Genomic DNA, 57671 nt, shown 5'->3' on the forward strand with positions numbered 1-57671 from the left:
TGAAAAAGGCGTCCTCTGCTGCTACGACCAGGCCAACGCCAACGGCCTGCTCGGCATCACGCGCACGGCCGAGGCGAACTTCGACATGTCCTTCTTCAACCTGCATAAGACCTTCGGCGCTCCGCACGGCTGCGGCGGCCCCGCGACGGGAATGGTCGCGGCGCGCAAGGAGCTGCGCCCCTACATGCCCGTGCCGCTCGTCGAGTACTCGCCCGAGAAGGGCTACTACCTCGACTTCGACCTTCCGAAGTCCTGCGGAAAGATAAAATCCTTCTGGGGCGTCGCGCCCGTCGTCGTCAAAGCCTACTCGTGGATAATGACGCTCGGCGCGGACGGCCTGCGCGAGGTATCCCGCGTTGCGATACTCAACAACAACTACTGCATGAAGAAAATACTCGCGATACGCGGCGCGTCGATAAGCTTCCCGCACCACCCGTCGCGCATCGAACAGGCGCGCTACAGCTGGCAGAAGCTCAAGGAAGAGACCGGCTTCGGCACCGCCGACGTGCAGCGCTGCTGCGCCGACTTCGGCACGCACTACTGGTCGAGCCACGAGCCGTTCGTAATCCCCGAGCCCTTCACGATAGAGCCCTCGGAGTCCTACTCGAAGCAGGACATCGACGACTACACGGCGGTGCTCGCGGAAATCTCGCGCATGTGCTACGAGGAGCCGGAGGCCGTGAAAGCCGCGCCGGTCAACAGCACGGTACACCACATCGACCACGACTACTTCGACGACCCGGCGAAGTACGCGATCACGTGGCGCGCCTACAACAAGAAATACACGGGCTACTTTGAGCCTAAAAAGGACTAGGTAAATGAAGGCCGGCTTCATCGTCAACCCCGTCGCGGGAATGGGAGGGGCGGTCGCGCTCAAGGGTACGGACGGCGAGGAAACTCTGCGCCGCGCCGTAGAGCTGGGCGCGAAGCCTCGCGCCGCCGGACGCGCCGAAACCGCGCTGCGCGAGTTCGCGGACGCCGCGCGCGGAACGCTCTTCCTCGCGCCGTCGGGCGAGATGGGGGCCGGCCTTTTAACAAAATACGGAATCGAGTGCGAAACGCTCTTCGAGACGGGAGCGCGCACCACGGCCGCGGATACGCGCAGCGCAGCGCAGATGATGCTCGAGCTGGGCGCGGAGCTGATAATCTTCGCCGGAGGCGACGGCACGGCGCGCGACGTATGCGCCGCCGTCGGGGACAAAATCCCGGTCGTCGGCATCCCCGCAGGAGTCAAGATACACTCAGCGGTCTACGCCAAGCGCCCGCAGGAGGCCGGCAAACTCGTAAAAAACTTCCTCGAAGGACGAGTCAAGCGCTTCACCGAAGCCGAGGTCATGGACATTGACGAAGAGGCCTTCCGCGAAGGGCGCGTCAGCGCGCGGCTCTACGGCTACATGCGCGTGCCCGACGACGCGGAATTCATGCAGGAGCGCAAATCGGGCGGCGGCGCCGGAAGCGCGGAGGAGTCGGCGAACCTCGCGGCCTTCCTCGCAAACTCAATGAAGCCCGGCACGCTATATCTGATCGGCTCCGGCTCGACGACGATGCGGCTGAAAGAGCGCCTCGGCATAAACGGCACGCTGCTCGGCGTGGACGCGGTAAAAGACGGCGCGCAGCTGGGCAAAGACTTAACATCGGAGCAGATAAAAAATCTGCTCTCCGCGGAATCGCCGGAAAACCGCGCGCTCATAATCACGGTCATCGGCGGCCAGGGACACATCTTCGGCCGCGGCAACCAGCAGCTCAGCCCTGAAGTTATAAAAATGCTCCCGCGCGAAAACATCACAGTAGCCGCAACGCCGGCAAAAATGGCCGGCCTCTTCGGCAAAAGCCTGATCGCCGACACCGGCGACGCCGCGCTTGACGAAGAGCTCAAAGGCTACGTCCCCGTAGTAACGGGCCACTCGCGGCGCATGATGGCGAAGATAGGATAAATGGTAGTTTATAACAAAAAACTATCCATATTAAATCAATAAAGGAGATGATGTATGTGGCGCGTTATGAAGAGCTGAAAGGCAAAAGAGTTCTTATAACCGGTGCCGCAAGCGGCATAGGACTTGCTACGGCGCAGGTTTTCGCTAATCATGGCTCAAAGGTATTTGTCGTCGACTATAACAAAGACGCGGTCGAGAAGGTAATGGCAGAGAATCCGGACTTTGCTGGGTACAGCCTCTGTGACGTGAGCAAAGAGGGGGACGTGGAGGCGGCGTTCGCGAAGATGGACGCCAAGCTCGGCGGCATAGACGTTCTTATATCGAACGCCGGCATCAGCATCCGCTCCGACTTCACGGACATTACTTACGAGCAGTGGCAGAAGGTCATCGACATCAACCTCAACGGCATGTTCCTCTGCGCTAAAGAGGCAGCGAAGCGTATGCTTGAGCAGAAAAGCGGCGTCATCCTCATGACTGCGTCGACGAACGGCACGGAAGGCCATCGCTGGTACACCGACTACAACGCATCAAAGGCCGGTGTCATCCTCCTCACGAAGAGCATGGCTCTCGAACTCGCGCCAGTTGTCCGCGTCAACTGTGTCTGCCCGGGCTATGTGCTCACGCCTATGCAGCGTGCGGAGTACACGGACGAGATGTTGGCGAAGGTAAACGAAGGAATTCCGATGAAGCGTCATGCCGAGCCGGAAGAGATCGGAAAGCTTTACGCGTTTCTTGCCTCCGACGACGCCGCGTATATAACCGGAGCTGATATAAGGATTGACGGCGGAGAAACAGCTGGGCTTTATTGATCTTTTTCTGTTGTTATTAATAGCATTATCATTAGACTTATAAAGGAGTTTTTGTAATTATGAAAGCTAATCCAAAGTACGTATCTTTCTATTATCAGGGAATTGATGAACTGCCGGAGATTAAGATTGTCCCAGAGAAAACGGCTTTGCTGATTGTCGACATGCAAAAACATTTTCTGGCCAAAGATGGTTATGACGCTGAACTTTTTAGACAAATGGGGGAATGGGATCGTTGGAAACATTATTTCGATTATATTGAAAATGTTACGATCCCTAATAATAAAAGATTGATAGAGTGCTGCCGTAAACATGGCATAGAAGTAACTTACGGCAGAATTGCGTCATTGAAAGAGAACGGTGCTGACAGAGCGCGTGTACAGAGTACGGTTGGATGGAATAATATTTTAGTCCCAATTCACTCTGATGGCGCTGCAATGATGGATGAGATAGCGCCGGAAAAAGACGATATCGTCGTTAACAAGACTACAGACAGCGTAAGCCTCGGGACAAATTATTCTGAGCTTATGAGGAATATGGGAATAGATACGATTATAGTTACCGGAGTAGTCACAGACCAGTGTGTTGCCGGTACGGTCAGAGTTCTTGCCGATCATAACTTTAAAGTAATTTGTGTTGAAGATTGCTGTGCGGCTCCTGACATGGAACTTCATCATATGGAGCTGAAAATTATGAACATAATATACTGCAATGTATTATCCACAGATGAAACAATAGCTCTTATTGAAGGGCGCGCCGAATAGTAAAAATTTAATTTTAATTTCTCTTGAGGGGGTATGGCTCTATGTCAAATGCTCTAAAAAAAGAGTTAACGCTTTCGCAGATTATTGCTATGGCAGCCGGCGGAATGATTGCGGCTTGGATGGTTGAAATACGCTACTGGTTTGAACTCACTGGACCCGGATCTCTGATTTGTCTGCTCGCCTGCGGTGTGATTCTACTGCCTCTGTGTCTGATATATACAGAGATGACGGCCATGCTCCCTTATGCAGGCGGTGAAAATATATGGACAAGTAACGCCTTTAATTGGGATTTTGGTTGGCTTGTTGGCTGGTGTATGTTTTTGCTGTATCTTTCAGCGATGCCAAACGTCACAATCGGCATATCGACGATGGTGTCGTACCTATCTATATCCGTTGGATTTTATGGGATTAAAAATCCTTGCATGCATAATATTATGTATATGGTTTGTAATGGTTAATTTGGAAATCAAACACCTTGCAAAATTACAGGATATTATGTTTTGGGGCACTCTTGTCATTTCTATAATAACATCAATGATTTTTATCTTTAGCGATGAATGGAGATGGTCCAATATATCTCCATGGTTCCCTAAAGGCGCTGCGGGGTTCTCTGCAGGACTTGGGCTTTTGATGTTCAAGTTTATAGGTTTTGACTTGATTGCAGTGCTGGTAGAGGAATCGAACTTCTCGAAGAAAAAAATAATAATAGGTTTTATAGGCAGTATCCTATGTACGTTCCTTGTTTATGGACTTGCAATACTTGGAATAGCAGGCATTGTATCTCAAGAATGGATTGCCCAAGCAGACATCGTTGACCCGCGTGTTGCTGATATCTTAGGAATGCATTGGCTTGCTTTGGTCATAGTTATCATGGGTGCCATTACTTGTATCACGACGCTTTCTGGTTTCTGGCTTGCAGCTTCCAGGACGATGTTCGGAGCTGCTGTGCAGCGTCAGGTTCCTCAGAAGCTTGCGTTGATTAACAGGTATGGACAGCCGTGGGTTGCGAACACGTTGGTGTTTATATGCTCGTTGTATTTTTGCATTATGGCGCCGGAGGCATGGATTAACTATATATTCACGATTACTGTCGGTGCCGCAGGAATAATATATCTATCAGTAGCGCTGTCATTCCTTAAACTTCGCAAAACACATCCCGAGTGGCCTCGTCCATACAGTTGCCCGTGGGGAACATTTATGGGTATTGAGTCAATCCTGTTTTGTGTTTTTTGCTTGTACCAGTGTGTTAAAGCGATGGACGCAGCTACATGGGGTGCGTTGGGTATATATTTTGCCATAGGCGCTCTTTTGTATGTGTATGCTAAGTATAAGCAGAAAACGGATCCTGCTGAATGGCGCCCGTTTATACCATCGCCTGATAATTCTCAGACGGAATAATTAAATCAAAAAGTAATTGGTATTTGTATTATCATCCACGCGGCGCGGAAAATCCGCGCCGTTTTTTGTGCGTTTGGGCGGCGGAACGCGCGGCGCGGCGTGCGTTACAAAGTTTCAGGAAACGCGGGGATTTCGCGGAAAATATATTTTTGCAATCGCTTGCACAAAACGAGAGAATGGGCTATACTTCATGCAGTCGGAGTAAAAGGAGGGGCGCGCGGTATGTTTCGACGGATTTCCGGTTTTTCGCATGTTTTCGGAGCGTGGGCCGCGTCGCCGTCTCTTCGTTCGTTTGTCGCGTAAGGCTGTCCGTTCGGGCGGTCTTATTTTTTTGCCGGAATTTTTCAAGGAGGGGTTTTAATGGCGGAACTCAGAGAAAAAGCGCAGCTTATGGATTCGCAGGATTTGAACCGCGTCGTTCGCCGTATCGCCCACGAGATGGTGGAGCATAACAAGGGCACCGAGAACATGGTGCTCGTCGGCATCCACCGCCGCGGCGTCTACATCGCGCGCAGGCTCCAGAAGCTTATCGAAGAGGCCGAGGGGCAGAAGGTCCCGTGCGGCGAGCTCGACATCACGCTCTACCGCGACGACCTTACGGCGCTCGCGGAGCAGCCGATAATCCACAGCACGAGGATGCCGGTCGACATAGCGGGGAAGCACGTCTTCCTCGTCGACGACGTGCTCTTCACGGGGCGCACGGTGCGCGCGGCTCTCGAGGCGCTCGTCGACCTCGGACGCCCGCAGATCGTGCAGCTCGCGGTCATCGTCGACCGCGGCCACAGGGAGCTGCCGATTCACGCCGACATCTGCGGAAGGAACGTACCGACCTCGAAGAACGAGGTTATAGAAGTTAGAGTTGCCGAACTTGACGGAAAGGACGAGGTGGTAATCTGTGAGCGCGACGCTTAACGAAATCGGACAGATGACATGGCGCCATCGGAGCGTCATAGACCTTGACAACTGGACGCGCGAGGAGTTCCTTTTCTTCCTCGATCAGTCGCGTCATATGGAGAACGTTATGGACAGGCCGGTGAAGAAGGTCCCGGCTCTTCGCGGCAAGATGTGCGTGAACCTCTTCTTTGAGAACTCGACGCGCACGCGCGTTTCGTTCGAGCTCGCGGAGAAGATGCTCTCGGCCGACGTCGTCAACTGGTCGGTCTCCGGCTCTTCAACGGCGAAGGGCGAGACGATGCGCGACACGGCGTGGACGCTCGAATCTATGGGCGCTGACATCGTCGTCATGCGTCACGGCGCTGTCGGCGCGGCGCAGTACCTCGCCTCGAAGCTGAAGCACGGCATCGTCCTCAACGCGGGCGACGGCACTCACGCGCACCCGACGCAGGCCCTTCTCGACGTCTACACCGCGTGGAAGCACTTCGGCGACCTCGAGGGCCGCAAGATTGCGCTCGTCGGCGACGTCCTGCACAGCCGCGTCGCGCGCAGCGACGTCATAGCCTTCAAGACGATGGGCTGCGAAGTAGTCCTCTCCGGACCGCCGACGCTGATGCCGCGCGAGGTCGAGTGCCTCGGCGTCACCTACGAGCGCGACGCGCGCAAGGCCGTCGAGGGCGCGGACATGGTCTACCTGCTCCGCATCCAGCGCGAGCGCCAGCAGGACGGCCTCTTCCCGTCGGTCGACGAGTACCACCGCTGGTGGGGCGCTGACGAGGAGCTCATGAAGCTCGCGAAGCCCGGCGCTCTCGCGATGCACCCGGGCCCGATCAACCGCGGCGTCGAAATCGCCTCTGAGGTTGCGGACGGACATCAGAGCGTGATACTGGAGCAGGTGCGTTCGGGCGTCGCCACGAGGATGGCGCTTCTCTATCTCTGCGGCGGAGGTGCGAGATAATGGAAAAGTTTCTCTTCAAAGGCTTTAAGATATTCAACGGCAAGGAATTCATAAAAGACGACTGCCTCCTCGTCGAGGACGGCAAAATCGCGAAAATCGGCACGGGCCTTGAGTGCGCGGACGCCGAGGTGGTCGAGGGCAACGGACGGCTGCTGACGCCGGGCTTCATCGACCTGCACGCGCACTTCCGCGACCCGGGGCTCGAGTGGAACGAGGACCTCAAGAGCGGCGCTATGGCCGGAGCCGCGGGCGGCTTCACGACGCTCGTCGCGATGCCGAACACGAAGCCCGCAGTCTCCGAGCCCGCGCTCGTCGAGTACGTGCTGAGCCACGGCGCGGCGGCGAAGGCCGCGCGCATACTGCCCGCGGGCTGCGTCAGCAAGAAGCGCGAAGGCAAGGAAATCTGCGAGATGGAAAAGATGGCGGAAGCCGGAGCGGTATTCTTCACCGACGACGGTTCGCCCGTCGCGACGAGCCACCTTCTTCGCCTCGCTCTGCTCTACACCGGCAAGCGTCTGCCGCGCGTCATGGAGCACCCGGAGGAGATAAGCCTCTTCCAGGGCGGACAGGTCCACGAGGGCCGCGTCAGCGCCATGTCGGGGCTTAAGGGCATCCCCGGAGCCTCCGAGGAAATCGACGTCGCGCGCGGCATCGCGCTCGTCCGCGACACAGGCTCGCGCATCCACTTCACGCACATCTCGTGCGCCGGCGCGGTCGAGCTCATCCGCAACGCGAAGCGCGCGGGGCTCGACGTCACCTGCGACACGACCTTCCATCACCTCACGCTCAACGAGAACGCCGTCATCGGCAGCGGCTACAATTCGCGCTTCAAGGTCAACCCGCCGCTCCGCTCGGTCGAGGACCAGCGCGCGCTCTGGGAGGGCCTCGTAGACGGCACGATCGACGCGATAGTCACCGACCACGCGCCGTGGCACATGGACGAGAAGGACGAGCCGTTCCAGGAAGCTCCGTTCGGCATCGCCTCGCTTGAGTGCGCCGCCGCGGTGCTGCTCGACTACCGCGCGAAGAACCACCCCGAGGTTCCGCTCGAGCTCATCTTCACGAAGATGACGAGCGCGCCCGCCGCGCTGCTTCCCGAGAAGTGGCAGGGGCTCGGCGTGATAGCCGAGGGCGCCTCCGCCGACCTCACCGTCGTCGACGAGGAGCGCACGCGCATAGTCGACTGCCAGACGTGGAAGAGCAAGGCGCGCTGCTGCCCGTGGGAGGGCATGGCCTTCACCGGCTGGCCCGTCATGACCTTCGTCGAAGGCCGCAAAATCTGGCAGGACGACGAAGAGCTCTAGGAGACCGCAAATTTTTCCGCGCCGCCAAAATCGCGCGCGCGGCGGTTATAATATAGGAAGAACGGATAGCACAACCTCGCGTTGTGCTATCTCATTACGGGGGTATTGATTATGGAAGAAAAACAGTGCGGCCTCATCCTCGCGCTCGACGTGGCGACGCCGGACGCGGCGCGCGAGTTCCTCGACAGGCTGGACAAGGCGACGCCTTACGTGAAGATCGGGCCGCGTCTCTACGCGATGGGCGGCCTTCCGTTCGTTAAAGAAATCATCGCCCGCGGATACAACGTGTTCCTCGACCTCAAGCTTCACGACATTCCGAACACCGTTGCCTCGGCGGTCGAGCCTCTCTCCGAGGCGGGGCTCTGGGCGCTGACGATACACACCTCGGGCGGCTATGAAATGATGGCGCGCAGCGTTGCGATGCGCGACAAGACCGGAAGCGCGATGAAGCTCTTCGGCATCACGGTGCTGACGAGCCTCGGAGGCGAGCTCTGGAGCGACGTGCATCCTGCCTGCGACATGAACGCGGCGCTCGTCGGACGCGCCGAGACCGCGGAGCGCGCCGGGCTCGACGGCATAGTCTGCTCGCCGCTCGACCTCGAGCTTCTGCAGGGGCGCGCGAAGAAGCTGCTGCGCATCGTCCCCGGCATACGCACGAAGAAGGTCAGCACGGAGGACCAGACGCGCGTCGCCACGGCGGCGGACGCCGCGAAGGCGGGAGCGTCCTACATCGTCGTCGGACGCCCGATACTCGAGGCCGCGGACCCGATCGCCGCGGCAAAGGATATATTAAAGACATTAGAGGAGGCTTCACGCTGATGGCCTGCAGCTGCGCAAACGAAGAAGTTTCAAAGAAAATACTCGAAATGATGAAGGAAAGCGGAGCCCATCTCCAGGGACATTTCAAGCTCACCTCGGGGCTCCACAGCGACAACTACATGCAGTGCGCGCTGATGCTGCGCTTCCCGCAGTTCGCCGCATACGCTGGCGCTGAGCTCGCGAAGCTGCTCGCGCCCTATAAGCCGGAGTTCATACTTTCGCCGGCGCTCGGCGGCCTCATCATCGGCCACGAGGTCGCGCGCTCTCTCGGCGTGCCCTTCCTCTTCACAGAGCGCGTAGACGGCGACATGCGCCTCAAGCGCTTCCCGCACCCCGGCGCGAGACGCTTCGCGCTCGTCGAGGACGTATGCACGACCGGAAAGTCGTCGCGCGAATCGGCGCAGATGCTCGTGGACGGCGGCGCTGAATGGGTAGGCTCCGGCTGCATCGTAGACCGCCGCGCGCCCGAGTGCCTGCCCGACTGGGATCTGAAGTCGCTCGTGAAGGTCTGCTTCGCGACCTACAAGCCAGAGGAATGCCCGCTCTGCGCTGAGGGGCTTCCGCTTGTGAAGCCCGGCAGCCGTCCGGACGGAAAATAAAAAATGACCGAGGCGGCGCGCGTTTTCGCGGCGCGCTTCCTGCTCGCCCTCGTTGCGCTGCTTGCGCTGCTTCCCGCCCTCGGAGCGGAAAGCGCGTGGGCGGCGCAGCGGCGCGTTAAAATAGCCGTGACCTCGCAGTGGCTGCGCGAGGTCGCTTCTTTCATATGCGGCGACCAGGCCACAGTACGCTCGCTCTCCGTCATGGACGAGGCGGGGCGCGAGCGGCTCGTCGCGCGTCCCGCGCGCGGCGAGATAATCATAGCCTTCGACGCCGCCGACGCCGCGCGCCACAGAATCAGCGAAAAGAACAAAAACCTCCGCCTGCTCTTCGACAAGGTGCAGGTGACGGAGGACGAGCTGCGCGGTGCGTTCTTCGACCCCGCGATGCTGCCCTTCGTCGCGCAGGAGATAATGAAGGCCGTCTCGAAAATTGACCCCGAAAGCTACGCATATTACCAGCGGCGGCTCGCGGAGTTCCAGTCGCGCATCGACAGCGCGATAGGCGTAGGCCGCCACATGCTCGCGGGCAGCGGCGCGAAGCTGCTCGACCTCACGGGAGCCGAGGGCGTCTGGATACGCTCGTCGATACCGGGCGTCGTGCGCCCGCCCGACGAAGTCTGGAACGGCTGGCTCGCGGGCGACGAAACGGCGATGCGCGCCGCGCTCGACGAAGCGTCGCGGCGCGGCTGGCTGCTGCTGCTCGACCCGTGGACGCCGGAGGCGATACGCGCCGCCGCCGTCGCATACCCGAACAGGCTCACGCTCGCCGCGCCCTCCGGCGACGGCGACATCTTCGTATTCTTCCACGACATGTTGACGATGATAGCCGCACGCCTCGGCGAGAATCAGCCGGACAAAAAATAAAAAATGTATAATTCATAAAAATAAGGTAGAATATAGAGCGCGGCGCGCACACGCCGTGCAGTTATTTTTATGGAAAAAAGAGGTCTCCGATGAAGATAAAGAAAATTTTCGCCGCACTCTGCATAGTATCAGCGCTCTGCTCGCTCGAGGCCGCCGCTCTCGCCGCGCCCGCGCAGCAGAAGCCCGCGACAAAGAAGGTCGCGACCACCCTTTCCGCAAACGACATCAAGTACAACGTCAACACCGGCGACGCGCGCGCGACAGGCAACGTCGTCATCAAGCGCGAGGGCTCGACGCTATGGGGCGACGAGGCCGAGGGCAACACGAACGACGAGATGATGACGCTTCGCGGCAACGTCCGCGGCGAATTCCCCGCGCAGGACGCGACGCTGAAATCCGAGAGCGCGACGTGGACCGGCGACAAGAGCAAGCGCACCGACGGCCTTGTAGAAGCCTTCGGCAGCGTGCGGCTGACGCGCGGCGCGGAGGACTACCTCAACGCCGACTACGTGCGCTGGGAGCCGGGCACGGAGAACTACTCCGCGCGCGGCAGCGTCGACGGCCTGATGGAGAAGAAGATACTCAAGGCCGACGAGGCGCGCCGCAGCGGAAATAAATTCTGGGCCACCGGCGTGCGCCGCTACGAAGATTTGGTGGAGAAGTTCGCCATCTCTGCGCGTACAGTCGAAGGAACCCTTGCCAAAGACCCGCAGACCGGGCAGGATGCGCTGAGCGACATGATAGCCGACCGCAACGTCGTCCTCGACTACGTGGACCGCGAAGGGCTCAAGACGCGCGTGACGGGCGATAAGGCTGTGTATTCCAAGGCGCGCGGCACGATAGTCGTCTCCGGCAACACGAAGGCGGTCCGCAGCGACGGCAAGACCGTCACGGCCGACACGATGGTCGTCCATGAGGACACGCGCGTAATTGAGGCCAAGGGCAACTCGCAGATAATCTTCGTCGTCGAGGAAGAGGAGCAGCCCGCGGAGGAAAAATCCGACAACAAGCAGAAAAACGCGACAAAGAACGACGCCAAGGCCGAGGCCGCAAAGGACGAACCGGCGCGCGCCTCAGGCTCCGAGACTACGCTCAGCGACGAAGAGCTGCGCTGGGTGGAGGGCAGATAGATGGCGCTCGAAGCCGCAGCCAACACCCTGCGCGCCGAGAAGCTCGTCAAGAGCTTCAGCGGACGGCGCGTCGTCAACGAAGTCAGCGTCAAGATAGAGAAGGGCGAGATAATAGGGCTGCTCGGGCCGAACGGAGCGGGCAAGAGCACGACCTTCTACATGATAGTCGGGCGCATCATCCCCGACTCCGGCAACGTATGGCTCGGCGGCCAGGAGCTCTCCGCTCTGCCGATGTACCAGCGCGCGCGCGCCGGAATAGGCTATCTGCCACAGGAGGCCTCCGTCTTCCGCAGCCTCACGGTGCGCCAGAATCTCGACCTCGTGCTTGAAGAGTCCGGCGTCCCCGCGGACGTGCGCGGCGACAAAATTTCCTCGCTGCTCGACGACTACGGCCTCAAGCACCTTCAGGACACGAAGGGCGTCTCTCTCTCGGGCGGCGAGCGCCGCCGCGTCGAGATAGCGCGCTGCCTCGCGCTCGAGCCGCATTTCATACTGCTCGACGAGCCGTTCAGCGGCATCGACCCGATAGCCGTCGCGGACCTACAGTCGATAATCCGCGACCTCAAGGAACGCGGCTACGGCATCCTGCTCACCGACCACAACGTGCGCGAGACGCTCTCGATAACGGACCGCGCGTATCTCATATACGAGGGCAAGGTCTTCCTCGAGGGCGAGCCGGAGGAGATAGCCGACAACGTCAAGGCGAGGGAGCTCTACCTCGGGAAAGATTTCAGCTGGTAACCGCCGCGCGGAGATACGCGCTTCCGTCAGGCGGGAAACATCGGCTAAACGGCGGCTCGTCCTGAGCCGTTTTTATTTTTATAGTAACTGAACTTGACAAGCAAAACGGCATTCTCGTCAGCGGAGTGACGATTACGGGACGTTTTTCTTAAATAGTTGAACGAGTATATATGTTACGGTGTGATTTGATACTATGCGCGACGATTCCATAAAAAACAATAAATCCGGCGAGAAGCCGAAAAACTACGCGCCGCCCCAAAGCGCGGAAGAAGCTAAGAACCGCGCGGAAAAGGCGAAGCGCCCCGACGCGCTCTCCGGCATGGTATTCCACGCTATGCGCATGATGGCGGGGACGCTCGTCAGCCGCGTCCTCGGCCTTGTGCGCGAAATGCTGACGGCGGCGCTCTTCGGCGCGACGCGCCAGCTCGACGCATTCTTCGTCGCCTACACGCTCGCGAACCTCTCGCGCCAGCTTCTCGCCGAGGGCGCGCTTTCGGCCTCCTTCGTCCCCGTATTCTCGCGCACGCTCGCATCCGACGGGCGTGACAGCGCGAAGCGGCTCGCCGACGAAGCGCTGACGATACTGATTTTCGGATGCAGCGCAGTCGTCGCGGCGGGGATTATACTTTCGCCCTTCCTCGTCAACATCATGGCCCCCGGCTTCGCGCCCGAGGAACGCGCCGTCGCCGTGACGCTGACGCGCATGATGTTCCCCTTCCTGATGCTCGTCTCCGTCGGCGCGCTCGCTATGGGCGTGCTGAACAGCCTCGGCAGCTTCTTCATTCCGGCGATAGCGCCGGCGCTCAGCAACCTCGCCTATATCATCTTCCTGCTCGCGACGAAGAGCCATCTGTCGGTGTGGAACCTCGCCTTTGCGGTGCTGACGGGCGGGGCCTTCCACATGCTGCTCCAGGTCTATTGGTGCTCGCGTCTGAAATTCACGCTGCGCCCGCGCAGGCCGAGCCTCGGCGACCCGCAGCTTCGCAGCATGATGGCGCTCTTCCTGCCCTACGCGGCGGGGCTTTCTCTGAACCAGCTCAACCCCGTCATAAGCCGTATGCTCGGCTCATTCCTCGACGGCGGCTCCATATCGGTGCTCACCTACGCCGACCGCGTGCTCCAGCTGCCGCTCGGCCTCTTCGTTATAGCTATTTCGCAGGCCGTCCTGCCCGTCCTTTCGCGGCAGGACCCGAACGACACGGCCTCCTTCTGCGACTTCGTGCGCGGCGCGATGCGCTTCAACCTCTTCGTAGTCCTTCCCGTCGCGGCGGGGCTCTGCATAGTGTCGCACGAGGTCGTCCACCTGCTCTTCTTCCGCGGCGCCTTCTCGGAATGGGCGTGGCACGCGACCGGCACGGCGCTATCGCTCTACGCGCTCGGCCTTCCGGGCATGGCGAGCAGCACCGTCATAATGCGCGCGATATACGCGCGCCGCATGCCGCGCACGGCCGTGCTCGTGACCGGCGTGACCGTCGCCGTGAACCTCGCCGCGAGCGTCGCGCTGATGCGCCATTTCGCATACGCTGGCCTCGCCGCGGCTTCGGCGACGGCTTTCACGACGGCGAGCCTCTTCGCCGCCTATAAGCTCTCGCGCAACATCGGCGAACGGCTGAAAATTTTCGAGCTTTCGTGGCTCTGGCGCGTCCTCCTGCCTCTCGCCGCGATGTCCGCGGCTCTGCTCGCCTTCAAACGCTTCGCGCCCTATCCCGACACGGGCGGCCTCGGCCTGAGGATTGTGTGGCTCTTCGCCGCGACGGCGGGCGGCGGCGCGATATACGCGGCCTCCACGCTCGCGCTGCGCTGCCCCGAATGGCAGTGGATCCGCGGCGCGTTCAAAAAGCGGGGCTGACGGCCTCTTTCTGGTGTAAAATATCCTTGCGCGGCCTTTTTGCCGAAGGCCGCGAAATTTGTAATTGGGGGAGACGGCTGTGAAAAATAAAAAATTCCTCTTCGCCGCCTTTGCGGCGCTCTGCGTGCTCTTCGCCTCCGCCGCCTTCGCGCGCGAGCGCGAGCCGGGCGACGTGAAAGCCTCCGAGCTGCTCGACACGCGCCAGACGAGCGTCTGGGTCGAGGGCGAAAGGCTCGGCGATATGGTGATAGGCGCGCGCGGCGCGCTCCAGATAATCTACGTCGACAAGAAGCTCGCGAACGCGCTGACGCTTGACTTCTCGATAAGCGACTGGGCGAAGCAGATGGCGCAGTACTACGGAAGCGACGGCACGCGCGGCAAGGCGCTCTTCATCGCGCACGTCGAGACCTACAAGCCGTGGACGTTCGACCCCGCGCAGCTCTTCGTCGGCGGATACCATGTGACGGAGGACGACGTGCTCTCGCCGAGCATGACGAACCCCTTCGGCGAGCTCGGCTCGGACCAGACGGGATATTTCGCCTTCGTCGTGCCCGCCAAGGAGCTCAAGAAGGGCAAGGAAATACCGATAGGATACGGAGATGACTCTGCGTTATGGACAGTACCGAAATAAAAGAACCGGAACACACATATAGATGCGTCGAGTGCGGCCTCGTCTTCGACAGCGAGACGTACGCCGAGAAATGCCCGCGCTGCCGCTGCCGCGTGCTGATACACGTCAAGGGCGAAAAGCGCGGCGCCGCCTGCGCTTCGTGCTCGGGCGGAAACTGCTCCTGCTGCGGAGGCTGCTCGCACTGATGGGCGCAAAGCACGGAGGTTTTGTAACATTAGGCATAGAATCGAGCTGTGACGACACGGCGCTCGCCGTCACGGTTGACGGAGGGCGCATAGTCGCGGACGCGATTTCCAGCCAGATAGACTCGCACAGCGTCTACGGCGGCGTCGTGCCGGAGCTCGCCTCGCGCATGCACCAGGAGGCGATACTGCCGCTCCTCGCCAAGGTTCTCGACGAAGCGGGGATTTCATCGCCGCGCGATGAAATAGACCTCATCGCCGTAACGGCCGGGCCGGGGCTCATGGGCTCGCTGCTCGTCGGCGTCATGACCGCGAAGGCGCTCGCGCAGGGCTGGGGCCTGCCGCTCATCGGCGTCAACCACCTCGAGGGCCACATCTTCGCGAACGTCGCGCGCAAAGAGGGCGACGAACGCCCCGTGCCCGAGCCGCCCTTCATCTCGATGATAGTCTCGGGCGGACACACTGAGGTCGTCCTCGTGCGCAGCTTCGGCGACTACGAGCTGCTCGGCTCGACGCGCGACGACGCCGCGGGCGAGGCATACGACAAGGTCTCGAAGGTCCTCGGCCTCGGCTACCCGGGCGGCCCCGTCGTAGACCGCCTCGCCGCGGAGGGAAATCCGCAGGCCTTCACGCTCCCGATACCGCTCGCGGGCAGCAAGGAGATCGAATTCAGCTTCAGCGGCCTCAAAACAGCCGCGATAACGCTTATAGAAAAGGAAAAGGCCGAGGGCTGCGAATTTCCGCTCGCCGACGTCTGCGCATCCTTCCAGCGCGCCGTCGTCGAAAGTCTGCTCTCGAAGCTCAAGCTCGCGATAAAGAACACCGGCGTGCGCCGCGTCACGCTCTCGGGCGGCGTCGCCGCAAACTCCGCGCTGCGCGCCGCGCTCACGGACTATTCGCAGAAGCGCGGCGTGGAGCTCTTCCTTCCGCCGCGCGCGATGTGTACCGACAACGCCGCGATGATAGCCGCAGCCGGGTACGCCTCCTACATGCGCGGAAACCGCTCGACGCTCGCACTCTCGCCGAACCCGTCGTGGAGCGTCTGGTAAATAAAGGAAAGGACGGATAAAGATGCCCTCCAAAGAATGGCTCGAAAAATACGAAGCCGTGAAAGAAAAGCTTCGCTGCAAGAAAGATTTGGACGCCTACTTCACCGAGAAGGAAATCGGCGGAACGCCGGTCGACACGCTTGAAATAGGCTCCGTCAGCTTCCCGAGCGGGGAGGTCATAGCCTGCGACCCGCTGGTGGACCTCGACGGCGCGCGCCCATACATTCAGACGATTCCGTCGGGGAGATACCCAGTTACGATATGCGTCGTGCCGAGCGAAAAATACGGCGACCGCTACGCCTGCGTCAAGGTCGCGGTAAGCGATGCAAAGCCCGTGCGTTACGAGCTAGGCCTATGCGGCGACGAAGAGCTTGACGAAATTGAAGAGGATGAATTCTTCGGCTTCTGCGTCGATGCTGGAATGGGCTGCGTCGCGGACGTGCAGACTCGCGACGTGTTCTTTGAATATTGGAAAAAGCGCGAAGCGGAAGAAGAGGACATAGATTACTACAACGACCTCTTCTGTGACCTTCTTGAAGAAAACGCCAAAACGAACCCGAAATACCAGAGCAAGTACGGCGACTGGCTCAACTGGACCGTCCCCGGAACTGATCTCAATTTCCCAATCTTCCAATCAGGCTGGGGCGACGGCGTCTATCCCGTCTACTTCGGATACGACGCGGACGGAAAAGTCTGCGGTGTCTACATCCACTTCATCGACGTGGAAGAGGAATACAAAGACGACGGCGGGGAAGATGAAGCTGAAGAATAGCCCCGCCCGTCATTCATACGGAAGCGCATAAAAACAGCCCGAAGCCGAAATCCGGCCTCGGGCGTATTTTTTACGGCTTGTCGGTAAATCTTACTTGCTCAGCCCTTCGACGAACTCCTTCATGCGCTTCATGCCTTCCTTGATGTTCTCCATCGAGCAGGCGTAGGAGAGGCGGATGTAGCCGGGCGCGAAGAAGGCCGTGCCGGGGACTGCGGCGACGTATTTTTCGTTCAGCAGCATCTCGCAGAACTTCATGTCGTCGGGCACGGGGCAGCCGGTGACGTCGGCGAAGACGTAGAAAGCTCCCTCGGGCTCGCGGACCTTGAGGCCCGGGATGTCGTTTATCATATCGACGATGACGCGGCGGCGCTTCTCAAACTCGGCGCGCATCTTCTCGACGTCCTCCTCCGCGCCCGTGATTGCGCCGTAAGCGCCCCACTGCGCGATAGAGCTGGCGTTCGAGGTCAGGTGCGTCTGAAGCGTCGCCATCTTCGCGATTATCTCCTTCGGCCCGAGCGCGTAGCCGATGCGCCAGCCGGTCATAGCGTAGGTCTTGCTGACGCCGTTGACGATTATCACGCGGTCCTTCGCCTCGGGGCAGGCGTTGAGTATGTTGACGTGCTTCGCGGGCGCGTAGGCGAAGCGCTCGTACATCTCGTCGAAGATTATCCAGAGGTCTTTTTCAATCGCGACCTCGGCGATCATGCGGAGCGTCTCCTCGGGGTAAATGGCGCCGGTCGGGTTCGACGGCGAGTTGACGACTATGCCGACCGTCTTCGGCCCTATCGCTTCGAGCAGCTTCTCCTTCGTCGGGATGAGCCCCGTCGACATCGTGTCGACGACCTTCTCGACGCCGCCCGCCATGTGCAGCTGCTCGACGTAGCTGACCCACGCCGGCGCGAAGAGCACGACCTCGTCGCCCTCGTCGACGAGCGCCTCCATAGCCTCGTAGAGCAGAGGCTTCGCGCCCGCGGCGACGATTACCTCGGCGGGCGTGTACTCGAGGCCGAAGCGGTTTTTGTAATAGTCGCAGACGGCTTTACGCAGCTCGATGATGCCGGTGTTCAGCGTGTAGTGCGACTCGCCGCGCTTGATGGCGTCGATCGCCGCGTCGTTCGCGGCCTTCGGCGAGCCGAAGTCCGGCTCTCCCATGCTGAACGAAAGGACGGGCTTGCCCTCGGCTTTCATATTTTTAGCCGCGGCTGAAATGCTGACGGTGGCGGACGGGGCCACGTTTAAGATTCTCTTTGAAAACTTCACTTTTATATCCTCCTTATCTTAAATGACAAGTTTATTGTGATTCGCGGCAAAACGCGTAAATACTGCTATTATAATAGCACACGCCTCTTTTTGCCACAATGCTTCGGTCTGTATTACTTTTGAATGAATCATAAATATCAGCTTTGCCGCGCGAATTTGTGAAAGATGTTTACATAATTTCCTCATTTGTGCAGATTTGAATATCATGATAAAATATAGTCAGTTACCAGAAACACAAGCAACATAACGAATGGAGGAGTTGCTATGGAAGTACGTTTCTTTACACGCAATGTCGAACTCCCCGGAGATATTAAGGACTACATGGAGAAGAAGCTCGTCAAGATTGAGAAATTCTTCGACCGTATCCTTGACACTCAGGTCGTGCTCAACTATAAGCGGGGCATGAACGTGGTAGAAATAACCGCAAACGTAAACGGCGTCATCATGCGAGGCGAGGACTACGCGCCGGATCTGCGCAAAGCCTTCGACAAGGCGCTGAAAAATATAGAACGCCAGGTGAAGAAGCACAAGAGCTACCTCACCGACAGGGCGCGCATGAAAGTTCAGGACGTCTCCTTCGACATAGACCCCGAGATAATAGCCGCCTCCGCGCCTGAAAAGGAAGAGCCGCACGAGATCGTCAAGAGAAAGAAATTCTCCGTCGACGTCATGACGCCGCTCGAGGCGACGATGCAGATGGATCTCCTCGGACACTCCTTCTTCATCTTCAAGAACGACGAAACGGGCGAGATAAACGTAGTCTACCGCCGCGAAGAAGGCGGCTACGGCCTCCTCGAACCGAAATAAACATAAACGGCCTCCGCGCCGCACAATTACAGCTGAAACGAAAGCCCCTCCGCAAGGAGGGGCTTTTTCTGCTGCGTGTGGCATGCCTCTTAAAAATCCCCCGTCCGGCGCTTATGTATCGGGCGGTTTGGATTTATAATAGGGAGACGGCGGAGCCCGGAGCGGCGCCGCTTTTGTTTATGAAGAAGAATGCGGGACGGGGAATCGTTTTATGGAGAATGTGCTGCTGACTTTCTGCGTCGGCTTTGCCGTCGCTTTTATATTTTTTAAGCTGAAGGTCCCAGGCGGGATGCTTATCGGTGCGGTCTGCGGCACTGTCGCTTTGTCGCTGACGACCGGCATGGCGGAGATGCCTTTTACCGCGAAGTTCATCGCGCAGGTTGCGGCGGGGGCCTTTATCGGCTGCTCCGTGAGCGTGAAGGACATTATGGCGCTGAAATATATCAGCCTGCCCGCCGCCATCGTCATCGCGGGATTCCTCGCGCTCAACATTGTTCTCGGCTTCGTGCTCTATCATTTCACCTCTCTCGACGCCATCACGGCGCTGCTGTGCTCCGTGCCGGGCGGCATGAGCGACGTGCCGCTGATCGCCTTCGATATGCACGCCGACGTTGCGGAGGTCGTTGTGCTCCAGTTCGTGCGCCTCTGCGTCGGCATCGGCTTCTTCCCTCTTTGGATATCGTGGATGGGGCGCAGGAAGAACTGCGCCGGCGAGGTCTCTCCCTCGGCGGCTGCGGAGAGCGGCGGCGGAGGCAAGGACAAGCTCACGCCGCAGGCCGCGGCGGCTGCGTTCGGCACGGCGCTCGCCTGCGGCTACGCCGGTCTCCGGCTGCACGTCCCCGCGGGCGCTCTGCTCTTTTCCATAATAGGCACGCTCGCGCTGAAAATGGCCGGGATTCCCGCCGCGCTGCCGCGCTGGTTCAAGCGCTTCGCGCAGGTGCTTTCCGGCACGTACATCGGCTGTTCCATAGGTGCGGAAGCCCTGCGCAACATTCCGCTGCTCATCGTCCCCGCGATTATCATAGTCGCGGCCTATATGGTCAACGCCTATATCGCGGGCCATATCCTCTGGAAGAAATTCCACATCCCGTTCAAGGAAGCTATGCTCATGATGACCCCGGCGGGCGCGAGCGACATGGCGCTCATCGCGGCGGACATCGGGGTAAACAGCCCGTCGCTCGTCGTCATGCAGATTTTCAGAATGCTGATGGCGGCGTCGATATTCCCGCAGATTTGTTATCAGATAGCTAAATTATTCTAGGCGCGCCTACTTCACGGGCCGCAGGATTGTCAGCGGGGTTTCGTGCAGGCCGTTTGCTTTTATTGCGATTACGTCGAAGGGGACGGGGCAGTTCAGATCGTGCGGAAAGGTGAAGGTCAGCCGCTTTTCGGTCGCGCGGTCGCCGTATTCGTTGAGCGCAAGGAAGGCTTTCGCCGCCGCGTTTTCTTTCGGATAGTCAACGCTGCCGTCGCCCTTGACCGCGGTAAATTCGTATTTCTGCGGGCTGCGGGAGTTCCAGTTTGTCTCGGCGCGCGCGTGTACGGCGAAGCCCTCGGCCTCGGGCGTTATCGTTACGGCCACGACGTTGTGGCCCGGCATCTTCATGTGGTCTATGATGAATTCCGTCGCGCCGTTCTCTCGCACGTGGGCGGCGAGCGCGGGGCTGTCGAGCGCGTCGCAGACGGCGAAGGCGGCGCTGACGGCGAGCGCCTCGCACTGCGCGAGCTCGCGCCTTTCGTACTCTCCCTTCGTGACTATGCGCCAGCCGATAAAAAAGAACGACGCTATCACTCCGGCGAATATCAGATATTTTGCGATTTTCTGCAATGCGTTCGACGTTTTCTCTTTCATGTGCGTATTATACAGTATTTCGGCGCGCCTTATGCTAGAATGTCATGCGGTGATGCGCTATGGACGGGCTGAATAATAAAGAAACCGGCAACGCGGTGCGTATAGACGTTGAAAAACCGGACGGGGCGGACATCGTCCGCGACGAGGTATGGCTCATCTGCGCGGTGGCGAAGTGGGTCGTCCTCGCAATCGTGACGGGGTTCGCCGTCGGCCTGGTGGCGGGCGGATTTCTGCTCGCGCTGCGCTGGAGCATGGACAAGGCCGCGGCGCTCGGACGGCTGCATTATCTTCTGCTTTTCCCCGGACTTATCGTCAGCTACTTCCTCGTGCGGCTGCTCGCGCCGCAGTCCGCTGGCCACGGCACGGAGGCGGTCATCGACGCTATTCACAACAAGCGCCGCACCGTCATCGACGTGAAGGCTGTGCCGGTCAAGATAGCGGCGACAATCGTAACTATCTCGTCGGGCGGCTCCGTCGGCATCGAAGGGCCCTGCGCGCAGATAGGCTCCGGCGTCTCCTACGTCATCGGCAAAATTTTCAACCTCGACGAATCGGATTTGAAAAAGGTTATTATATGCGGCATCGCCGCGGGCTTCTGCGCCGTCTTCAGCACGCCGGTGACGGGCGCTATTTTCGCCGTCGAGGTGCTCTTCGTCGGACAGATATTCTACGACGTGCTTTTCCCGTCGCTTATCAGCGGCATAGTCGGCTACTTCACGGCGGCGGCTATGGGCGCGGGCCACGGCGTCAACATCGCTGTCGCCGTACCGGAGCTCGGGCCGTGGGCGCTCGCCGCGTCGCTGCTCGGCGGGATATTCTTCGGAGTCGTCGCAATCGCCAACATCGAGGGAATCCACCTCGCGCAGAAGACCTTCGCGCGCTTCGGCGTGACGGGGTGGAAGCGCCCCGTCGCGGGCGCGGCGCTGCTGCTCGCGATAGGGCTGCTCTTCGGCGGGGAATTCCTCGGTCTCGGCAGCGACACTATCTGGGCGATGGTGGCGGGGGAGGAGAGCCTGCCGCTAGGCTTCGCCGTCAAAATCGCAGCGATGGGCATAACGCTCGCCGCGGGCGGCTGCGGCGGAGAGATAACGCCGACCTTCTTCATCGGCGCGTCGTCCGGGCTGCTCTTCTCGATGATAACGGGGCTCGACCCGTCGTTCTGCGCGGCGCTCGGCGTATGCGCGGTGCTCGCTGCCTCGACCAACACGCCGATTTCAGGCACGCTCTTCGCAATGGAGCTCTTCGGCGCGCAGATAGCGGCCTTCGCGGGCGTCGCCTGCGCGGTATCGTACCTCGTCGTCGGCCACAGAAGCCTCTACCCAACGCAGGTGCTGCTCTCGCCCAAGTCGCGCGCCTTCTCGATACGGCGCACGGAGCGCGGCGAGCAGCTCGTCCGCCGCTTCGACAGCATATCGCTGCGCCGCATAATAAAATTCTATCTCGAAAGATTCGTAAGCAGGATAATAGAAAGGAGGCGCTGAAAAACGATGCGCAAAGCCCTTAACATGATACTCACCGCGCTCTCCGCGGCGATACTGATGGTGTGGATATGGAAATTCTTCGGCCCCGGCAGCGAAGAGACGCGCCGCGCCGGCAGCGCCGCGCTCGGCGGCATAGGCTCCAGCTACGGCGGGCTGCTCTGGATATCGATATCGGTCGTCTGCCTCGGCTACCTTCTGTGGCGTTTCATGAGCTGGTTCTTCTGGCACAAATACTTCCGCGAAGACCCGCCCGACGAGGAATAATAAAAAAGCCCGCCCCTAAGAGGCGAGCTCGTGATATTCGGCAACTTCAATAGCCTTCTCGGCGACGACCGCCTCGACCCTGCCGCGCTCGCCGCACGGATAGCTGCACGCGAGGCCGCAGCTCGCCGAAATCTGGCGCGGCACGGGGATGATCTTCACGTCCAGCCCCGAGGCGCGGCACGCCTTCTCAAAGAAGAGCGCCATGTGCGTAGTGTCGAAAGTTGCGAGACATTCCATACTGCATCCCTCCGCGGAAATACTTCCATCCACATATTTTTACCACATCTTTCGGTTATTATAAACAAGCGGGCGCTCGCTCTTGTTCAACCTGACAAAGCCGATTGCCGCCAATTTTTGAAGCCCTTGCAAAAACGTGGACGTAATCACGAAAACGGGGTAAAATACACAAGTCAAACGAAAGGGATAGAGATTTTATCCTTGCACTCAAGAGGAGGAAAATTGATGACGTTCAAGAAGATTCTTACGGTAATGACGGTCGCCTTATCGGCTCTCGTCCTCGCGGGCGCGGCCTTCGCCGCCGACACGGTCGGAACCATCGACACGCAGAAGGTCATGTTCCAGCACCCGAAATTCCAGCAGGTGCAGCGCCAGGTTCGCGACGTGACCGAAAAGCTCCAGAAGGACGCGCAGGCCGCCATCGACAAAGAGAGCGACAACAAGAAAAAAGCTGAAATCTACCAGACGAAGCGCCAGGAGCTCGCCCAGGAAGAAAGAAAGCTCATGGAGCCGCTCTTCAAGGAAATCAACCTCGCCATGAGGACCGTCGCTAACCAGAAGAAGCTCACCGTAGTCATGGATAAGGGCGTCGTATTCTACGGCGGCACCGACATCACAGACGCGGTCATCGCCGAACTCAAAAAGACAAGCAAATAACCCCGCGTTCCGAAACAAGCGACACGCACGGCGGCTCATACGGGCCGCCGTTTTTCGTGCCGTGATGCTATACTATGTGCGGTCACTAAAACACAACGGAGGTGCTGTTATGGCTGAGAATCTCAACATAAGCGCGGTGCAGATAGACATACCCGAGGACGCGAACGTAATCGTCGGGCAGAGCCACTTCATCAAGACCGTCGAAGACATCTACGAGGCGATGGCGACCGCCGCGCCCTGCATAGAATTCGGCGTCGCCTTCTGCGAAGCGTCCGGCGACTGCCTCATCCGCCACGACGGGAACAACGCGGAGATGGAGAAGTGCGCGATAGAAAACGCGCAGAAAATGAACGCGGGCCACACATTTATCATAGTAATGCGCAAAGGCTACCCCATCAACGTGCTCAACAGGATAAAGGACGTGCAGGAGGTCTGCCGCATATTCGCCGCCACCGCGAACCCGCTCCAGGTGCTCGTCGCCGAAAGCGCGCAGGGCCGCGGAGTCATCGGAGTAATCGACGGCTTCCCGACCAAAGGCGTCGAGGACGAAAAAGGCGCTGAATGGCGCGTCTCGCTCCTGCGCGACATCATAGGGTATAAGAGATAGCCGTCTCCCAAATTTAAGGGAAACAACGCAGGCCCCCGCGCGGCGAGCGGAAATGCGCCGCGCGGGGCTTTTTTACGCCCGCACGCATAAGCAAAAGCCGGGGCGGTTCGCGCCGCCCCGGCTCCAATGCTCCGCCCTCCCGCCCGGTCCGGGGAGCGGCTCACTGTCTGTACATTAAACGCAACATAAGCGTTTCAACTCACGCGCCGGTGTCGGCGCGACTAATTTATACTGTTTAACCTATTTAAGAAAACGCCTGTTAATCGTCATTCCGCGCTGCGACGCGGAATCCAGTGTCGTCAAATTCCGTAACGTATCGGAATCAGAAGCCGCTGGGCCCCGCGTCCATCGGCGAAAACGCCGCCGATAGGGTCTGCCCCGTTTCATCGGGCGCTAGGAACGGCCAGAAGAAATCTAAAATGTCAGCTACGCTGACAAGCCGTTCCGTCGGAGCGCGGGGCGACGAGATGGCTGTCTCTTGTATAAAGGTGAGCAAGAATCAAGAATATAAAACGGCGGGGGAGCGCCGGGGCTTCCCCGCCGCGCGCTGTTGGGAGCGCAGCCTGCGGCGAAGCCCTTATCTCTTCGCGTCGAGCTCCGCTTTAAGCTCGCGTATCAGCTCCATGTTCTGCCTGATAATGTCCTCGTTGCGCGCGTTCTGCTCTTCGAGCTCGTCGAGCTTCGCCTGCATAGCGATGACCTGATTGCGCAGGCCGTTCATCGTCCCCGCGACCTTCGGTTTGTCGGACGATTTGCCGACGGTGAAGCTCACGCCCGCGCGGCCCATGAGGTCTCCGTCGGAGCAGAGCGACGCGCCGAGGTTGAACATCACGTTCTCCTTCGCGTAATGGAAGACGCCGACCGCCACGGCGTACTCGTCGCGGTACGTGCCTATCGCGGCGGAAAGCGTGGTCGGCTCGTATGGGTTATAGTCGATCGGGTGAAGCCCAGACAGCGCCGCCGCGTGCGCTCCGACGATATTCACATCCTCGCGCAGGTCGTCCATGCGGCGGTAGATGTCATTGCCCATGCCGTCCATACGCTGATAGGCGTCCCAGAGCTGGCCGCCGTTTATCGCGTCCTTGCTTCCCTCGTACACGCCGCCGTCGGCGAGGCCGGTTATCTTCCCGCCGCCCATGTTTATGTTCGTGCCGCCGGTACTGATGCCGGAGCTGGAAATGTTGACCTTATCGCCTACTGTGATTTCGCTGAATTTTGGATTGTCGACTACGCTGACGGTGTACTTGTTTCCTTCGCCGCCGTCGCTCGTTATTTTGATGTTATTGCCGCCGTTGAGAGTGAGCGTATCGCCGGGGCCGATGTTGGACGAGCCTGCGGTCGAGCCGCCGGTGTTTCCGCCGTCGCCAGTGGTTCCCGAACTGCCGGATGCGCCGTCGTTCGTCGCCTCGAACTTCCATCCGTTTGCGAGATAGTCGAAAGCATCTTGAATTGAAGAGAATGTATTGTCCTTTATCGTAAACTGACCGGTGAGCGCGCCGTCCGTAAAGCTCCAGCCGCCGTCCTCGCCTCCGAACGCAGTCGCGACGCTTTCCCCAAATCTCTTAAGCTGGTTCACGTTCACCGCGTCCGTACCGTTGATTCCCTCTGCAAGATTCACTATGCGGCGCTGGAATGCCGCGTAGCTGACGCCGTCCACGGCCGTGCCGTCGTAACCGACCGATATGGCGTCATCTTCCGTTGCGACCGACTGATAGCCGAGCGCGAGAGATTTATCGCCTGTCGCTTTAGCGTTATGACCTATCGCATATGTGAACTGTCCGCTTGCGTCTGCCTTGTTGCCTATAGCGTATGCATATTCGTGCCTGGCTTTTGCTTCCGTGCCGAATGCAAACGTACTCTCAAAGCTTGATACGGCCTTCCATCCCAGCGCGTAGCTTCTATTGCCGGATGCGAGCGCCCCATGTCCGAGTGAGTATGCGTTTTCACCGGTCGATTGGGCTCCCGAGCCTATCGCAACGCTGTATTGTGCCGATGCTTTAGCTTTGTTGCCGAGAGCGACCGATTTCATCCATGCTTCTGCCTGGTCTCCGATTGCTACGCCGTAAGCGCCCTGCACCAAAGCGTTGTAGCCCATTGCTATGCTGCCGTTGCCGTTGCTGTTCCAACCGAAGTCCTCATCGTTCGGGTCGTCGTTATCAATATCTATGACGGATGCGCCGTTGCCTATTGCGATACTGTTATATCCGTCGACTCTGTTTTCTTTGGGGTCTGATGGGTCTACGGGGTCAGGCTCTGCATTGGAATCCGGATTTTTTATAATAATGCTTCCGGCGCCATCTCCGGGCTCTACCGTTACGTTCGCCGAAGCGGCCGGCGTTATGAGCAGCGCCGCAATAAAGAGCGCCGCCAGTAATTTTGTTAGTTTCATAGCTGCATAAGAACTCCTTTCATGTTTGTCCGCTTTTCGAAGCGCACAACTCCAACAGCGGACTTGTCTCCGTTTTCTCACTGGTTCTAAGATTTATCTGTTTTTGGAAATCTACAGCGAAAGACAGACGCGCCTGCGCGTTACGAATCGTCCGCGAAATACAGGTACTGCATCGCAAAAAGGCACACGAACATTAAGGCGTTTGTGCGCCTTTCTTTTGTCAGAGCCTTTATATGTGTATATAAATTGTTGACATACTTAGAAGAATGTATACGGGGTGGGGGTCAGTGTAACATATCCAGATAAAGCATATCCGTAAGTCTGCATCTCTCTAACCCGCCCTTTCTTGAAAAAATCTGCGCCGTCCGCGCACATTTAGAGATATTTTACACAAGTTGCACGTTTTTGCAATAGAGGGAATTTTTAATTTTTCCCGCGCGGAGCGTCGAGGCGTGCCGCGCGGGCTTTTTTGTACGGATTGGCGGCTAGTTCCGCGCGCCGCGCTCGTGGTGGTGCGCGAGGTATTTTTTGCCGAAGAGCGCGCCGCACGCGGCGAAGGCCGCGGAGACGGCGAGGCCGGCGAAGAGCGGGTCGCCGGGCATACGCGCGAAGGCCCAGGCGAGCATCGCGGCGAGGCCGCCGCAGCATGAGGCGAGCGCCCAGACGGGCGGCAGCAGGCCGGGCTTGAGCACGGCCGCGACGAAGGGGATGAAGCTGCCCGCGCCGCGCAGCCCCATGCTGAGGAAGCTCCATTCGAGAATCATGGAGCCGGTGGTCGCCGTCCCGATGAGCGCCGCGGCGGCGGTCATGAGCGCGACGAGCGCGGTTTCGGATATCGATGCGGCGGCTTTCGCAAGCGCGGCGGCGGGGCCTCTGTTTTCGGGGCGCGCCGCGTAACCTGCGAGGCGCTCGCGCGGTATCATGTTTTTCGCGATGTTTGTCGCGATGCCGAGCATGAGCCCCGCGGCGCAGCCGACGACTGTGATGACGACGCCGCCCCAGAGCAGCCCGCCTATGAGCGGCGGGAAGGAGTTCATGATGAACCACGAGAGCACCTGGTCGGGCTGTACCTCCGCGCCGCTCGCGCGGACGGAGAGGCCGACGGCCGTGCCGAGCAGCCCCATCGGCGGCATGATGAGCGCCGAGGCGAAGGCGCCGCGCCGCGCCGCGTGGAGGTTCTTGGCCGCGGCGAAGGACTGGATGTATATCTGCGTCGTGAATACGCCGACTATCATCGAGGCGAGGTATCCTAGCTCGGGGATGAAGCCGCGGCCGAAGGGGTTGAACCACGGCTGGAAGACAAGGTTCTGCCGCATCGCCGCAAATCCGCCCCAGCCGAGCGCCGCGGCGGCGCAGGCCGTGAGCGTGACGAATAGCAGCGCTATCTTCGCCTCGCCGAGCTTTGCGAAGCTTTTCATGCCGCCGAAGGCGACGAAGCCCCATATCGAGAGCGCCGCGACGAGCGCCGCCGCGGGCACGGAGAGCGGAAGGACGCCGCGCAGCAGCGCGATGCAGGAGAGGAACTGCGCGCATATCGAGATGAAGGTGCCGAGCGACGAGGCCGCCGTCGCGGCGAGCGCTATGCCGCGGCCGCAGCGTCCGCCGCCGTAGCTCGCGTTCAGGTAGTCGGCTATCGTCGTGATGCGCGACCTGCGCAGCGGCACGGCGAAGCGCAGCGCGAGGAGCAGGCAGCCTATGCCGCCGCCGAGCGCGAACCACCAGGCGGTCATGCCGTAGCTGTAGGCCATCTGCACGGTGCCGACGGTCGAAGCGCCGCCGACGAGGGAGCCGAGCAGTATGCCCGTGACGCCCGCCGCGCCGGCTTTTCTGCCGCCGAGGCTGTAATCTTTTTTCGCGCCGCCGCGCCCCAGCATCACGCCCGCCGCGAAGAAGGCGGCGAGCAGCGCGCAGGCGGAAAGGTAGAATGAAAGCATGAGAACCACTCCCTCGACGAATTCATCAGATATATTACACCCGCGGGCGGCGCTGCGGCGCGCGCGCACTTGTTTTTCTCACCTCTCTTTGTTATTCTTTACACAATGAGTTGAACTCTGGGGTCGGCATATACGACAAGCATTCAGGAGGCAGAATCGATATGACTTTGCAGGAGCTGGCATCGTTCCTCGATGCCCAAAACGTCTCTACGTCGGATGATCTTAACAGCATTATTGTAAACAACGCCTACGCATGCGACCTTATGAGCGACGTGCTCGCGTTCTGCACGCCGGGGTCGCTGCTGCTCACGGGGCTGACGAACGTCCAGATCGTGCGCACGGCGCAGATGCTCGACATCCCCGCCATCGTCTTCGTGCGCGGCAAGAGGCCGCTGGAGGAGACGATACAGCTCGCGAGGGAGAACGGCATCCCGATACTTCTGACGCGGTACAGCATGTTCGAGTCGTGCGGAATTCTTTTCGCGAAGGGCATGAAGCCGAGCCAAGACATTCAGGAGATCTAGGCTATGGGCGCCCCTGTCTGTCTCGAATACAGAATCGAGGGCAACGATTTTATGGTCGCGGGCGCGGCCTCCAACAATATAAAAAATACCCTCAAAATGCTCGGCATCGACTCCGGCATCTGCCGCAGGGTGGCGATAATCACCTACGAGGCGGAGATAAACCTCGTCATCCACGCGGGCGGAGGAATGCTGAAGGCGGAGATTTACGAAGACCACGTGGTGCTCATAGCGGAGGACCAGGGGCCCGGTATCGCGGATATCAGCAAGGCGATGACGGAAGGATTTACGACGGCGAGCGACCAGGCGCGCGAGATGGGTTTCGGCGCGGGCATGGGGCTGCCGAATATAAAGCGAAACAGCGACGTTTTCAATATAGAATCCGAGGTCGGCGTCGGAACGACTCTGACCTGCACCGTGTATTTCAATAAAAAATAGACGCGCGAGGAGGGACGGCAATGCTCCACAGCGTTAAAATCTCAAGGGCGGCCTGCCAGGGGTGCGTCAACTGCATCCGCGTCTGCCCGACGGAAGCTATCCGCATCGTCGACGGAGAGATAAGCATTCTCGAAGAGCTCTGCATCGACTGCGGCGAGTGTCTGCGCTCGTGCCACAGGCAGGCGCTCGGCATAGAGGAGGACGACTGGAACGCCGTAAGGGAGAATCAGAACGTCCCCATCGTCACCGATCCGGTGTTCTTTTCACAGTTCAGCCACTACAACGACCCGTCGACGCTGGAGGCCGTGCTCGCGTCGATGAACGTGAATCCGCTCATAGACGAGATAGAAGAGGCCTTCGACCTTTCCGCGGCGGCTACGGCGCAGATGATAGCGCGCGCGGCCCCCGCGTCGCTGCCGCTGATATCATGTTACTGTCCGTCGGCGCTGCGGCTGATTCAGGCGCGTTTTCCCGAGCTTTTGTCTCGCGTCGTGCCTGTATTCTCGCCGCTCGAGCTTGCGGCGGACCTATGGAAGATGCGCACCAGCAGCTCCGCGCCGGTGACGCTTCTCGCGCCGTGCTCCGCGAAGATAACCATGGTGCGCGAGCCGCAGGGGCGCGAGCGCTCGCCGCTCGACGCCGCGGTGACGGTGCGCCGCGTCGCACGCAGCATCATGGCGGGCAACGTCTCCGCGTCGCACGACCACCCGAGGAAGCTGCGCAGCAACCGCTGGATACAGTGGGCGCGCCGCGGCGGGGAATCGAAGCATATACAGGCCTTTTCCGAGAAAAAGCTGAACCTCATCGCCGTATCGGGCATGAGGAACACGCTCGACGTGCTTCAGGAGCTTGAGCTCGGGCGGCTGCGCAACGTCGACTTCGTAGAGTGCCGCACCTGCGACACGGGCTGCGTCGGCGGCGTCGGCACGGCGGACTCGCGCTTCCTCGCGAGCCTGCGCCTCAACAACATACAGACCGACTGGAACGTAACGCCGCAGAACCAGCGCCGCGTCGAGGAGCTCTGCGCTATGGACTTCTGGACGATAACGAAGGACTACGCGCCGAGGCCGCGCCTGCCGCTCTCGAACAACGTAGCCGAGGCGATGGTGAAGCTTCAGCAGATGAAGGAAATATACTCCGGGCTGCCGCATATAGACTGCGGGTCGTGCGGACGCCCGTCGTGCCAGGCGATGGCCGAGGAGATAGTAAGAGGACACGGCTCCGTGACCGACTGCATCTTCAAGCTGCGCGAGGGCATAGCCTCGCTCGCGAACAAGATAGTCGTGCTGTCGGAGTCGCAGCCGCAGACCCTTAAAAGAAGGAGTGGAACGAAATGACCGTAAGCGAGATTTGCGAAGCGCTCGGCGGCGAGCTGCAGTGCGAGGGCGACAAGGGACGCGAGATAACCGGCGCGACCGCGGGAGACCTCCTGAGCTTCATAATGGGGACGGCCCCGGAGGGAGCCGCGTGGGTGACGGTGCAGGCGCACCTCAACGTCGCCGCCGTCGCTGTGCTCAAGGACCTGCCGCTCATCATCATAGCCTCGGGCAGAAAAGCCCCCGACGACCTGATAGAGCGCTGCAAGACGGAAAACATAGCGATCCTCTCCGTGCCGGAGACGCTTTACGCGACCTGCGTGAAGCTCGCCGCGCTTGGGCTCGCGGGATAACGTCGCGTTGCTGAAGCCCTTCTGGGTCGACCTCCACATACACACGCTGCTCTCGCCCTGCGGCGAGCTCGAGATGGGCGCGCCCGAGGTAATCGAAAAGGCGCGCGAGGCCGGCCTCGATATAATCGGCATAGCCGACCACAACACATGCGAAAACTACCCGGGGATGGCGGGCGCTGCGCAGAACGGCGGGCGTCCCGGCGTCCCCGTCGTGCTTCCGTGCATCGAGGCGCAGAGCGCGGAGGACATCCACACGCTCTGCGTCTTCCCGGAATATCCGCTTGCGCTTGAATTTAAGGAATGGCTCTGGAAGCGCATCCGCCCGATTAAAAACGACGTCGAGCACTTCGGCTACCAGATAGTCGTAGACGCCGAGAACGGCATCGTAAAGGAAGAAGAAGTTCTGCTGATACAGGGCGCGGGCTACGAAGTGGATCAGATTGTGGAAAAGGCGCGCGCGCTGGGTGGCCTTGCGATACTCGCCCACGTCGACCGCCCCGCCTTCTCCTACACCGCGGCGCTCGGCCCGATGCCCGAGGACTATCCCGCGGACGCTTTCGAGCTCTCGCGCCGCCTCAACTCCGACGAGGCGCAGAAATGGCGCGAACGCTACCCGGGGCGCGCCTTCATCCGCTCATCGGACTCGCATACGCTCGACACGATGTCGCGCGCGAACTGCACGAAGATGATGCTCGAAGCGCCGACCTTCGAAGAGATACGCATGGCGCTGCGCGGCGAGGGCGGGCGGCGCGTCTCGTGGCCCTGGGGATAAGGTAAAAATTTCAAACATGGCAAAAAAAGAAATACGTCTTTATAAATGCTCGGAGTGCGGCTACCAGAGCCAGACATTCATGGGCAAATGCCCTAAGTGCGGCTCGTGGGGGACGCTCGAACAGGAGGCGCAGCCCGCAGTTTCGCACGGGCCGCTGAACGAGCCGGTCAAAGCCGCCGTACCGATATCAGGCCTCGAAGTCGAAGAACAGGAAAGAATTCCATCGGGCATAGAAGAGCTCGACCGCGTCCTCGGAGGGGGCTGGGTGCGCGGCGGCGTGACGCTCCTGGGCGGCGAGCCCGGCGTCGGAAAATCCACGCTGCTGCTCCAGGTCTGCGCCGAGATGGCGAAACGCGGCGAGCGCGTGATTTATATATCGGGCGAAGAATCGTCGGGGCAGCTCGCGCTGCGCGGACGCCGCCTCGGCCTCATGACGCCCGGGCTTGACCTGCTCTGCGAGAGCGACCTTCCCTCGTCGCTCGCCGCCGCGGAGAAATACGGCTACGGCTTCATGGTCATCGACAGCGTGCAGGCCTTCCGCGCCGACAGCGAAAGCGGCTGGGCCGGCTCGCCGAACCAAGTAAAAGGCGTCGCCGCGATGGCCGTAGACACAGCTAAACGCTGCTCGATACCGACCGTCCTCGTCGGCCACATCACAAAACAGGGACAGATAGCGGGGCCGAAGCTGCTCGAACACCTCGTCGACGTCGTCCTGCTGTTCTCGGGCGAGCAGAACTCTCCGAACCGTCTGCTGCGCGCCGAGAAAAACCGCTACGGAAGCACCGAGGAGCTCGGAATCTTCGAAATGTCCGACAAGGGGCTCTCCGCCGTAAACGACCCGAGCCGCCTCTACTGGAACGGCACCGACCTCGGAAGCTCCGGCGTCTCGATAGCGATGACGCTCGAGGGCTCGCGCGCGCTCGCGGCTGAAATTCAGGCGCTCGCCTGCCCGACGCCCTTCCCGTACCCGAAGCGCACCGCGCGCGGAGTCGACGTGAACCGTCTGCAGCTGCTGCTCGCCGTCCTCGAACGCCGCTGCGGCGTCGCCACTCGCGCGAGCGACGTATATCTCAACGTCGCGGGCGGCCTTACGCTCAAAGACCCCGCCGCCGACCTCGGCATCTGCGCCTCGCTCGCCTCCGCCGCCGCAGACATCGAGCTCCCCTCCGACGTCTGCTTCATCGGCGAAGTCGGCCTCGCCGGGGAAGTCCGCCCCTGCGCGCGCACGCCGCTGCGGATAAAAGAAGCGGCCCGCCTCGGCTTCACGCGCGCCGTAATCAGCCGCCGCACCCCGAAAGAGACCTACCCGATAGAAACGCTGAAAATCTCCTCGCTTCGCGAAATAGTGGATTTGTTCCTGAAGAGATAGACGCGCGCGAATTACCGCGCGCGTTCGCCTCATTCCGCACGCCGTATCGGTCGTTCCGCGCTTCACATAATTTGCATAAATTGCCTATCGTTTTCCTTACAATTATATAAAAAATCTCTTGAAAATAATTTTTAGATGCTATATAATCCGCCTAGTAAGAGATGAAGGCGTAGTAAGCATAACGCGATTAAAATCAGTGATTTTTTATGCACAAACGAGAAATAAGGCTGTTTTATAGCTTTATTTTCGCTGATTTTTAGTGCATAAGAACGAAAAAGTGCGTTTGTAGCTCTGAAAATTATTTTTAGAAATTGACGGCGCAGCTCTCGGTCGTGCGTAAACAATGGAGGCGGCGCCGCAATCAAAAATAAAAGGGAGGCAGAGTGCATTATGAAGTGTACTCGAAAGATATGCTGAGTTCGACGACCAGGGCCTTCGGAAGTCCGCTGCGCTACGTGCAGGGACAGGGTGAGTTCGGCAGGCTGCCGCTTTACACGGCGCCTTACGGCAACGCCTGCGTCATCATCGACGGATTCCTCTATCAGGATCTCAACGCGCGTCTCGAAAAGGCTTACGCCGAAAGCGACGCCAAGTTTGTCTCGATATCCTTCAACGGCGAGTGCTGCGAAGAAGAGGTTGAGCGCATCGGCAGAATAGCCAGAGAAAACGGCGCGGCCGTGATAGTCGGTGCCGGCGGCGGCAAAACGATGGACACGGCGAAAATCTGCGCCGACGAGATGGGGCTGCCCGTCATCATAGCTCCGTCGTCCGCGTCGACCGACGCGCCGGTCAGCGAAATCGCGGTCGTCTACAAGCCCGACGGCGAGTATATCGGCTCGCGCAAGATGAAGAAGAACGCGGACCTCGTGCTCGTCGATACGGAAATCATCGTGAAGGCTCCGCGCCGCCTCTTCGTCGCCGGAATGGGCGACGCGCTCGCGACGTGGCTCGAAGCTCAGGCCTGCGAGTGCTCCGACTCCCCGAACTACATAGGCTCCGGCATGCGCCGCTGCAAGGCAGGCATGGCGATAGCGAAGGCGAGCTGGGACATACTTTTCGAAGATGGCGAGAAGGCGCTCATGGCGCTCGACAGCGGAGTAGTCACCGAAGCCTTTGAAAACGTCGTCGAAGCGAACACGCTGCTCTCCGGCCTCGGCTTCCTCAACACCGGCCTCGCGACGGCGCACGGAATACACTCCGGCCTCACGGTGCTGCCTGAGACGCACAAGTACCTCCACGGCGAAAAGGTCGCCTTCGGCATAGTCTGCCAGATGGTGCTCGAAAACACCCCGGCGGAGACCGTCGACAATGTCATGCGCTTCATGGTCGCCATCGGCCTGCCAGTCACGCTCGCCGACCTCGGCGTCGCGGCGGAGCACGACAAGGTGCTCGCGATAGCCGAAAAGACGGCGAACGGCCCGCTCATCCACCAGGAACCCTTCGCCGTGACGACGGAGCGCGTCTACGGAGCCATCATCGCGGCAGACGCTCTCGGCAGAAAATATAAAGGGCTGTAGTTTTTTTCAAAACTATACATAAACAACTTAATTGAGGAGGAACTAAGTTCACCATGAAAAAGCATCTTGTTTTTCTTCTGTTCGCCATGCTGATACTCGGCGTAAGCGCCACGTCGAGCGAAGCGAAGCCCGAGTTCACGCTTGAGTTCGGACACATCCAGAACCCCGGACACGCGCTCGCGATAGCGCCCGAGGAGTTCAAGGCTATGGTCGAAGAACGCACCGGCGGCAGGGTCAAGGTCAACCTCTATCCTTCCAGCCAGCTCGGCTCCGCCCGCGAGATGATGGAGCAGGTCACGATGGGCACGCTCGACATGACCTGCTGCGACACGGCGGACTGGGCCGCGGCGCTGAACATCCCGCAGCTCGCAGTCTTCAACATGCCCTTCCTTACGAAGGACCTCGACACGCAGGCCAAGCTTATCAACGACGTTGTTTCCGTCGAAGTCCCCAAGATGCTTGAGGGCTCCAACGTCCGCCTGCTCATGACCTACTCGAACGGAATCCGCCAGCCGCTTCTCAAGACGAAGCCCATCACGAAGCTTGAGGACATCAAGGGAATAAAGATGCGCACCGCCGAGACGCCGCTCTATGTCGACCTCTGGAACTGCCTCGGAGCCAGCACCGTCACCTCCGCGTGGAGCGAAGCCTACACGCTCCTCCAGCAGGGAGTCGCCGACGCCGTCGAAGCCGACGTAACCGGCCTCATCAACCAGAACCTCCAGGAGCAGGCGAAGTACTTCTCGAAGATAGGCCATCTGGGAGCCATCTACTGCGTGTTCATGAACAACGACAAATGGAACTCTATGCCGAAGGACCTTCAGGATATCGTACAGCAGTGCGCCGACGAGAGCCAGGCCAAGCAGCTGAAGGACCGCAGCGCCTCCGACGCGGCCGCCGAGAAGGTAATGGCCGAAGCGGGCGTAGCGATCAACGAAGTCACTCCCGAAGAGCGCGCGAAGATGAAGGACGCCTGCCAGCCGATCTACGACAAGTACGCGAAGGAATACAACCTCGGCGCGCTCATCGACTCGATGCTCGCCCTCAACAACTAATCCGCACTCCTAGCAGCAGCCCCGCGCACGCGCGTGACGGAAGCCCCGCCGCGCGTGCGCTTCTCAAAAACAAGAGGTGAAATCATTGAAAACCCTGCTGAAGATAGACAGGGCGATAGAGAACCTCCAGACATGGTTCTGCGCCCTGATGTTTATTCTGATATTGATTTTTGGCAGCCTCCAGGTATTCGGCCGCTTCGTGCTCCATTCGTCGCCGCCGTGGACGGAAGAGGCGATGCGCTTCTGCGGAATCTATCTGACCTTCATAGGCTCCGCGCTTACGGTCCGGGTCGACGGCCACGTTTCCGTCGACATCCTCATAAGCTTTATGAAGGACAACAAATCCCGCGCCGTGCTCTTCATAATAGGAAGGCTTATATGCGTGATATTCCTCATCATGTTCTTCCCCGGCGCTATGACGCTGGTCTCGAAGAGCTTCAATTCGCTCGGCGCGGCGATAAGGATTCCTTACGCCTACATCTACGCTGCGGCCCCGCTGGGAATAATCATGATGCTCTGCGCTTACGCGAGCGCCATTCCCCAGCTTGCGAAAGAATACCGGGAGGGTAAAAGATAAATGATTGAGATATCTCTAGTTACGCTTCTGATTTTCCTCGTGCTGGGCGTGCCGGTCAGCTTCGCAATCGGCCTTTCCGGGCTGCTCGCGATTATGTTCGGAAGCGAAATCCCGGCCTTCATGGCGGTGCAGCAGGCCATACGCGGCATGAACTCCTTCTCGCTCATGGCGGGCCCGCTCTTCATACTCGCAGGCGAAATCATGGGAGCTGCGGACCTTTCCGCGAGGATTCTTGATTTCTGCCGCGCCTGCGTATCCTCGGTGCGCGGCGGCATGGGAATGGTCTCCGTCCTCGCGAACATGATATTCGCGGGAATTTCCGGCTCCGGCGCGGCTACGATGAGCGCCGTCAGCACGCAGACCGTCCCCGAGCTTAAGAAAGAGGGCTACGACCACGGCTTCATCGCCTCGATGATAGCCGGTTCCGGAGCGCTCGCGCCGATAATTCCGCCGAGCACGAACATGATAGTCTACGCCTCGCTGACGGGCTTCTCCGTCGGAAAGCTCTTCATGGGCGGCCTGATGCCCGGCATTATCATAGGTATATGCCTGATGATTATGTGCTACTGGTACGCGAAGAAGTACGACGTCGACCGCGGCAGCGGAGCGTTCAGTCTGCGCCGCGTCGCGAAGGCGTTCATAAAATCGTTCTTCGCGCTCATCACGCCGGTCATCATCCTCGCGGGAGTCGTCACGGGCTTCTTCACCGCGACGGAGTCCAGCATCGTCGCCTGCATCTACGCGCTGATCTGCGGCTTCTTCATCTACCGCACGCTCAAAATAGGCGACCTGATGGGGATATTCAAGCGCGCCGCTTCTTCGTCAGCGATGCTCATGATGATTATGGGTATATCGAATATATATTCCTATATATTTGCGCGCGAAAACGTCACGCCGGTGGTGGAGCAGTTCCTGCTTTCGATTACCGATAATCCCTCCGTGCTCGTCTTCATAATCATCGTGATGATGCTCATCATCGGATGCTTCATGGAGACGCTCGCGGCGACCGCGGTCATACTGCCGACTCTCTATCCGATAGTCATGCACATGGGCGTAGACCCGCTGCTCTTCGGAGTCCTGTTCTCGATATCGACGGTCGTCGGCGCTCTGACGCCTCCTGTCGGGCTGTATCTGTTCCTGTCGATGAATATAGCGCAGGCGTCGTTCAAACAAGCTATAAGCTACACGGGGCCGGTCGTGCTCATAATTCTGGCGGTAATGCTGCTTATGTGGTTCTTCCCGCCGATCGTCACCTTTGTTCCTAATCTGCTTATGGGAGCTTAGGCAAAAGAGGAGTTTTTTATATGAAGCTAACTGTAGAAACGATACGCGTAAAGGATATGCGCTTCGGCGAGGAGACCTGCCTCAGGGACGGAGTCCTCTTCGTGAACAAGGAAGACATACTCGCCTTCGCGCAGCACGAGACGTGCTTTGAAACGCTGAAAATCGACATAACATATCCCGGCGATTCTACGCGTATCATCAACGTCGTGGACGTCGTGCAGCCGCGCTGCAAGGTCTCCGACAATATCGACTGGCCCGGCGTGCTGACGGACGACTACGAGATAGCCGGAAGCGGCGTGACGCGCGCCGTCGAGGGCGCGGGAATAGTCCTCTGCCAGAACGACACCTACTGGTCGAGAAAGTGGGGCTCCTTCGACATGAGCGGGGAGTGCGCCGCGATAAACCCGTACGCGAAGATGCCGGAGCTCGTCATCGAGCCGATGGCCCCCGAGGACGCGGATTTCCGCGAATACCGCGAGGCGCTGCGCAGGATAGGCTTCAAGACCAGCGTTCTGCTGGCGCGCGTCACGCTCGGACAGGCCGCCGATTCGTCGGAAACCTTCGACAACGAGACGCAGTACCCCGACCTTCCGAGCATCGCATATTCGTACCAGATATATTCGAAGCAGTACGACACGCAGAACTACCGCGAGCCGATGCTCTACGGCAACGCCGTGCCCGACACCTTCCCGCTCGTCATGCAGCCTACCGAAGTGCTCGACGGCGCTATATCGCCCTGCGGCGGCTTCCGCTGCGTGACGACCTACGAGATTCAGAACCATCCCGTCATCGTGGAGCTTATGCGCCGCCACGGGAAGGATTTGAACTTCGCCGGCGTTCTGATAACGGTCACGTCGGTCGAGGCGAAGCACAGAAACCTCGTCTCGAAGATGGCGGCGAGCCTTCTGAAAAACGTCCTCCACGCTGACGGGGTCATAGTCACGAAGGGCGTCGGCGGAGCCTCGACGCTCTGCGTCGGCGCGATAGCGAGCGAGGCGGAAAAGCTTGGCATCAAGGCCGTGCCGATAATCCAGATACTGAACGGCAAGAGCAACCTCGAAGTCGAGTGCATGATAAGCGAGCCGAACGTAGATTCGATAGTCTGCTCCGGCACCTACTACCACAACTTCACGCTTCCGCCGGTCAAGACGCTTCTCGGCGGCCCGCAGGACGCGCTTTACCTGAGCGGCGACGACGGCGTAATCGGAGGGCACAAGATAGCCACCGGCGACCCGGCGATAGGGCAGGTACGCTCGACCTACATGAAGCAGGTCGGCCTCATGAGCCAGGTCGGTTACTCATACGGCAAGGCCGTGGATTATTAAAGGATGTGCAGCGTTATGGAACAGAAAAAATGGCGGGTCGTCTGCTATATAAACCAGTTCTTCGGCCAGATCGGCGGAGAGGAGATGGCCCACGTCGGCTTTTCCGTAAAGCATGAGGCCGTAGGCCCGGCCAAGCTCTTTCAGAATCTTTTGAAGGACAGCTGCGAGGTAGTCGCGACGGTGATATGCGGCGACAACTACTTCGCCGACGACACGGCGCGCTCGACCGCCGAGGGGCTCGCCATAGTACGCGAGCTGAAGCCCGACCTCTTCATCGCGGGACCGGCCTTCAACGCGGGACGCTACGGCATCAGCTGCGGCAATATGGCCTCCGCCGTCGCGCGCGAGCTGCATATACCGACAGTAACGGGGATGTACCCCGAGAACCCGGCCGTCGACCTTTTCAGGAAAGACACCTACATCGTCAAGACCGGCATAATGTCGTCGCAGCTCCGCAACGTCGCGCCGGTCATGGCGAGCATAGGCCTGCGGCTGCTGACCGGCGGACACATCGGAAGCGCCGCCTCCGAGGGCTACATCATCCGCGACATAATACTCAACGAGGAACAGCCGCAGAACGCAGCGCAGCGCGCCATCGACATGGTGATGAAGAAAATCAAGGGCGAGCCCTTTGAAAGCGAGCTGCTGCCGCCGAAATTCGACATCGTCGAGCCAGCGCCGCCCGTCGCCGACATTACGAAGGCGAAGCTCGCGCTCGTCTCCGACGGAGGGCTTATCCCAGAGAGCAACCCCGACAAGCTGAAGCCGAACGGAAGCACCACGTGGGGACATTACGACTGGGACAAGCTCATAGCGGAGCCGCACTTCGTAATACACAGCGGCTACGACGGCACGTGGGTTATGGAAAATCCATACCGCCTCTTCCCAGTCGACGTGCTGCGCGAAGCCGTCGCCGAAGGCAGGCTCGGCGAGCTCGAGCCCGAAGTCTACGTCGCCACCGGCAACTGCGCCTCCGTCGCCGCCTCGAAGGAAAAGGGCCGCCAGATAGCGCAGGCGCTTCTCGCGAAGGGCGTGAACGCGGTCATACTGACCTCCACCTGAGGCACGAGCACTCGTTGCGGGTCAACGATTGTAAAAGAAATCGAGCGCGTAGGCATACCGGTGACGCAGATCTGCGCCGTCGTCGACATCGCGGGCTCGGTAGGAGCGTCGCGCATCCTTCGCGGATTCGCGATAACCTGCCCCGTCGGCAACCCGAACCTCAGCGAAGAGGACGAAAAGACCTGCCGCCGCCGCTACGTCGACAAGGCCCTGGAAATGCTTGCGGAGCCCGGCGTCAGAGGAAAGGTCACGGACCTCATCTAGCGGCGCGTATTTCACGGCGCGGCAGACTAAATTAGGTTTGCTCCTGAGCCGCCGGATAGTAAAATAGATAAAACCCGACCAACAGGAGCGAACCTATATGAACGAAGATATATCAAGCAAGGCGTTTTACAGCCGTATACAGGAAAAACTGGAATCTCTCTCCAAGATGGAGCGCAAGACGGCGGAGTGCATGGCGGAAAACCAGGACAAGCTGATCTACGCCTCCATCACGGAGCTGGCCGAGCTTGCGGGAACCAGCGAAGCCACGGTGACGCGGGTCTGCACGAAGCTCGGCTACTCCGGATTCCAGGCGCTGAAGGTCAGCGTAGCGCGCGAGCTGGTGAGCCAGCAGGAAAAGATACACGAAGACCTCAAGGCCGACTCGCCGCCCGAAATGATAATCGACAAGATATTTTCGAGCGCGATACACACGCTGACCATGACGCGCAAGGCGCTCGACGGCAAAGCCGTGGCGGGCAGCATCGACGCGCTCTGCCGCGCGCGGCGCATAGTCGTCATAGGAAACGGCAACTCCGGCGCGATAGCGCTCGACGCGCAGCATAAATTCCTGCGCATCGGGCTGAACGTCAGCGCCTACACTGACGACCACATGCAGATGATAGCCGTCGTCTCCATGACGAAGGACGACGTGCTGATAGCGATATCGCATTCGGGCAGCTCGCGCGACGTGGCCGAGGCGATGCAGGTCGCGAAGGAAAACGGAGCCACAGTAATATCGATTACGAACAACGGCATCTCTCCTGTCTCGAAGCTCGCCGACATACGGCTCTACACATACTCGCAGGAGACGAAGTACAGAACCTACGCGATATCGTCGCGCATGGCCGAGCTGACCATCATCGACACGCTCTACACCGGCGTATCGCTGCGCCTCGGCGACAAGGCCATACAAAATTTCGAAGCTCTGGAGAAGGCGCTCGTCGTCAAAAAATATTAGAACTGTGCCGTTTTTTCGAAGGCGGCGCTTTCTCCCCGGCGAAAATATATTGGGGGAATAACAGTGACAGAAAAGCTTTTCGGCGTTGATTTCGGAACGGGCGGCTGCAAAGCCACCGTAATCGACAAGGAAGGAAACATCTGCGCCTCCGCCTTTGAAGAATATCCTTCCGAACACAAACACCCCGGATGGTCCGAGCAGGACCCATCCCTATGGATAGACGCCTTTGTAAAAACAGTAAAATCCTGCCGCGAGCAGATGAAGGACGGCTTCGACGGCCTGCTTGCGCTCGCCGTAACGGCCTCCACGCACAACGCCGTCCTCATGGACGAGGCGGGCAAGGTCATCCGCCCGTGCATAATGTGGAACGACCAGAGAAGCGGCGACCAGTGCAATCGCCTTAAAGCCGAATACGGAAGCGAGATATTCCGCATAGGCATGCAGATGCCGACGCCGACCTGGACGCTTCCGCAGCTGCTCTGGGTCAGGGAGCACGAGCCGGAAAGCTACGCGAAGGTCCGCCGCCTCATGTTCACCAAGGACTACGTGCGCTCGTGGGTGACGGGAGATTTCTGCACCGACGTAGTCGACGCGCAGGGAAGCCTGCTCTACGAAGCGCGTAAAAACGTCTGGTCGCCCGAGCTATGCGGCATGATTGGACTGCCGCTATCGGTCCTCCCCGAAATCCGCGGCACGAAGGAAATCGTAGGCAAGGTCCGCGCGGAAGTCGCTGCGCTCACCGGCCTGCCCGAAGGCCTTCCCGTCATAGCCGGATGCTCCGATACGGCGGCCGAGGACTTCAGCGCGGGAGCCGTCAACGCGGGACAGATAATCGTAAAGCTCGCGACCGCCGGCAACGTCAACCTCATCACCGACAACGCGGTGCCGCACGAAAAATCCTTCACCTATCCCTATTCTGTAGAGGGCAAATGGTATACAGTGACCGCGACCAACAGCTGCGCCTCCGCCTACAGATGGATGCGCGACGCCCTCTATCCCGCGGAGAAGGAGCTCTGCGCGGCGAAGGGCGAGGACGTCTACATGCTCATGGACGAGCAGGCGTCCAAGGCGGAGCTCGGAGCGCGCGGCCTGATATTCCATCCGTACCTGCTCGGCGAGCGCTGCCCGTACTTCAACCCGAACGCGCGCGGCGACTTCTTCGGCGTCAGCATGGTACACAATAAGGGAGATTTTGCCAGAGCGCTGCTTGAAGGCGTCGCCTTCAGCCTCTACGACTGCCTCCAGGTGCTGAAGAACTTCACCGACAACATGGAAGATATCGTCATCATAGGCGGCGGCGCGAAGAGCCCGCTCTGGAGCCAGATCGTCAGCGACGTCTTCGGCCTCGAGGTGAAGATGCCGGAGCATGCGGAATCCTCGTTCGGCGGCGCGCTCCTCGCCGGAGTCGGCGTCGGAGCCTTCGATAACGAAATGGAAGCCGCGCGCAAGTGCATCAGGATGAAGCGCACCTACAAGCCCGATCCTGAAAACCACGCAAAATATGAAAAAATCTTCGCGATATACAGAGAAATAGTCGAAGCCTCCGCTCCGATATGGGAGAAGCTAGCACGCATAGCGAACGACTAATTCGACGGCCAAAGATTATTTTCCAATAAACGCAGCGCCGCGCCTCCGTTTTACGGACGGCGCGGCGTTTTATATGTTCATCTCCGCAAGCTAGTAGCGGTGTTAAATAGAGGTTAAAATATAAAAATCAAGGGTTTTCGGTATTACCGAAAACCCTTGCTAAATCTGGTCGGGGCGAGAAGATTCGAACTTCCGACCTCTTGGTCCCGAACCAAGCGCGCTAACCAGACTGCGCTACGCCCCGAAAACTTTATAAAAGCCTCTCATCTCTGAGAGGCTGTATTTGCTGGTGGCGCTAACTGGACTTGAACCAGTGACCTGTCGGGTATGAACCGAATGCTCTAGCCAACTGAGCTACAGCGCCATAATTTGGTTGCGGGGATAGGATTTGAACCTATGACCTTCGGGTTATGAGCCCGACGAGCTTCCGAACTGCTCCACCCCGCGATACCAGGTGGTTGGTGCCGAGAGCGGGATTCGAACCCGCACGAGCTTGCGCCCGCAGGATTTTAAGTCCCGTGCGTCTACCATTCCGCCACCCCGGCCAACGGAGAGTATTATACCAACTTTTGATTTCTAGTCAATAGGCTAAGAAAATATTTTCCGCCTCGTTTGTAATCTCGCGCCGCTGTTTTGCTATAATAGTCTGCGGCGCGTCCGCGGCGGGTTTTTCGCGGCGCTCCGGTGCAGTTTTTCGCGCGAAAGGTGAGCGTATGAATTTATTGTATTTATTCAAGGCGATGCCTCTGCCGGTGATGGCTCTCTCTCTGCCGCTCGCGGGTGTCGTTTTCATGGCGGCAGCCATGCTTTACAGCCGTTTTCTCGCCGGGCCGCTCGGACGCAGGCCCGGCATACCGAAGATATGGTACAAGCTTCCGTTCCTGATTATCCTCGTCGCCGAGCTCGTGCTTTCTTACCGCGTGTGGGCGGGCGTCGAGCTCTCTCCGTCGCCGTTTTATTTTCTTTCGGGCGGCGGCTGGAGCGCGGCCGTCTCCGGCGAGGATTTGAAGAACGCGCAGGCTTTGCTGAAGGTCGACGCCTTCGGCGCGGTCTCCGCGATGCTGATGAGCTTCGTCGCGCTCGTCGCGGGGCTGCGCGCGCTCTCCGACAAGCGGAATCTCATAACGCCGCGCAAGGCCGCCTTCTTCCTTCTGACATGCGCGGGGATTCAGGGTATGTTCTATTCAAGCGGGCTCGCCGTGCTCTTCGTCTTTATGATGATGACTCAGGCGGGGGTGACGGGGCTTTACAGCAATTTCGCGGTCGGGGAGAAGCGCCCCGGCGGCAAGCACGTGCTCTATTACGTTTCGCGGGTCGTGCTGCTCGCGATGTTCCTCGCTGGCGCGGTGATGCTGCGGCTGGAATACGGCACCGACAATATCACGACGCTGGCCTCGCTGATAAAGAGCACGCCGTCGTCGCTCGCCGCTTTCGTGCTGATGACGGTGCCTCTGCTCTATATATTCTTCAAGCCGTCGCCGCATCTTTCGGACGCTTCGAAGATGTGCTTCTTCGGCATCAGGACGCAGGCTTCTCTCTTCGCGGCCTTCCGCGTAATTTTCTCGCTCTACGGACCGCTCGACGGCCTTCAGAAGGTTCCGGCGCTGCTCGTCATGCTGGGCTTCGCCTCGATGATAATGGCGGTAGTCTTCCAGAGCGGCGGCAAATCGCCGGTGCATTTCATGGATTCCATGATTATGTATATCAAGGGCATGGTCATCGTCACGATGGGCATCGCGGTGAGCGGCACATTCGGCGCGGAACGCGCGGCGCTCTACGGAGTGAGCGCGCTTGAGTCGATGATAGGGCTCTGGCTGATCTTCCTGCCCGTGGCCGCGGCGCTCTCTGTCGTCACGGTCTATCTCAAGCAGGAGTACGAGGGCTGCGAGCTGTGGCAGGAGGGGATGATGGCGGAGCGCGCGCCGCTCTCTCTGCTGACGCTCTTCATCGTCGTCGCGGCGCTCGCGGGGCTGCCGCCCTTTATCGGCTACAGCTCGAAGCAGCTTCTCTTCCGCTCAGCGAATTTCCTCAGCCCGTTCGTCGTGGTCGTGCTGTTCCTATTTACGGTGCTCATGCTGATGATAGGGCTGCGCTTCCTCGCGTCGCTCGCGCTCAACCGCAGGCCGCAGAAGCACGAATTCCATTTCGCGGGAGAATCGACGGTCGCTTTCCCGCTTATCCTGCTTATGCTGCTCTTTGCGGCTTCGTCCGCCGCGCCTGGGTATGTCTTTGAAAAGATGGTCTCGCCCGCTGTAGCCGCGCTGATAAACAGGACTGCGCTCGCGGGTGCCGCCGCGCCGGGCGTCGCGGACCATGTCGTGATGCCGCGCATATCCACCGGGTTCTTTACCTGGGACGTTTATAAATGGCTGTTGGTGTTCCTCGTGGCCGCCGCCGCGGGCGCGGCGGTCGTGTGCCTCTGCGCGCGCTTCGCGGGCAGCAGCACGGAGCCGGCGCGCGAGGGCGGGGAGGCCGCTTTCCCAATGTTCCCCTCCGAGCGGTTTATCGCGGCTTTCGCCGCGGTCTGCTTCCGTCCGTGGCGCAGCACGGCGGCGGGCGGGCTGTGCGGGATAGCGGCGCTCGTCCTGCTTTTCGCCGCGGCGCTGTTTGTAAGGTGATTTGATATGAGCTCCAGAATTTTTATTTCGCTCTTCCAATATTTCAACGCTTGGCTGCTTATCGCCTTCGTCGTCGCGCTTGCGGCGGTTTCTGAAAAAATATATTTCAGAGGGCTCGCGGCCTTCCGCCCGAAGGCGGCAGAAGTCGGGCGGCCCTCCGTCAACTTCGCGCGCTGGTTCCGCTCGCCCGTCGCTCTGCCCGGCGGGGCGCGCGTGCGGACAGCGCTCTTCTGTCCGGTCCTCGCCTTCGCGGCGCTGCTGACCGTCTGCGCCTGCCTGCCGGTATGCACCTACATTCCCATCATAGACAACGGCGCGGACGTCGTGCAGCTCGCGCAGTTCATGCTGCTTTCCGAGGTTTTCGTGCTCGTCTCGCTCTACGCGGCGGGGACGGAGGAGGCGCTCGAGATTGCGCGCGCCGAGATGCGGAACATGATACGCTTCCTGATACCGTTCATGGCGGCCTGCGCCTCGATAGCGGCCTATCTGATAAAGAACGGCCTCGACACCGACCCGTTCAGCTTTAATTCGTTTTCGCTCTTCGGGCAGATGCGCTCGATGTCGTGGTGCGGCGTCGCGGGAATGCTGCTTTTCATGCTCGCCGTGCTGAGCCAGGCTCCGCAGCGCGGGGCTTCGTCCGGGACGCTGCTGCTTGAGGAGGGCGAGCTTCCGGACTACGGCGGGGCGCCGCGCGGGATTCTGCAAATCTGGTCCGTCGTCAGGTCCTTCATCGTCGTCGCCGTTATGACGTACATCGTATTCCCGAGCGAGCTGATGGGGACCTTCGGCGAGTCGGCGGCCATCGCGTGGAGCGGACAGGCGGTCAACTTCGTCGTCTTCTGGCTTTCCGTCGCGGCTATGCGCGTCGCCGCAGTGCCGCTCTGCCGCGCCGTCGTGGCTGCCGTCGAGAGGCCGCTGCCGGCATACGCGCGCGGGGGCGTCGTCTACGCGCTGACTGCCGCCGCCGTGCTGCTGCTTTGGTACGAGGGCATCGTGCTTTCGATGGAGGCCGCGGCTTTCTAACGCGCGGCTCGTCTGGAACGGGAGGCGGAATTTTGGAAAAGGTCATGATAATTTCGACGGGCGGCACGATCGTCTCCGTCGACAAAGGCGGCGGGGCCGTCCCCGACGCGGAGGCCGCGAGAAGCGTCGTCGCCCCGGCGCTCGATTATCTGCGCGGACGCGGCGTCGAGTGCGAGCCGGTCGAGGCTTTCGGCTCCGCCGGGGTCGACAGCTCCGACATGTCGCCGGAGGAGTGGCTGGCCCTTTCGCGTATAATCGCGTGCGGCCAGGCGGAGGGCGTAAAAAAATTCCTCGTCGTCCACGGCACGGACACGATGGCGTTCAGCGCCGCATGGCTTTCGCTGACGGTCCGCGGCGCGGCGGTCGTCCTGACTGGCAGCCAGCGAACGCCGGGCGAGGAGGGCTTCGACGGCGCGGACAACCTGCTCGGCGCGGCGAGGCTGCTGCTCGAAACGGAGAGCGGCGTCTTCATATATTTCGCAGGAGAGAAATTCCCCGGCGCTTACGTACACAAAGAGGATTCCGGCGCGCTCTGCGCATACGTGCGCACGGGCGGCGGCGCTTCGCCGTGCTTCGGCCTGCCCGCGCAAGCTGTAGAGACGCGCGAAGCGGCGCGGAAGCTCGCCGTCGTTTACCTGCATCCGGCGTATTCCGGCGGCTTTCCGCGCGGCGCGAAGGTCCTCGTGCTCTGTGGCTATGGCTCTGGGAATATGGCGCAGCGGCTGCACGATGAGCTTGAAGCTGCATACGAAGGCGCGGAGCGTCCCGTCATAATAGCGGCGAGCTCATGCGCCAAGGGCGAAAAAAATCCGTCGCGCTACGGCGGCGTCGGAATGGCGGAGCTCGCGGGGAGAAATTTCACGGTTTTCGGCCAGGGAAGCTATTCCCTTGAGTTCCTTATTACATTATCATATTTAGCGTTATTGAGCGGCGGCGAACCCCCGGAGGAGCTTCTCGGGCGCTGCCTTGAAAAATTTTAACGAACGGGTGGAGGCTGGACTTATGGCTTCGGAGAACAAAAATCTGAATTTCATCGAAGAGATCATCACCGCGGACATCGAGAGCGGGCGCGTCAAGGAGGTCATCACGCGCTTCCCGCCGGAACCGAACGGCTACCTGCACATCGGACATGCGAAGTCGATATGCCTTAACTTCGGAACGGCGAAGGAATTCGGCGGACGCTGCAACCTGCGCTTCGACGACACGAACCCCGCAAAGGAAGAAACGGAGTACGTCGAGTCGATAATGGAGGACGTCAAGTGGCTCGGCTTTGAGTGGGCCAATCTCTGCTACGCCTCCGATTATTTCGAGCAGTTCCACAAATGGGCGATAGACCTTATCAAAGCGGGCAAGGCCTACGTCGACGACCAGAGCGCGGAAGAGATACGCACGAACCGCGGCACGCTGACTAAGCCCGGCGTCGACTCGCCGTACAGAAACCGCAGCGTCGATGAGAACCTCGACCTCTTCGCGCGCATGACCGCCGGCGAGTTCGAGGAGGGAAGCCACGTACTTCGCGCGAAGATAGACATGGCGAGCAAGAATCTCAACATGCGCGACCCCGTCATCTACAGAATACTCAAGCGCGAACATCACCGCACCGGAGCGAAATGGTGCGTCTACCCGATGTACGACTTCGCGCACGGCTACGAGGACGCCATCGAGGGCGTCACGCACTCGATATGCACGCTCGAGTTCCAGGACCACAGGCCGCTCTACGACTGGTTCATAGACAACGTCGACGTGCCGCACGTGCCGCATCAGTACGAGTTCGCGCGCCTCAACCTCACATACACCGTCATGAGCAAGCGCAAGCTGCTTGAGCTCGTGACGCTTGGCATAGTCAGCGGCTGGGATGACCCGCGCATGCCAACCATCTGCGGCTTCCGCCGCCGCGGCTACACGGCCTCGTCGATACGCCGCTTCTGCCGCGAGGTCGGCGTCGCGAAGGCCGACAGCCTCGTCGAGATAGAGCTGCTCCAGCACTGCCTGCGCGAAGAGCTCAACAAGACGGCGCTGCGCGGAATGGCTGTGCTCGACCCGGTCAAGCTCGTCATCGAGAACTGGCCCGAGGGCTTCGTAGACGAGCTCGACGCGGAGAACAACCCCGAGGACGCCTCCGCGGGCAGCCGCAAGGTCAGGATCGGCCGCGAAATATTCATCGAGCGCGGCGACTTCATGGAAGAGCCGGTCAAGGGCTTCTTCCGCCTCTCTCCGGGCAAGGAGGTGCGCCTCAAGTACGCCTACCTCGTGACCTGCACCGGCGTCGTGAAGGACGAGAACGGCAGGATTACCGAGATACGCTGCAAAGCCGACATGGACAGCCGCGGCGGCGACGCGCCCGACGGACGCAAGGTCAAGGGCACGCTGCACTGGGTCTGTGCAGGGGACGCCGTTCCCGCGACGGTCAACCTCTACGGCAACCTCTTCACGCTGCGCAACATGAACGACATGGAGGAGGGCAAGGACTATAAGGACTACCTCAACCCCGAGTCGCTGCGCGTAGCGGAGGGCGCGCTCGTCGAGCCGTCGCTCGCGAAGGCCGCGCCGCTTGACAAGTTCCAGTTCCTGCGCCACGGATATTTCTGCGCCGACACGGCGACGACGCCCGAGAAGCCCGTCTTCAACCTCACGGTCTCGCTCAAGGACTCGTGGGGCAAGGAGCAGAAGAAGCAGGGATAATTTACATCTGCGCATAAAGGAGCGGCGCGTCCGTAAAGCTTCGGGCGCGCCGCTCTTTTTATATTTTTTCGTAAATTATCAGAAGCCGCGGAGATTGAGCCTGTCGGAGAGAAGCTCGAGCGCCTTCATGCCCGCGAGCGAATTGCCCTTCGCGTCGAGCGCGGGCGAAAAAACGCCGATTCCCATGCGCCCCGGCACGACGGCGAGGATTCCGCCGGAGACGCCGCTCTTGCCGGGAAGGCCGACGCGCACGGCGAACTCGCCCGAGCCGTTGTAAAGGCCGCAGGTGCTCATGAGGCCGACGACGATGTGCGCCGTCTCGCGCTTTATGAGCCGCCGCCCCGAAACGGGCGAAAGCCCGCCCGAGGCGAACATCGCGCCTATCTGCGCGAGGCCGCCGCTTGTGCAGCGGATGCTGCAGAGCTTGAAGTAGAAATCCAAAATCGACTCCACGTCGCCGTGCAGCAGGCCGACGCTCTTCATGAAGTAGGCGAGCGCGCGGTTGCGGTCGGCGCTGCGCTTCTCCGACGCGCAGACCTTTTCGTCGAAGCCGTCGTCGCGCCCCGTTATCTCCGTGAAGAATCCGAACAGCCGCTCCGCCGAGCTCTCGCGGTAGGCGGTGTGGATGAGCGAGCAGACGGCGATGGCTCCGGCGTTCATGAACGGGTTCGACGGCTTCGAAGAGGTCATCTCGATGCGCATCAGCGAGTTGAACGAGTCGGCGCTCGGCTCCATGCCGACGTGGCGGAATACGTTCGCCGCGCCGAAGTGCTCGACCGCGAAGGCGAGCGCGAGTGTCTTCGATATCGACTGCATCGTGAAGAAGCGCTCCGTGTCGCCCGTCTCCACCGTTTCGCCGCCGGCGGGCGCGCAGCTCAGCGCGAAGAGCTCCGGCGGCGTCAGCGCGAGCTCCGGTATATAGTCCGCAGGCTTGCCGTCCGCGGACATCACGCGCGCGACGTCCATAATTTCGTCGAGAAGTCCTTTATCAAGTGCGCAGTCCTGCATTTTATGCGTTCCTCCTTCGCCGCGCGGCGGGCGATTTTTTTTATTTTTGCAAACGCAAAGCTTCTTACGATATTTTAGCAGAGAAGCCGCCGCGCGCCAAAATTCCCGCGCGCCGCCGAAAAGAGGCGCGCTTTATGGTAAAATATACTAAGCTGGATTAAAAGGCGGCGCACGACGCCGCTTTATTTTTGGAATGTTCCGCGTATCAGCGTCCCGGAGGTAATTGGATGGACCACAACTCAAAGCAGAGCAACTTATTCGAAATAAACAAAGTCATAACTCTGCCGCTCGAAGAAGAAATCAAGCAGAGCTATCTCAACTACGCGATGAGCGTCATCGTGGGGCGCGCGCTGCCCGACGCGCGCGACGGGCTGAAGCCCGTGCAGCGCCGCATACTCTACGCTATGATGGAGCTCGGCGTGCGCCACAACCAGCCGTTCAAGAAGTCGGCGCGTATTGTCGGCGAGACGATGGGTAAGTACCACCCGCACGGCGACGCGGCTATTTACGACACGATGGCGCGCCTTTCGCAGGATTTCAGCATGCGCTACACGCTCGTAGACGGCCAGGGAAACTTCGGCTCTATCGACGGAGACCCGCCGGCGGCCATGCGTTACACGGAGGCGAGGCTCCACGCGCTCGGCGAGGAGATGCTCGCCGACATCAACGAGGACACGATAGACTGGGGGCCGAACTTCGACGAGTCGCTCCAGGAGCCGCTCGTCCTCCCGTCGCGCATCCCTAACCTTCTCGTCAACGGCAGCACCGGCATCGCCGTCGGTATGGCGACGAACATGCCGCCGCACAACCTCGGCGAGGCCATCGACGTCTGCTGCGCAGTCCTCGACGACCCGGAGGTCGAGCTCGGCGAGCTGATGACGCTGATGCCCGGGCCGGACTTCCCGACCGGCGGCATAATCCTCGGGCGCGACGGCATAATCGACGCCTACCGCACGGGACGCGGAAAGATAATCGTCCGCGGCCGCGTCGAGATAGAGGAGCCGAAGAAGGGCAAGCGCGCGATACTCATCACCGAAATACCCTACATGGTCAACAAGACCAACTTCATAGAGACGATTGCGAAGGGCGCGCAGACCGGCATCATCGACGGAATTTCAGACCTGCGCGACGAATCTGACAGAAACGGCATGCGCATAGTCGTCGAGCTGCAGCGCGACGCGGACCCGAACCTCGTGCTGCGCCAGCTCTATTCGCGCACGCAGCTGCAGACGACCTTCGGCGTCATAAACCTCGCCATCGTCGACGGCGGCACGAAGGAGCTGCCGCTCAAGGACATGGTGCTGATATTCCTCAACCATCGCCGCGAGGTTGTGCGCCGCAGGACGGAGTTCCGCCTGCGCAAGGCCGAGGACAGGCGGCACATCGTCGAAGGGCTGCTCCGCGCGCTCGACGCGATAGACCGCGTAATCGCGATAATCAGAGGCTCGTCCGATGCGGCGACCGCGCGCAGCAACCTCGTATCAGAGCTCGACTTCACCGAAATCCAGGCGCAGGCAATACTCGACATGCGCCTGCAGCGCCTCACGGGGCTCGAGCGCGAAAAGCTCGACGACGAACTGGCGCAGCTCCTCATGGACATCGAGCGCTACCACAGCATTTTGTCGAGCCACGTAGTCCTCGACTCGGTCGTCAAGAGCGAGCTGCAGGAGGTCAAGGCCGCCTACAGCGACAAGCGCCGCACAGACATCGAGAACGACGTCGAAGAGGTTGCGGCGGAGGACCTCATCCCCGAAGAGGAGATCGTCGTAGCGCTGACGCGCGACGGCTACATCCGACGTATGCCGCTCCAGGACTACCGCGTGCAGCAGCGCGGCGGCAAGGGCGTCAAGGGGGTAGCTACGAAGGCCGAGGACGAAATATCGATGATAACGACGACTACGACGCACAAGACGCTCTATCTCTTCACGAGCCGCGGGCGCGTCTTCGGAGTGCGCGGCTTCTCGCTGCCGGAGCCCAAGACCGGCAAGGGTAAGCTCATCGGCACGATAGTGACGCTCGAAAAGGACGAGAAGGTCGTCGGCATGAAGGACAGCGCGCTCGAGGGCGCGAAGTTCGTATTCTTCGTCACGAAGCTCGGGACGGCGAAACGCCTGCCCGTGACGGAGCTCGAAGGGCTCACGAGGGCGGGCCGCCGCGTGCTGAGCATCGCGGACGACGACGATATAGCGCGCGTGCGCGTGACGAGCGGCAGCGACGACCTGCTGCTCACGACCGCGATGGGGCAGACCCTGCGCGTAAACGAAGAAGAATTCCGCCCGCTGGGCCGCCAGGCGCAGGGCGTGCGCGGCATCAGGCTCGACGAAGGCGACAGCGTGGTCGGCTGCGACGTGGTAGCGGAGGGGCGCGAGGTGCTCTTCATAAGCGAGCAGGGAATAGGCAAGCGCACCGCCTACGACGAATTCACGCAGCACCACCGCGCCGGATACGGCGTGCGCGCGATGAAGCTTTCGGAAAAGACCGGCAGCCTCGTCGGCGCGTGGGGCGTCCAGGAGGACGAGGACATAATAGTCATAACGAGCCGCGGCCGCATGGTGCGCATCGGCGCGAAGGAAATTTCGACGCTCAGCCGCGCCGCGACCGGCTACACGATAGTCAGCCTCGACGAAGGCGACGCCGTCGCCGACATCAGCATCGTCCGCAGGGACGAGAACGGAGACTAGCGTGAAGCTCGCCCGCGACGGCTGGCCGACGATAGCGGCGCTCGTGCTGATGATGGCGGCGGGGTGGTACGTCTCCCCGTGGATAAGCGTATGCCTCTGCGTTCCGCTCGCCTTCGTATGCTGGTTCTTCCGCGACCCGGAGCGCGAGCCGGAGCGTCCGCTGCGCGACGGGGACTTCCTTAGCCCCGCCGACGGCACGATAGTCGAGATAGAGGAGTCCGAGCACGAATACACCGGCAAGGCCGTCAAGATAGGCATATTCATGAGCGGCTTCAACGTCCACGTCAACCGCTTCCCGGTCACGGGCACCGTCGGCTACGCGAAGTACGTCCCCGGCAAAAAATGGTTCGCGATAGCGCCGAAGGCCTCGGAGATAAACGAGCGCTTTTACGTCGGCGCGGAGTCGGAGTACGGGCGTTTCGTGCTGACGCAGATAGCGGGCATCATGGCGCGGCGCATCGCTCCGCGCGTGAAGGTCGGCGACGTGGTGCGCGCCGGCGGCAGATATGGTATGATAAAGTTGGGCTCTAAGGTGGATATCTATCTGCCGCCCGTTATAAAGCCGAACGTAAACATAGGCGACAAGGTGTTCGCCGGACGCACTATTATAGGAGTGAAGAAAGATGGATAAGCACAAGCGGAAACAGGTGAGGAACATACCGTTCAGAATGATAATCCCCAACATGATAACGAGCGGCAGCGTTTTCTGCGGCGTCTCGTCAATCATACTTACGTCGCACGGCAAGCTCCTTCCCGCCGCAGCGCTTATATGCTTCGCCGTATTCTTCGACGTGATGGACGGCCGCGTCGCGCGCAGCCTCGGCGGCGGCAGCCACTTCGGCGAAGAGCTCGACAGCCTCGCGGACGCCATCAGCTTCGGCGTCGCGCCCGCATTCCTCGTCTACTCCGCCTACATCGGCCCGGATACCGGGATATGGGGGCCGCTCGCCGCGTCGTTCTTCGCGCTCTGCGGCGTTCTGCGCCTCGCGCGCTTCAACGTCACGCACGTCCCAGCGGGGCCGTTCCAGGGGCTTCCGATTCCCGCGGGCGGACTGACGCTCGCCGCTATGGTCATAGCTGGCGCTCCCGTGACGCCGCTCGTCGCGATATGCGCGATGTGCTTCATCGGCGCGCTGATGGTCAGCTCCGTGCCCTACTGCAACGCGAAGCGCCTCAACAAGCACAACGTCAACAAGGTCAAGCTCTACGGCATGACGACCTTCATCGTGCTCTGCTTCGTAGTTTTAAGGGAAAAGGCTTTCCTCGCCGTCGCTTTAATGTATATAATAAGCGGGTTGGTAAGATTCGACGGCGCCGCGTGGATAATGCTCGACGCCGAAGACGAGCGTTCCGCCGAAGACAAAGAATAACGGCAACAGGCAAGGAGTTTATATCCCGGCTTCGCTCGCGAAAGCCGGGTTTTTTATTTGCAAGGAGGAGATTTAATGAGGAAGATAATGACCGGAAACGAGGCGACGGCCCGAGGCGCGTGGGAAGCCGGGCTGCACTTCGCCGCCGCGTATCCCGGAACGCCCTCGACGGAGATTCTCGAAAACCTCGCGACTTATAAGGACGCCGGGGTCTATTCCGAGTGGGCGACTAACGAAAAGGTCGCGCTCGAAGCCGCGGCCGGCGCTTCGATAGCCGGCGCGCGCGCGCTCGCCGCGATGAAGCACGTCGGCCTCAACGTCGCGGCCGACCCGCTCTTCACGCTCGCCTACACGGGCGTCAACGGCGGCCTCGTGATAGTGTCCGCGGACGACCCGGGCCTTTTCAGCTCGCAGAACGAGCAGGACAACCGCTTCTACGCCTCGCACGCGAAGATAGCGATGGTCGAGCCCTCCGACAGCCAGGAGTGTCTCGACTACGTCAAGGAAGCCTTCGAAATTTCCGAGAAATTCGACACGCCGGTGCTTTTCCGCGTAACGACGCGCATCTGCCACAGCAAGACGCTTGTCGAGACCGGGGAGAGAATCGAGCGCGAGGTGCGTCCATACAAGAAGGACGTGACGAAATACGTCATGGCCCCCGCGAACGCGAAGCGCCGCAAGCAGATACTGACCGATCGCATCGCGGCGCTCAAGGAATACAGCGAAACGACGCCGCTCAACCGCGTCGAGCGCGGCACGGGCAAGGTAGGCATCATCACAAGCGGAATTTCCTACAACCACGCGAAGGAAGTCTTCGGCGACGAGGCCTCCTACCTCAAGCTCGGCTTCACCTGGCCGCTGCCGGAGAAGAAAATCCGCGACTTCGCCTCATCCGTCGAGACGCTCTACGTCGTAGAGGAGAACGAGCCCTACCTTGAGAACTTCGTCAAAACCCTCGGCATCGCATGCACGGGACGCGAGAAGCTTCCGTGGATTGACGAGCTGACGCCTGAGCGCGTGCGCCGCGCCTTCTTCCCCGAGTCGGAGGAGACCGGCGGCTACTCGATAGACGCGAACGTCCCGCCGCGTCCCCCCGTCCTCTGCGCGGGCTGCACGCACCGCGGATTCTTCTACGAGGTCGGCAAATACAAAGACATAGTCGTGACGGGCGACATCGGCTGCTACACGCTCGGCATCGTCCCGCCGCTCTCCGTTACCGACAGCGTCATCTGCATGGGCGCGAGCGTCTCGGGCGGCGTCGGCTTCCGCAAGGCTGTCGAGCGCGCTGGCCGCAGCGAAAAGGTCTTCGCCGTCATAGGCGACTCGACCTTCTTCCACTCCGGCATCACGGGCCTCATCGACGCGATAGTCAACAAGGCCCCGATCGTCATAAACATCCTCGACAACAGAATCACCGCGATGACCGGCCACCAGGAGAACCCCGGCACGGGCCGCACGCTCATGGGCGAGCCGACGCACCAGGTAGACCTCAAGGCGCTCTGCATGGCCTGCGGCGTCAAAGAAGAAAACATCCGCCTCATCGACCCCTATGACCTCACCGCGACGAGAGAGGCGATACGCGCCGGACACGACGCGACGGAGCCCTTCGTCATCATCACCACCTCGCCCTGCGCGCTCATCAAGGAAGTCGTCAAACGCCGCGCGAATATGAAGTGCGTCGTCGACGAGGACAAGTGCGTGAAATGCAAGCTCTGCCTCAAGGCCGGATGCCCCGCCGTCAACTTCCGCGACGGCCGCGTATATATCGACCGCGCCTCGTGCAACGGCTGCACCGTCTGCATGCAGATTTGTCCGAAACATGCCATTAAGAGGGAGGGCTAGGCGATGAAGAAAAACGATACGAAAAGCATTCTCCTTGTCGGCGTAGGCGGACAGGGCACGATACTCGCCTCGAAGATACTCTCCGAGGGGCTCGTGCGCAAAGGCTACGACGTCAAGATGTCCGAGATACACGGCATGAGCCAGCGCGGCGGCAGCGTCACGACGCACGTGCGCTACGGCTCGAAGGTCGCCTCGCCGGTCGTCCCCGAGGGCGAGGCCGACGTGCTCGTCGCCTTTGAGAAGGTCGAGGCGGCGCGCTGGCTGCAGTATCTGAAAAAAGGCGGCACGCTCGTCGTCAACGACTTCGAGATATACTCGCTGCCCGTGCTCACCGGCGCGGCGGAATATCCGCACGGCGTCACCGAAAAGCTGAAGGCCGCCGTTCCCAACACGAAGGTCTTCAACGCGGGCGAGATAGCGAGCGGCCTCGGCAACATCAAAGCGCAGAACATCGTGCTGCTCGGCGCGCTCGTCAAGGCGATGGGGCTCGAGGATCTCGACTGGGATTCCGTCCTCAAAGAGCTGATCCCCGAGAAGCTTCTCGACCTCAACCTCAAAGCCTTCCGCGCGGGGCTCGAACAGTAACTCGCACATAATTCACGGCGCGGCGCAAAAGCCGCGCCGTTTTTCTGAAAATCCGCCGCCTGCGAACAACGCGCGGGACGGCGGATTTTTTTATGCCGCGCCGCGCGTGTCCGGCGGGCGGCGCGACGCGGCGTATCTCCGCGCTGCAATGCTTCTGTAAATATCTGTATTTGCCGTGAACTTTGGTATATACTAGAATGAGAAGAGCCGCCGCGCAATTTGCGCGGGAATCCACGCGCGGAGGCGGCGGGCGAAGGGCGGTGCGCCGGTGGAAACTGCTTACATGCTTAAAGAATCGACGGTCGAGGCGGTCGCGCGCGCCGCGTCGCAGGCTGTGGACACGCCGCTCTGCGTCGCGGACGCGGGGCTGAACGTGCGGCTGCTTCTCAACGACGACGGCCAGTTCGGAAAAAGCGCCGCGTCGCTCGCAGCGTGCGCCGGCGGCGAAGCCAGAGCCGAACAGCGAGCCGCGGAGCTTTCGCTGCGCATCGTTCCGGTAGAGCGCGGCGGGCGCACGCTGTGCTATGTAATAACGCCGGATGGACGCGGCGAGGCCGCCGCCGATTATATGAAGGTGCTGATCGCGGCGGAGTGCGGACTGGACGTTGAGGAGGATGCCGCCGCGCCGGAGCGCAGGCGCACGATGCTCGTCAGCCAGCTCGCCGGCTCCGGGCGCATAGATTCAGAGGCGGAGTCGTACCTGAGCGCGCTCGGCTACCAGCGCGACGTTCCGCGCTGCGCCGTGCTCTTCGCCGCATCAGGCGGCGGGACGGAAGGCGAAGGGCCTTTCGCCGCGATAGAGCACCGTGCTGGCGAGCTTGGGCTCTTCGGCGCGCAGGATATATACGGCTGCGCCGATGCTGGGCAGATGATAGTATTCAAGGCCGCGGCGGACGAGGAACGCGCGGCCCGCACGCGAGAGATCGAGCAGACGGCGCGCCGCGTCGCTGAGCTTCTGCCCGAGGGCGCGAAGCTCTCCGTCTGCGCCGGAAGCGTCTACCCGCGCGCGGAGCTGCTGCACAACAGCTACAGCGAGGCGGCCTACCTTTATTCGAGGCGCGGCGGCATGGGCGAAAGCGGCGAGTGCCTGTTCATAGACGACTTCATATTCGAATGGCTTTTTTCAAATCTCGACGGCGCGGCGCGCAGGAGCCTGACGCGCGACATCTCGTCGGCGCTCGGCGCGGGGCGCGAAATGGCGGAGACGGCCGCGGCGCTCTCCGAGGAGGACTGCAGCCCGATACGCTGCGCCGGAGCGCTCTCCGTACACCGCAACACGATT

The 57671-nt window shown here is 60.3% G+C and carries 53 protein-coding genes, 4 tRNA genes and 1 pseudogene (2 of these 58 cut by a window edge); 48 read left to right on the top strand and 10 right to left on the bottom strand.

Going from position 1 to position 57671, the window contains the following annotated elements; all coding sequences use genetic code 11:
* The 18 genes and pseudogenes from gcvPB to ABGT66_RS05385 all read left to right on the top strand — a co-directional run.
* A protein-coding gene (gene gcvPB / locus ABGT66_RS05300; RefSeq protein WP_346689328.1) for an aminomethyl-transferring glycine dehydrogenase subunit GcvPB crosses the window boundary here: on the top strand, positions 1-814 show its 3' portion. It extends 758 nt beyond the left edge of the window; 814 of the gene's 1572 nt are visible here — the last part of the coding sequence; the start codon falls outside the window, past its left edge; it ends in the stop codon at positions 812-814.
* A 4-nt stretch (positions 815-818) separates the two neighbouring features.
* Positions 819-1934 (top strand): ATP-NAD kinase family protein, encoded by a 1116-nt coding sequence (locus tag ABGT66_RS05305; protein WP_346689330.1) that lies wholly within the window; start codon positions 819-821, stop codon positions 1932-1934.
* 50 nt (positions 1935-1984) lie between these two features.
* Positions 1985-2743 carry an SDR family oxidoreductase gene (locus ABGT66_RS05310; RefSeq protein WP_346690445.1) on the top strand — a complete coding sequence of 253 codons (759 nt, stop codon included), beginning with the start codon at positions 1985-1987 and terminating at the stop codon, positions 2741-2743.
* Between the two features lie 59 nt (positions 2744-2802).
* Entirely contained in the window at positions 2803-3504 is a 702-nt protein-coding gene (locus tag ABGT66_RS05315) for an isochorismatase family cysteine hydrolase (RefSeq protein ID WP_346689332.1), read from the top strand.
* A gap of 119 nt (positions 3505-3623) precedes the next feature.
* Positions 3624-4902: pseudogene (locus ABGT66_RS05320) on the top strand (APC family permease).
* A 360-nt stretch (positions 4903-5262) separates the two neighbouring features.
* Positions 5263-5814 carry a bifunctional pyr operon transcriptional regulator/uracil phosphoribosyltransferase PyrR gene (gene pyrR, locus ABGT66_RS05325; RefSeq protein WP_294193919.1) on the top strand — a complete coding sequence of 184 codons (552 nt, stop codon included), beginning with the start codon at positions 5263-5265 and terminating at the stop codon, positions 5812-5814.
* Between the two features lie 13 nt (positions 5815-5827).
* Positions 5828-6754, top strand: coding sequence for an aspartate carbamoyltransferase catalytic subunit (locus ABGT66_RS05330; RefSeq protein ID WP_294193939.1), 927 nt, complete (start codon positions 5828-5830; stop codon positions 6752-6754).
* Entirely contained in the window at positions 6754-8058 is a 1305-nt protein-coding gene (locus ABGT66_RS05335) for a dihydroorotase (RefSeq protein WP_300263934.1), read from the top strand. Before ABGT66_RS05330 ends, ABGT66_RS05335 begins: the two co-directional genes overlap by 1 nt.
* A gap of 111 nt (positions 8059-8169) precedes the next feature.
* Positions 8170-8877, top strand: a complete 708-nt coding sequence (gene pyrF, locus ABGT66_RS05340; RefSeq protein ID WP_303147550.1) for an orotidine-5'-phosphate decarboxylase — start codon at positions 8170-8172, stop codon at positions 8875-8877.
* A complete protein-coding gene (pyrE, locus tag ABGT66_RS05345; protein WP_346689335.1) occupies positions 8877-9476 on the top strand; it encodes an orotate phosphoribosyltransferase in 600 nt (199 codons plus the stop codon). The genes pyrF and pyrE overlap by 1 nt, the downstream gene beginning before the upstream one ends.
* A gap of 3 nt (positions 9477-9479) precedes the next feature.
* Complete coding sequence (locus ABGT66_RS05350; protein WP_346689336.1) at positions 9480-10340, top strand: hypothetical protein; 861 nt, start codon at positions 9480-9482, stop codon at positions 10338-10340.
* Positions 10341-10429: 89 nt separating this feature from the next.
* A complete protein-coding gene (lptC, locus tag ABGT66_RS05355) occupies positions 10430-11470 on the top strand; it encodes an LPS export ABC transporter periplasmic protein LptC (RefSeq protein WP_346689338.1) in 1041 nt (346 codons plus the stop codon).
* The gene (gene lptB / locus ABGT66_RS05360; RefSeq protein ID WP_294193925.1) at positions 11471-12211 is read left to right on the top strand and encodes an LPS export ABC transporter ATP-binding protein; all 741 of its coding nucleotides are present in this window, start codon (positions 11471-11473) and stop codon (positions 12209-12211) included.
* 193 nt (positions 12212-12404) lie between these two features.
* Positions 12405-14060 carry a murein biosynthesis integral membrane protein MurJ gene (murJ, locus tag ABGT66_RS05365; protein ID WP_346689340.1) on the top strand — a complete coding sequence of 552 codons (1656 nt, stop codon included), beginning with the start codon at positions 12405-12407 and terminating at the stop codon, positions 14058-14060.
* A 79-nt stretch (positions 14061-14139) separates the two neighbouring features.
* Positions 14140-14691, top strand: a complete 552-nt coding sequence (locus tag ABGT66_RS05370) for a hypothetical protein (RefSeq protein WP_294193926.1) — start codon at positions 14140-14142, stop codon at positions 14689-14691.
* Positions 14673-14876, top strand: a complete 204-nt coding sequence (locus ABGT66_RS05375; protein ID WP_346689342.1) for a hypothetical protein — start codon at positions 14673-14675, stop codon at positions 14874-14876. Before ABGT66_RS05370 ends, ABGT66_RS05375 begins: the two co-directional genes overlap by 19 nt.
* Entirely contained in the window at positions 14876-15922 is a 1047-nt protein-coding gene (gene tsaD, locus ABGT66_RS05380; RefSeq protein WP_346689344.1) for a tRNA (adenosine(37)-N6)-threonylcarbamoyltransferase complex transferase subunit TsaD, read from the top strand. The genes ABGT66_RS05375 and tsaD overlap by 1 nt, the downstream gene beginning before the upstream one ends.
* Positions 15923-15944: 22 nt before the next feature.
* Positions 15945-16694 carry a DUF4241 domain-containing protein gene (locus ABGT66_RS05385; RefSeq protein WP_346689345.1) on the top strand — a complete coding sequence of 250 codons (750 nt, stop codon included), beginning with the start codon at positions 15945-15947 and terminating at the stop codon, positions 16692-16694.
* 90 nt (positions 16695-16784) lie between these two features.
* Here the strand turns inward: ABGT66_RS05385 and ABGT66_RS05390 are convergent, their stop codons facing one another.
* Complete coding sequence (locus tag ABGT66_RS05390; RefSeq protein ID WP_346689347.1) at positions 16785-17954, bottom strand: pyridoxal phosphate-dependent aminotransferase; 1170 nt, start codon at positions 17952-17954, stop codon at positions 16785-16787.
* A 264-nt stretch (positions 17955-18218) separates the two neighbouring features.
* Between ABGT66_RS05390 and raiA the strand changes: the two genes are divergently transcribed.
* Positions 18219-18761, top strand: a complete 543-nt coding sequence (gene raiA, locus ABGT66_RS05395; RefSeq protein WP_294193934.1) for a ribosome-associated translation inhibitor RaiA — start codon at positions 18219-18221, stop codon at positions 18759-18761.
* A 211-nt stretch (positions 18762-18972) separates the two neighbouring features.
* A complete protein-coding gene (locus ABGT66_RS05400; protein ID WP_300263905.1) occupies positions 18973-20022 on the top strand; it encodes an AbrB family transcriptional regulator in 1050 nt (349 codons plus the stop codon).
* A 6-nt stretch (positions 20023-20028) separates the two neighbouring features.
* Here the strand turns inward: ABGT66_RS05400 and ABGT66_RS05405 are convergent, their stop codons facing one another.
* On the bottom strand, positions 20029-20613 hold the full coding sequence (locus ABGT66_RS05405) for a hypothetical protein (protein WP_346689349.1): 585 nt from the start codon (positions 20611-20613) through the stop codon (positions 20029-20031).
* 59 nt (positions 20614-20672) lie between these two features.
* Between ABGT66_RS05405 and ABGT66_RS05410 the strand changes: the two genes are divergently transcribed.
* Together ABGT66_RS05410 and ABGT66_RS05415 are read left to right on the top strand one after the other, a co-directional pair.
* Entirely contained in the window at positions 20673-22094 is a 1422-nt protein-coding gene (locus tag ABGT66_RS05410) for a chloride channel protein (protein WP_346689351.1), read from the top strand.
* 6 nt (positions 22095-22100) lie between these two features.
* Positions 22101-22358: a hypothetical protein gene (locus tag ABGT66_RS05415; RefSeq protein WP_303147529.1), complete on the top strand. Its 258-nt coding sequence runs from the start codon at positions 22101-22103 to the stop codon at positions 22356-22358.
* A gap of 15 nt (positions 22359-22373) precedes the next feature.
* Here the strand turns inward: ABGT66_RS05415 and ABGT66_RS05420 are convergent, their stop codons facing one another.
* Positions 22374-22595 (bottom strand): DUF3343 domain-containing protein, encoded by a 222-nt coding sequence (locus ABGT66_RS05420; protein ID WP_300263898.1) that lies wholly within the window; start codon positions 22593-22595, stop codon positions 22374-22376.
* Positions 22596-22820: 225 nt separating this feature from the next.
* On the opposite strand from ABGT66_RS05420, the gene ABGT66_RS05425 reads away from it, so the two are divergent.
* Entirely contained in the window at positions 22821-23252 is a 432-nt protein-coding gene (locus ABGT66_RS05425; protein ID WP_294193825.1) for an OmpH family outer membrane protein, read from the top strand.
* 109 nt (positions 23253-23361) lie between these two features.
* Positions 23362-23859 (top strand): adenosine-specific kinase, encoded by a 498-nt coding sequence (locus ABGT66_RS05430; protein WP_346689354.1) that lies wholly within the window; start codon positions 23362-23364, stop codon positions 23857-23859.
* Between the two features lie 577 nt (positions 23860-24436).
* Here ABGT66_RS05430 and ABGT66_RS05435 read toward each other — a convergent pair.
* Together ABGT66_RS05435 and ABGT66_RS05440 are read right to left on the bottom strand one after the other, a co-directional pair.
* On the bottom strand, positions 24437-26248 hold the full coding sequence (locus tag ABGT66_RS05435) for a YadA-like family protein (protein WP_346689355.1): 1812 nt from the start codon (positions 26246-26248) through the stop codon (positions 24437-24439).
* A gap of 485 nt (positions 26249-26733) precedes the next feature.
* Positions 26734-28182 carry a sodium:solute symporter family protein gene (locus tag ABGT66_RS05440; protein ID WP_346689357.1) on the bottom strand — a complete coding sequence of 483 codons (1449 nt, stop codon included), beginning with the start codon at positions 28180-28182 and terminating at the stop codon, positions 26734-26736.
* Between the two features lie 161 nt (positions 28183-28343).
* Between ABGT66_RS05440 and ABGT66_RS05445 the strand changes: the two genes are divergently transcribed.
* The 14 genes from ABGT66_RS05445 (at position 28344) to xylB (ending at position 42580) form a co-directional block, all read left to right on the top strand.
* A complete protein-coding gene (locus tag ABGT66_RS05445; RefSeq protein ID WP_294193822.1) occupies positions 28344-28706 on the top strand; it encodes a DRTGG domain-containing protein in 363 nt (120 codons plus the stop codon).
* Positions 28707-28709: 3 nt separating this feature from the next.
* Positions 28710-29141, top strand: a complete 432-nt coding sequence (locus ABGT66_RS05450) for an ATP-binding protein (RefSeq protein ID WP_300264010.1) — start codon at positions 28710-28712, stop codon at positions 29139-29141.
* A 20-nt stretch (positions 29142-29161) separates the two neighbouring features.
* A complete protein-coding gene (locus ABGT66_RS05455; protein ID WP_294193820.1) occupies positions 29162-30478 on the top strand; it encodes a [Fe-Fe] hydrogenase large subunit C-terminal domain-containing protein in 1317 nt (438 codons plus the stop codon).
* The gene (locus ABGT66_RS05460) at positions 30475-30810 is read left to right on the top strand and encodes a serine kinase (RefSeq protein ID WP_294193819.1); all 336 of its coding nucleotides are present in this window, start codon (positions 30475-30477) and stop codon (positions 30808-30810) included. Before ABGT66_RS05455 ends, ABGT66_RS05460 begins: the two co-directional genes overlap by 4 nt.
* Positions 30811-30817: 7 nt before the next feature.
* Positions 30818-31582, top strand: coding sequence for a PHP domain-containing protein (locus ABGT66_RS05465; protein WP_300264005.1), 765 nt, complete (start codon positions 30818-30820; stop codon positions 31580-31582).
* Between the two features lie 16 nt (positions 31583-31598).
* A complete protein-coding gene (radA, locus tag ABGT66_RS05470) occupies positions 31599-32951 on the top strand; it encodes a DNA repair protein RadA (RefSeq protein ID WP_346689359.1) in 1353 nt (450 codons plus the stop codon).
* 383 nt (positions 32952-33334) lie between these two features.
* Positions 33335-34468: a glycerol dehydrogenase gene (locus ABGT66_RS05475; protein WP_346689361.1), complete on the top strand. Its 1134-nt coding sequence runs from the start codon at positions 33335-33337 to the stop codon at positions 34466-34468.
* A gap of 53 nt (positions 34469-34521) precedes the next feature.
* Complete coding sequence (locus tag ABGT66_RS05480) at positions 34522-35523, top strand: TRAP transporter substrate-binding protein (RefSeq protein ID WP_346689363.1); 1002 nt, start codon at positions 34522-34524, stop codon at positions 35521-35523.
* Between the two features lie 85 nt (positions 35524-35608).
* Positions 35609-36100, top strand: a complete 492-nt coding sequence (locus ABGT66_RS05485) for a TRAP transporter small permease (protein WP_303147514.1) — start codon at positions 35609-35611, stop codon at positions 36098-36100.
* Complete coding sequence (locus tag ABGT66_RS05490; protein WP_294193813.1) at positions 36101-37384, top strand: TRAP transporter large permease; 1284 nt, start codon at positions 36101-36103, stop codon at positions 37382-37384. It abuts the gene before it with no gap.
* A 20-nt stretch (positions 37385-37404) separates the two neighbouring features.
* Entirely contained in the window at positions 37405-38709 is a 1305-nt protein-coding gene (locus ABGT66_RS05495) for a glycine/sarcosine/betaine reductase component B subunit (RefSeq protein ID WP_346689365.1), read from the top strand.
* Between the two features lie 15 nt (positions 38710-38724).
* Entirely contained in the window at positions 38725-40035 is a 1311-nt protein-coding gene (locus ABGT66_RS05500) for a glycine/betaine/sarcosine/D-proline family reductase selenoprotein B (RefSeq protein ID WP_346689367.1), read from the top strand.
* A 97-nt stretch (positions 40036-40132) separates the two neighbouring features.
* Entirely contained in the window at positions 40133-40993 is an 861-nt protein-coding gene (locus ABGT66_RS05505) for a MurR/RpiR family transcriptional regulator (protein WP_346689369.1), read from the top strand.
* Positions 40994-41056: 63 nt separating this feature from the next.
* Positions 41057-42580, top strand: a complete 1524-nt coding sequence (xylB, locus tag ABGT66_RS05510; RefSeq protein ID WP_346689371.1) for a xylulokinase — start codon at positions 41057-41059, stop codon at positions 42578-42580.
* A 166-nt stretch (positions 42581-42746) separates the two neighbouring features.
* Here the strand turns inward: xylB and ABGT66_RS05515 are convergent.
* From ABGT66_RS05515 to ABGT66_RS05530, 4 genes are all read right to left on the bottom strand, one after another.
* Positions 42747-42824: transfer RNA gene (locus ABGT66_RS05515), tRNA-Pro, on the bottom strand.
* Positions 42825-42867: 43 nt separating this feature from the next.
* Positions 42868-42944, bottom strand: a tRNA-Met gene (locus ABGT66_RS05520).
* Positions 42945-42950: 6 nt separating this feature from the next.
* Positions 42951-43027: transfer RNA gene (locus ABGT66_RS05525), tRNA-Met, on the bottom strand.
* 12 nt (positions 43028-43039) lie between these two features.
* Positions 43040-43125: transfer RNA gene (locus ABGT66_RS05530), tRNA-Leu, on the bottom strand.
* A gap of 177 nt (positions 43126-43302) precedes the next feature.
* Between ABGT66_RS05530 and ABGT66_RS05535 the strand changes: the two genes are divergently transcribed.
* From ABGT66_RS05535 to ABGT66_RS05550, 4 genes are read left to right on the top strand one after another with little or no spacing between them, the layout of a single operon-like run.
* Entirely contained in the window at positions 43303-45198 is a 1896-nt protein-coding gene (locus tag ABGT66_RS05535) for a hypothetical protein (RefSeq protein WP_346689373.1), read from the top strand.
* 6 nt (positions 45199-45204) lie between these two features.
* Positions 45205-46221 carry a hypothetical protein gene (locus ABGT66_RS05540; protein ID WP_346689375.1) on the top strand — a complete coding sequence of 339 codons (1017 nt, stop codon included), beginning with the start codon at positions 45205-45207 and terminating at the stop codon, positions 46219-46221.
* A gap of 32 nt (positions 46222-46253) precedes the next feature.
* Entirely contained in the window at positions 46254-47201 is a 948-nt protein-coding gene (locus ABGT66_RS05545) for an asparaginase domain-containing protein (protein ID WP_346689377.1), read from the top strand.
* A 22-nt stretch (positions 47202-47223) separates the two neighbouring features.
* Positions 47224-48903 carry a glutamine--tRNA ligase/YqeY domain fusion protein gene (locus ABGT66_RS05550; protein ID WP_346690446.1) on the top strand — a complete coding sequence of 560 codons (1680 nt, stop codon included), beginning with the start codon at positions 47224-47226 and terminating at the stop codon, positions 48901-48903.
* Positions 48904-48981: 78 nt separating this feature from the next.
* On the opposite strand, the gene glsA is transcribed toward ABGT66_RS05550, so the two are convergent.
* Entirely contained in the window at positions 48982-49911 is a 930-nt protein-coding gene (gene glsA, locus ABGT66_RS05555) for a glutaminase A (protein WP_346689379.1), read from the bottom strand.
* A gap of 227 nt (positions 49912-50138) precedes the next feature.
* On the opposite strand from glsA, the gene gyrA reads away from it, so the two are divergent.
* The 6 genes from gyrA to dctP form a co-directional block, all read left to right on the top strand.
* A complete protein-coding gene (gene gyrA / locus ABGT66_RS05560) occupies positions 50139-52592 on the top strand; it encodes a DNA gyrase subunit A (protein ID WP_294193802.1) in 2454 nt (817 codons plus the stop codon).
* Between the two features lies 1 nt (position 52593).
* A complete protein-coding gene (locus ABGT66_RS05565) occupies positions 52594-53223 on the top strand; it encodes a phosphatidylserine decarboxylase (RefSeq protein ID WP_294193801.1) in 630 nt (209 codons plus the stop codon).
* Entirely contained in the window at positions 53216-53962 is a 747-nt protein-coding gene (gene pssA / locus ABGT66_RS05570; RefSeq protein WP_294193800.1) for a CDP-diacylglycerol--serine O-phosphatidyltransferase, read from the top strand. Before ABGT66_RS05565 ends, pssA begins: the two co-directional genes overlap by 8 nt.
* Positions 53963-54037: 75 nt before the next feature.
* Entirely contained in the window at positions 54038-55804 is a 1767-nt protein-coding gene (iorA, locus tag ABGT66_RS05575) for an indolepyruvate ferredoxin oxidoreductase subunit alpha (RefSeq protein ID WP_346689382.1), read from the top strand.
* A 3-nt stretch (positions 55805-55807) separates the two neighbouring features.
* Positions 55808-56389: an indolepyruvate oxidoreductase subunit beta gene (locus ABGT66_RS05580; protein ID WP_346689383.1), complete on the top strand. Its 582-nt coding sequence runs from the start codon at positions 55808-55810 to the stop codon at positions 56387-56389.
* Positions 56390-56657: 268 nt separating this feature from the next.
* A protein-coding gene (gene dctP, locus ABGT66_RS05585) for a TRAP transporter substrate-binding protein DctP (RefSeq protein ID WP_346689384.1) crosses the window boundary here: on the top strand, positions 56658-57671 show its 5' end (the start). It continues 1032 nt past the right edge of the window; the window shows 1014 of its 2046 coding nt (coding positions 1-1014); the start codon lies at positions 56658-56660; the stop codon falls past the right edge of the window.

It is taken from the genome of uncultured Cloacibacillus sp. (assembly GCF_963926575.1).
GTDB lineage: Bacteria > Synergistota > Synergistia > Synergistales > Synergistaceae > Caccocola > Caccocola faecigallinarum.

Coding starts and splice junctions, on each gene's coding strand:
- radA (WP_346689359.1), top strand. CDS start 31,599: ATGGCAAAAAAAGAAATACGTCTTTATAAATGCTCGGAGTGCGGCTAC.
- ABGT66_RS05430 (WP_346689354.1), top strand. CDS start 23,362: ATGGCTGAGAATCTCAACATAAGCGCGGTGCAGATAGACATACCCGAG.
- pyrR (WP_294193919.1), top strand. CDS start 5,263: ATGGCGGAACTCAGAGAAAAAGCGCAGCTTATGGATTCGCAGGATTTG.
- ABGT66_RS05310 (WP_346690445.1), top strand. CDS start 1,985: ATGTATGTGGCGCGTTATGAAGAGCTGAAAGGCAAAAGAGTTCTTATA.
- ABGT66_RS05405 (WP_346689349.1), bottom strand. CDS start 20,613: ATGAAAGAGAAAACGTCGAACGCATTGCAGAAAATCGCAAAATATCTG.
- ABGT66_RS05550 (WP_346690446.1), top strand. CDS start 47,224: ATGGCTTCGGAGAACAAAAATCTGAATTTCATCGAAGAGATCATCACC.
- iorA (WP_346689382.1), top strand. CDS start 54,038: ATGAGGAAGATAATGACCGGAAACGAGGCGACGGCCCGAGGCGCGTGG.
- murJ (WP_346689340.1), top strand. CDS start 12,405: ATGCGCGACGATTCCATAAAAAACAATAAATCCGGCGAGAAGCCGAAA.
- ABGT66_RS05505 (WP_346689369.1), top strand. CDS start 40,133: ATGAACGAAGATATATCAAGCAAGGCGTTTTACAGCCGTATACAGGAA.
- ABGT66_RS05480 (WP_346689363.1), top strand. CDS start 34,522: ATGAAAAAGCATCTTGTTTTTCTTCTGTTCGCCATGCTGATACTCGGC.
- ABGT66_RS05335 (WP_300263934.1), top strand. CDS start 6,754: ATGGAAAAGTTTCTCTTCAAAGGCTTTAAGATATTCAACGGCAAGGAA.
- raiA (WP_294193934.1), top strand. CDS start 18,219: ATGGAAGTACGTTTCTTTACACGCAATGTCGAACTCCCCGGAGATATT.
- ABGT66_RS05445 (WP_294193822.1), top strand. CDS start 28,344: ATGACTTTGCAGGAGCTGGCATCGTTCCTCGATGCCCAAAACGTCTCT.
- lptB (WP_294193925.1), top strand. CDS start 11,471: ATGGCGCTCGAAGCCGCAGCCAACACCCTGCGCGCCGAGAAGCTCGTC.
- ABGT66_RS05455 (WP_294193820.1), top strand. CDS start 29,162: ATGCTCCACAGCGTTAAAATCTCAAGGGCGGCCTGCCAGGGGTGCGTC.
- ABGT66_RS05350 (WP_346689336.1), top strand. CDS start 9,480: ATGACCGAGGCGGCGCGCGTTTTCGCGGCGCGCTTCCTGCTCGCCCTC.
- ABGT66_RS05400 (WP_300263905.1), top strand. CDS start 18,973: ATGGAGAATGTGCTGCTGACTTTCTGCGTCGGCTTTGCCGTCGCTTTT.
- glsA (WP_346689379.1), bottom strand. CDS start 49,911: ATGCAGGACTGCGCACTTGATAAAGGACTTCTCGACGAAATTATGGAC.
- pyrE (WP_346689335.1), top strand. CDS start 8,877: ATGGCCTGCAGCTGCGCAAACGAAGAAGTTTCAAAGAAAATACTCGAA.
- ABGT66_RS05315 (WP_346689332.1), top strand. CDS start 2,803: ATGAAAGCTAATCCAAAGTACGTATCTTTCTATTATCAGGGAATTGAT.
- pssA (WP_294193800.1), top strand. CDS start 53,216: ATGGATAAGCACAAGCGGAAACAGGTGAGGAACATACCGTTCAGAATG.
- ABGT66_RS05460 (WP_294193819.1), top strand. CDS start 30,475: ATGACCGTAAGCGAGATTTGCGAAGCGCTCGGCGGCGAGCTGCAGTGC.
- ABGT66_RS05305 (WP_346689330.1), top strand. CDS start 819: ATGAAGGCCGGCTTCATCGTCAACCCCGTCGCGGGAATGGGAGGGGCG.
- ABGT66_RS05450 (WP_300264010.1), top strand. CDS start 28,710: ATGGGCGCCCCTGTCTGTCTCGAATACAGAATCGAGGGCAACGATTTT.
- ABGT66_RS05425 (WP_294193825.1), top strand. CDS start 22,821: ATGACGTTCAAGAAGATTCTTACGGTAATGACGGTCGCCTTATCGGCT.
- ABGT66_RS05330 (WP_294193939.1), top strand. CDS start 5,828: ATGACATGGCGCCATCGGAGCGTCATAGACCTTGACAACTGGACGCGC.
- ABGT66_RS05415 (WP_303147529.1), top strand. CDS start 22,101: ATGCGCAAAGCCCTTAACATGATACTCACCGCGCTCTCCGCGGCGATA.
- lptC (WP_346689338.1), top strand. CDS start 10,430: ATGAAGATAAAGAAAATTTTCGCCGCACTCTGCATAGTATCAGCGCTC.
- ABGT66_RS05385 (WP_346689345.1), top strand. CDS start 15,945: ATGCCCTCCAAAGAATGGCTCGAAAAATACGAAGCCGTGAAAGAAAAG.
- ABGT66_RS05420 (WP_300263898.1), bottom strand. CDS start 22,595: ATGGAATGTCTCGCAACTTTCGACACTACGCACATGGCGCTCTTCTTT.
- pyrF (WP_303147550.1), top strand. CDS start 8,170: ATGGAAGAAAAACAGTGCGGCCTCATCCTCGCGCTCGACGTGGCGACG.
- gyrA (WP_294193802.1), top strand. CDS start 50,139: ATGGACCACAACTCAAAGCAGAGCAACTTATTCGAAATAAACAAAGTC.
- ABGT66_RS05495 (WP_346689365.1), top strand. CDS start 37,405: ATGAAGCTAACTGTAGAAACGATACGCGTAAAGGATATGCGCTTCGGC.
- ABGT66_RS05375 (WP_346689342.1), top strand. CDS start 14,673: ATGGACAGTACCGAAATAAAAGAACCGGAACACACATATAGATGCGTC.
- ABGT66_RS05580 (WP_346689383.1), top strand. CDS start 55,808: ATGAAGAAAAACGATACGAAAAGCATTCTCCTTGTCGGCGTAGGCGGA.
- ABGT66_RS05540 (WP_346689375.1), top strand. CDS start 45,205: ATGAGCTCCAGAATTTTTATTTCGCTCTTCCAATATTTCAACGCTTGG.
- ABGT66_RS05490 (WP_294193813.1), top strand. CDS start 36,101: ATGATTGAGATATCTCTAGTTACGCTTCTGATTTTCCTCGTGCTGGGC.
- ABGT66_RS05440 (WP_346689357.1), bottom strand. CDS start 28,182: ATGCTTTCATTCTACCTTTCCGCCTGCGCGCTGCTCGCCGCCTTCTTC.
- ABGT66_RS05410 (WP_346689351.1), top strand. CDS start 20,673: ATGGACGGGCTGAATAATAAAGAAACCGGCAACGCGGTGCGTATAGAC.
- tsaD (WP_346689344.1), top strand. CDS start 14,876: ATGGGCGCAAAGCACGGAGGTTTTGTAACATTAGGCATAGAATCGAGC.
- ABGT66_RS05435 (WP_346689355.1), bottom strand. CDS start 26,248: ATGAAACTAACAAAATTACTGGCGGCGCTCTTTATTGCGGCGCTGCTC.